Annotated in this window: 50 protein-coding genes and 6 pseudogenes; 30 read left to right on the top strand and 26 right to left on the bottom strand. The window is 69.9% G+C overall.

Translation table 11 applies throughout. The annotated features are described in order from the left end of the window. On the bottom strand, positions 1-677 hold a 677-nt coding region (locus G6048_RS17415), incomplete at its 3' end, for an RNA polymerase sigma factor (protein ID WP_165340452.1). Between the two features lie 272 nt (positions 678-949). Here G6048_RS17415 and G6048_RS17410 point away from each other — a divergent pair. Genes G6048_RS17410 through G6048_RS17400 form a run of 3 tightly spaced genes read left to right on the top strand, consistent with a single transcriptional unit; the run spans position 950 to position 5627 of the window. Further along, complete coding sequence (locus tag G6048_RS17410) at positions 950-1708, top strand: hypothetical protein (protein ID WP_165340451.1); 759 nt, start codon at positions 950-952, stop codon at positions 1706-1708. Further along, entirely contained in the window at positions 1705-3978 is a 2274-nt protein-coding gene (locus G6048_RS17405) for a hypothetical protein (protein WP_165340450.1), read from the top strand. The genes G6048_RS17410 and G6048_RS17405 overlap by 4 nt, the downstream gene beginning before the upstream one ends. After that, positions 3975-5627, top strand: a complete 1653-nt coding sequence (locus G6048_RS17400; protein ID WP_165340449.1) for an ABC transporter substrate-binding protein — start codon at positions 3975-3977, stop codon at positions 5625-5627. Before G6048_RS17405 ends, G6048_RS17400 begins: the two co-directional genes overlap by 4 nt. A gap of 89 nt (positions 5628-5716) precedes the next feature. Here the strand turns inward: G6048_RS17400 and G6048_RS17395 are convergent, their stop codons facing one another. From G6048_RS17395 to G6048_RS17380, 4 genes and pseudogenes are all read right to left on the bottom strand, one after another. Beyond that, on the bottom strand, positions 5717-6181 hold the full coding sequence (locus G6048_RS17395) for an NAD(P)/FAD-dependent oxidoreductase (RefSeq protein ID WP_165340448.1): 465 nt from the start codon (positions 6179-6181) through the stop codon (positions 5717-5719). Positions 6182-6308: 127 nt separating this feature from the next. Continuing rightward, positions 6309-6491 (bottom strand): annotated as a pseudogene (locus tag G6048_RS51860) (transposase); the annotation flags it as partial. Between the two features lie 324 nt (positions 6492-6815). Then, a complete protein-coding gene (locus tag G6048_RS17385) occupies positions 6816-7352 on the bottom strand; it encodes a DUF4396 domain-containing protein (protein ID WP_165340459.1) in 537 nt (178 codons plus the stop codon). A gap of 679 nt (positions 7353-8031) precedes the next feature. After that, positions 8032-8706, bottom strand: coding sequence for a TetR/AcrR family transcriptional regulator (locus G6048_RS17380; RefSeq protein ID WP_165340447.1), 675 nt, complete (start codon positions 8704-8706; stop codon positions 8032-8034). 290 nt (positions 8707-8996) lie between these two features. Between G6048_RS17380 and G6048_RS17375 the strand changes: the two genes are divergently transcribed. Further along, positions 8997-10478, top strand: a complete 1482-nt coding sequence (locus tag G6048_RS17375; protein ID WP_165340446.1) for an MFS transporter — start codon at positions 8997-8999, stop codon at positions 10476-10478. A gap of 240 nt (positions 10479-10718) precedes the next feature. Here the strand turns inward: G6048_RS17375 and G6048_RS17370 are convergent, their stop codons facing one another. Continuing rightward, positions 10719-11363 (bottom strand): TetR/AcrR family transcriptional regulator, encoded by a 645-nt coding sequence (locus G6048_RS17370; protein ID WP_165340445.1) that lies wholly within the window; start codon positions 11361-11363, stop codon positions 10719-10721. 99 nt (positions 11364-11462) lie between these two features. Between G6048_RS17370 and G6048_RS17365 the strand changes: the two genes are divergently transcribed. Continuing rightward, positions 11463-12989 carry an MFS transporter gene (locus G6048_RS17365; RefSeq protein WP_165340444.1) on the top strand — a complete coding sequence of 509 codons (1527 nt, stop codon included), beginning with the start codon at positions 11463-11465 and terminating at the stop codon, positions 12987-12989. A 62-nt stretch (positions 12990-13051) separates the two neighbouring features. On the opposite strand, the gene G6048_RS17360 is transcribed toward G6048_RS17365, so the two are convergent. From G6048_RS17360 to G6048_RS51405, 7 genes are all read right to left on the bottom strand, one after another. Beyond that, positions 13052-14470 (bottom strand): NADH-quinone oxidoreductase subunit N, encoded by a 1419-nt coding sequence (locus G6048_RS17360; RefSeq protein WP_165340443.1) that lies wholly within the window; start codon positions 14468-14470, stop codon positions 13052-13054. Then, positions 14467-15972: a complex I subunit 4 family protein gene (locus tag G6048_RS17355; protein WP_206341695.1), complete on the bottom strand. Its 1506-nt coding sequence runs from the start codon at positions 15970-15972 to the stop codon at positions 14467-14469. The genes G6048_RS17360 and G6048_RS17355 overlap by 4 nt, the downstream gene beginning before the upstream one ends. A gap of 5 nt (positions 15973-15977) precedes the next feature. Further along, the gene (locus G6048_RS17350) at positions 15978-17831 is read right to left on the bottom strand and encodes an NADH-quinone oxidoreductase subunit 5 family protein (protein ID WP_165340441.1); all 1854 of its coding nucleotides are present in this window, start codon (positions 17829-17831) and stop codon (positions 15978-15980) included. Further along, positions 17828-18133, bottom strand: coding sequence for an NADH-quinone oxidoreductase subunit NuoK (locus G6048_RS17345; protein WP_033327509.1), 306 nt, complete (start codon positions 18131-18133; stop codon positions 17828-17830). The genes G6048_RS17350 and G6048_RS17345 overlap by 4 nt, the downstream gene beginning before the upstream one ends. Further along, a complete protein-coding gene (locus G6048_RS17340; protein ID WP_165340440.1) occupies positions 18130-18690 on the bottom strand; it encodes an NADH-quinone oxidoreductase subunit J in 561 nt (186 codons plus the stop codon). Before G6048_RS17340 ends, G6048_RS17345 begins: the two co-directional genes overlap by 4 nt. A gap of 82 nt (positions 18691-18772) precedes the next feature. Further along, positions 18773-19717, bottom strand: a complete 945-nt coding sequence (locus G6048_RS17335; protein WP_165340439.1) for an NADH-quinone oxidoreductase subunit H — start codon at positions 19715-19717, stop codon at positions 18773-18775. Continuing rightward, entirely contained in the window at positions 19710-20627 is a 918-nt protein-coding gene (locus tag G6048_RS51405) for a hypothetical protein (RefSeq protein ID WP_328826199.1), read from the bottom strand. The genes G6048_RS17335 and G6048_RS51405 overlap by 8 nt, the downstream gene beginning before the upstream one ends. Between G6048_RS51405 and G6048_RS51400 the strand changes: the two genes are divergently transcribed. After that, positions 20577-21119, top strand: a complete 543-nt coding sequence (locus tag G6048_RS51400; protein WP_328826197.1) for a hypothetical protein — start codon at positions 20577-20579, stop codon at positions 21117-21119. The genes G6048_RS51405 and G6048_RS51400 overlap by 51 nt on opposite strands. Positions 21120-21130: 11 nt before the next feature. On the opposite strand, the gene G6048_RS17325 is transcribed toward G6048_RS51400, so the two are convergent. The 5 genes and pseudogenes from G6048_RS17325 to G6048_RS17305 form a co-directional block, all read right to left on the bottom strand. Further along, positions 21131-21487 (bottom strand): NADH-quinone oxidoreductase subunit A, encoded by a 357-nt coding sequence (locus tag G6048_RS17325; RefSeq protein ID WP_165340437.1) that lies wholly within the window; start codon positions 21485-21487, stop codon positions 21131-21133. 277 nt (positions 21488-21764) lie between these two features. Next, on the bottom strand, positions 21765-21908 hold the full coding sequence (locus G6048_RS17320; protein WP_328826212.1) for a hypothetical protein: 144 nt from the start codon (positions 21906-21908) through the stop codon (positions 21765-21767). A gap of 244 nt (positions 21909-22152) precedes the next feature. Next, positions 22153-22430: pseudogene (locus G6048_RS17315) on the bottom strand (cation transporter); the annotation flags it as partial. 112 nt (positions 22431-22542) lie between these two features. After that, on the bottom strand, positions 22543-22842 hold the full coding sequence (locus tag G6048_RS17310; protein ID WP_165340436.1) for a heavy-metal-associated domain-containing protein: 300 nt from the start codon (positions 22840-22842) through the stop codon (positions 22543-22545). 308 nt (positions 22843-23150) lie between these two features. Beyond that, positions 23151-24041 (bottom strand): DUF5134 domain-containing protein, encoded by an 891-nt coding sequence (locus tag G6048_RS17305; protein ID WP_235989988.1) that lies wholly within the window; start codon positions 24039-24041, stop codon positions 23151-23153. A 208-nt stretch (positions 24042-24249) separates the two neighbouring features. Here G6048_RS17305 and G6048_RS17300 point away from each other — a divergent pair, with 208 nt between their 5' ends. From G6048_RS17300 to G6048_RS17280, 5 genes are all read left to right on the top strand, one after another. Beyond that, entirely contained in the window at positions 24250-24693 is a 444-nt protein-coding gene (locus tag G6048_RS17300) for a MarR family winged helix-turn-helix transcriptional regulator (RefSeq protein WP_165340435.1), read from the top strand. Further along, positions 24686-25213 (top strand): aspartate carbamoyltransferase, encoded by a 528-nt coding sequence (locus G6048_RS17295; protein WP_206341694.1) that lies wholly within the window; start codon positions 24686-24688, stop codon positions 25211-25213. The genes G6048_RS17300 and G6048_RS17295 overlap by 8 nt, the downstream gene beginning before the upstream one ends. A gap of 15 nt (positions 25214-25228) precedes the next feature. After that, complete coding sequence (locus G6048_RS17290; RefSeq protein WP_268978826.1) at positions 25229-25492, top strand: MFS transporter; 264 nt, start codon at positions 25229-25231, stop codon at positions 25490-25492. 525 nt (positions 25493-26017) lie between these two features. Further along, a complete protein-coding gene (locus G6048_RS17285; protein ID WP_165340434.1) occupies positions 26018-26473 on the top strand; it encodes a DUF6153 family protein in 456 nt (151 codons plus the stop codon). Between the two features lie 75 nt (positions 26474-26548). Beyond that, a complete protein-coding gene (locus tag G6048_RS17280) occupies positions 26549-28165 on the top strand; it encodes a multicopper oxidase family protein (RefSeq protein WP_165340433.1) in 1617 nt (538 codons plus the stop codon). A 341-nt stretch (positions 28166-28506) separates the two neighbouring features. Here G6048_RS17280 and G6048_RS17275 read toward each other — a convergent pair whose 3' ends face one another. Then, positions 28507-29157: a TetR/AcrR family transcriptional regulator gene (locus G6048_RS17275; protein ID WP_165340432.1), complete on the bottom strand. Its 651-nt coding sequence runs from the start codon at positions 29155-29157 to the stop codon at positions 28507-28509. Positions 29158-29275: 118 nt separating this feature from the next. Between G6048_RS17275 and G6048_RS17270 the strand changes: the two genes are divergently transcribed. Then, on the top strand, positions 29276-29443 hold the full coding sequence (locus tag G6048_RS17270) for a hypothetical protein (RefSeq protein ID WP_165340431.1): 168 nt from the start codon (positions 29276-29278) through the stop codon (positions 29441-29443). An 11-nt stretch (positions 29444-29454) separates the two neighbouring features. Further along, complete coding sequence (locus tag G6048_RS17265; protein ID WP_235989978.1) at positions 29455-30027, top strand: hypothetical protein; 573 nt, start codon at positions 29455-29457, stop codon at positions 30025-30027. A gap of 323 nt (positions 30028-30350) precedes the next feature. Here the strand turns inward: G6048_RS17265 and G6048_RS17260 are convergent, their stop codons facing one another. The 3 genes from G6048_RS17260 to G6048_RS17250 all read right to left on the bottom strand — a co-directional run bounded on the left by G6048_RS17260 (position 30351) and on the right by G6048_RS17250 (position 32893). Next, positions 30351-31376 (bottom strand): C40 family peptidase, encoded by a 1026-nt coding sequence (locus G6048_RS17260; RefSeq protein ID WP_165340429.1) that lies wholly within the window; start codon positions 31374-31376, stop codon positions 30351-30353. A 234-nt stretch (positions 31377-31610) separates the two neighbouring features. Further along, positions 31611-32522 carry a M56 family metallopeptidase gene (locus tag G6048_RS17255; RefSeq protein WP_165340428.1) on the bottom strand — a complete coding sequence of 304 codons (912 nt, stop codon included), beginning with the start codon at positions 32520-32522 and terminating at the stop codon, positions 31611-31613. Further along, entirely contained in the window at positions 32519-32893 is a 375-nt protein-coding gene (locus tag G6048_RS17250; protein WP_165340427.1) for a BlaI/MecI/CopY family transcriptional regulator, read from the bottom strand. The genes G6048_RS17255 and G6048_RS17250 overlap by 4 nt, the downstream gene beginning before the upstream one ends. A gap of 216 nt (positions 32894-33109) precedes the next feature. Between G6048_RS17250 and G6048_RS49610 the strand changes: the two genes are divergently transcribed. The 7 genes and pseudogenes from G6048_RS49610 (at position 33110) to G6048_RS17225 (ending at position 41695) form a co-directional block, all read left to right on the top strand. After that, on the top strand, positions 33110-33574 hold the full coding sequence (locus tag G6048_RS49610; protein WP_328826193.1) for a DUF6153 family protein: 465 nt from the start codon (positions 33110-33112) through the stop codon (positions 33572-33574). Positions 33575-33661: 87 nt separating this feature from the next. Further along, positions 33662-34297 carry a DUF305 domain-containing protein gene (locus G6048_RS17245; RefSeq protein ID WP_165340426.1) on the top strand — a complete coding sequence of 212 codons (636 nt, stop codon included), beginning with the start codon at positions 33662-33664 and terminating at the stop codon, positions 34295-34297. 264 nt (positions 34298-34561) lie between these two features. Beyond that, positions 34562-35002, top strand: a complete 441-nt coding sequence (locus tag G6048_RS51855; RefSeq protein ID WP_408056143.1) for a DUF6153 family protein — start codon at positions 34562-34564, stop codon at positions 35000-35002. Between the two features lie 738 nt (positions 35003-35740). After that, on the top strand, positions 35741-36949 hold the full coding sequence (locus tag G6048_RS17240) for a PLP-dependent cysteine synthase family protein (RefSeq protein WP_165340425.1): 1209 nt from the start codon (positions 35741-35743) through the stop codon (positions 36947-36949). Further along, complete coding sequence (locus G6048_RS17235) at positions 36946-38244, top strand: MDR family MFS transporter (protein ID WP_165340424.1); 1299 nt, start codon at positions 36946-36948, stop codon at positions 38242-38244. The genes G6048_RS17240 and G6048_RS17235 overlap by 4 nt, the downstream gene beginning before the upstream one ends. A gap of 101 nt (positions 38245-38345) precedes the next feature. Continuing rightward, positions 38346-39047: pseudogene (locus tag G6048_RS17230) on the top strand (response regulator); the annotation flags it as partial. Positions 39048-39955: 908 nt separating this feature from the next. Further along, positions 39956-41695 (top strand): VanW family protein, encoded by a 1740-nt coding sequence (locus tag G6048_RS17225; RefSeq protein WP_456243419.1) that lies wholly within the window; start codon positions 39956-39958, stop codon positions 41693-41695. A 386-nt stretch (positions 41696-42081) separates the two neighbouring features. On the opposite strand, the gene G6048_RS17220 is transcribed toward G6048_RS17225, so the two are convergent. After that, on the bottom strand, positions 42082-43098 hold the full coding sequence (locus tag G6048_RS17220; protein ID WP_165340423.1) for a DNA-directed RNA polymerase subunit alpha: 1017 nt from the start codon (positions 43096-43098) through the stop codon (positions 42082-42084). 343 nt (positions 43099-43441) lie between these two features. Next, positions 43442-43807: pseudogene (locus tag G6048_RS17215) on the bottom strand (arsenate reductase/protein-tyrosine-phosphatase family protein). Positions 43808-44429: 622 nt separating this feature from the next. On the opposite strand from G6048_RS17215, the gene G6048_RS17210 reads away from it, so the two are divergent. From G6048_RS17210 to G6048_RS17165, 10 genes and pseudogenes are all read left to right on the top strand, one after another. Further along, on the top strand, positions 44430-44843 hold the full coding sequence (locus G6048_RS17210) for a cytochrome c biogenesis CcdA family protein (protein WP_165340422.1): 414 nt from the start codon (positions 44430-44432) through the stop codon (positions 44841-44843). Between the two features lie 227 nt (positions 44844-45070). Beyond that, positions 45071-45628, top strand: a complete 558-nt coding sequence (locus tag G6048_RS17205; RefSeq protein WP_165340421.1) for a hypothetical protein — start codon at positions 45071-45073, stop codon at positions 45626-45628. Positions 45629-45738: 110 nt separating this feature from the next. Continuing rightward, positions 45739-46020: a hypothetical protein gene (locus G6048_RS17200; RefSeq protein WP_165340420.1), complete on the top strand. Its 282-nt coding sequence runs from the start codon at positions 45739-45741 to the stop codon at positions 46018-46020. Between the two features lie 375 nt (positions 46021-46395). Further along, positions 46396-46779, top strand: coding sequence for a hypothetical protein (locus G6048_RS17195; protein ID WP_165340419.1), 384 nt, complete (start codon positions 46396-46398; stop codon positions 46777-46779). Between the two features lie 175 nt (positions 46780-46954). Continuing rightward, positions 46955-47281, top strand: a pseudogene (locus G6048_RS49605) (carbonic anhydrase); the annotation flags it as partial. Beyond that, positions 47282-48102, top strand: a pseudogene (locus G6048_RS48705) (SulP family inorganic anion transporter); the annotation flags it as partial. A 144-nt stretch (positions 48103-48246) separates the two neighbouring features. Further along, entirely contained in the window at positions 48247-48771 is a 525-nt protein-coding gene (locus tag G6048_RS17180) for a hypothetical protein (protein WP_408056142.1), read from the top strand. 84 nt (positions 48772-48855) lie between these two features. Beyond that, positions 48856-50922: a copper resistance CopC/CopD family protein gene (locus G6048_RS17175; RefSeq protein ID WP_165340418.1), complete on the top strand. Its 2067-nt coding sequence runs from the start codon at positions 48856-48858 to the stop codon at positions 50920-50922. A gap of 39 nt (positions 50923-50961) precedes the next feature. After that, entirely contained in the window at positions 50962-51372 is a 411-nt protein-coding gene (locus G6048_RS17170) for a hypothetical protein (protein ID WP_165340417.1), read from the top strand. A gap of 34 nt (positions 51373-51406) precedes the next feature. Next, on the top strand, positions 51407-51829 hold the full coding sequence (locus G6048_RS17165; protein WP_206341691.1) for a DUF6281 family protein: 423 nt from the start codon (positions 51407-51409) through the stop codon (positions 51827-51829). Here G6048_RS17165 and G6048_RS17160 read toward each other — a convergent pair. Next, entirely contained in the window at positions 51775-52398 is a 624-nt protein-coding gene (locus G6048_RS17160; protein WP_328826187.1) for a DUF6174 domain-containing protein, read from the bottom strand. The genes G6048_RS17165 and G6048_RS17160 overlap by 55 nt on opposite strands. Positions 52399-52516: 118 nt before the next feature. Next, positions 52517-52813, bottom strand: coding sequence for a hypothetical protein (locus G6048_RS17155; RefSeq protein WP_235989976.1), 297 nt, complete (start codon positions 52811-52813; stop codon positions 52517-52519). Positions 52814-52840: the final 27 nt, after the last annotated feature.

Genomic DNA, 52840 nt, shown 5'->3' with positions numbered 1-52840 from the left:
GCGTACGGCAGCACAAACCCCGCCACCGCCAGCGTCGCCGCCGTCGAGGCGGCCGCCACGGCCTGCGTCCTGCCACCCCCACGCGGTTGCCCCCGCCCGACCAGGAACAGTACGAACCCAAGCGTCGCGGCCAGCGAGTTGCGCAGCGTCCGCCGCGCCCGGGCCAGCAGCGACTCGACGGTCCGGTAGCTGAGCCCCATGCGTACGGCGACCTGAGAGACATCCAGGTCCTCGGACTTCAGCCGCAGCGCCTCCGCCTGGCGCGCGGGCAGCTCGCCGCTGCGTACGGCCAGCCACACGGCCTCGGCCCGGTCGCACACCGCCTCCTCGACGGGCACAGGGCCGGGTGCGATCAGCGTCGGGCTCGTACGGACCTCGGCCTCGCGGTTCACCTGCCGGTAGCGGTCCACACACAGCCGCATCGTCACCGTCGTCAACCAGGCCGCGAGCCGCTCGTCGTCCAGGTCGGGGCGCTCCGCCGCCCGCAGCATCGCCTCGTGTACGGCGTCCTCGGCGTCCTCCAGGCTCATCGACCTGCGCCGGGCCACCTTGAGCAGATGCTCGCGGTGACTCCACATGCGCTGCCACCGCTCGTCGGCCGCCGTCGCCTGTGCGGGCATCGCTTCTGCAGGCATGGCTTCCGCAGCCATCGTCTCTGCGGGCATGTCCGTCGCCATGAGGGGCCCCTTCGCGCTCACCTGCCGGTCTCGTGCTCGTGCCGTCCGGCGGATGGCGACATTACCGCCCGGTAGTCGGGGTTGTGGAGGGGGGAGACGTGGCGCCTGAGGTGACCGGATGGTCGGGTTCGTGGGTGGATCTGAAGGAACCCCAAGTGCCACGTGTGTGACTGAGCACTTCGGGGAAGACGAACGCCCATGGCTGGTCACGGGAGTTGGGGGGCGGACGATTGATCGGGTCCCGGGCGGTGCCTACGGATGGTCTGTCCCCCGTGTACGACGAGACGGGGGCGGCGTCCGCGCGATTTCTCCGCTGGCTGGCCGAAAAGAGCGGCGGCGTCGCCGGCACGCGCGTGGCCAGCGACACCTACGCACACCATGAGCGGTGCAGCCTGGAACTCGTCGAGGGCATCGTGGAACGCCTTGCCGCCCTCGGCTGGATCGCCGTGCACAACGACTCCGGCGCCGTGCCGCCGCTGGTCAGCCCGACCGGCGCCGGGCTCGCGGAGACGCAGGCCTGGGACGAGGCGTACGCCGACCGGGACACCCGGCACCGGTACGCCAAGGCGGCCCTGCTCGCCTGGTGGGACCGGGTCGGGCAGCACCAGAGCGGCGAGTCGAACGCCGAGGCCTTCCTCTGGACGAGGGAGGCCTTCTACTGCGGCCGGCAGCTCGACTTCGAGGACTTGGAGTACGCCACGAACCACCTGAGCCTGCCCACCCCGGTACGCGTCGGCGTCACCGAACAGGGCGCCGCCGGAGTGTTCCTGTCCTTCGAGCAGCTGGCCCAGCTGGTGCAAGCCTCCCGCCCCGACCTCTCGGAGAGCGACAGCGAGCTGCAACAGGTGCGCGAGCTTGCCGCGGCCCTGACCGACGCATCGCGGCGCGGTGCCGAGCCCGACCCGGGCACGCTGCAACGCTTCCTGCAGCGCAGTGGTGACCTGGCACAGGCCGGGTCCGGGTCGGTGGCCAGGGACATGGCCTCCGGCATGGTTTCGGAGATCATCCAGTCGATGCTGAGGCTGGGATGAGCGATCCCGCAGGCCCCGCCCTCGTGCCGCAGGGCCAGATTCCGGAGGCGTACGCACGTCAGCCCCTGCTGCGGCAGCTGGTGCCGCGCCTGGTCGGCCTCGAACGCGACCGGCACCGCAGACGGCCACGCCACGAGTTCGCCGACGATCTGCCGGTGGTGCTGCTCAGCGGGCGGCACGGCACCGGCAAGAGCGCCCTGCTCGACGACCTCAAGCAGGCGTACGCCCCCGATGCGGGCCCGTGGCCGGGCCCGCGCGTGCCGTTCGCGCGGATCAACTGCGCGGCACTGGAGGAGCGGGTCAGGGTCGGCCCGGAGATCTCCAACAACTCCCACGCGGTGGAGGTCCTGGTCGAGCTCGTCACCCAACTGTCCCGTCCTGTCGCCGGGTTCGGACGGCTCCGCTTTCCCCGGACCACCGCCGGACTGCTCGCCGTGGTGTCCGCCCGGCGCCCCGGCAACGACGACGAACTGCGGGTGGCCAACCGGCACGCGGCCGCCCTGATGGGACCCCCGCCGGGCGACGGCCCGCCCCCGACCTGGGACTCGCTCTTCCGCCCCGCGCTGCCCGTTCCCCCGGACGGTGTCACCCCCGACCCCGCGGCGTTTCCCGAGGCGGCGGTGCGTACGTATCTGGGCAGGCAGTACCGATGGCGCTCGCGTCGACTCGCCTCCCGCCACCTCGTCGGCTGGTACGAGAGCTACCGCAACGAGGCCGACAACCGTCTGCGCGGACTGCCGCCGGGCGCGGACGCGCGGCCCCGGCCGGTGCCGGCCGGGGAGCGCGCGGGGGCCGTGGCGCGGCTCTGCCGGGAGTTCCACCAGGGCCGCGGGTTTCGGCGTGGCGTCGAGCGCATGCTGATGGCCGCGTTCCTCGCGGATGTGCGCTACGGGTCCTTCCGGCGGGCGAACCGTGCCCCGCGCCCGCTGCTCCTCCTCGACAACGTGCACACCGACATCGGCCGCGACTTCCTCGAACTGCTCCTGGAGCAACGGGCGCGGCTCGGCCGTGACGCCCGCGACCAGCTGGTCGTGATCGCCACCGAACTGCGCGGCAACGACAACCCGGCCACCCGGGACGACGCCCCCGACGAGGAGAACGACCCCTACCCGGAGGCCACGTACCGCTCCCTGCACGAAGTCGGCACCAACTCCCGCTGGACGCGCAGCGGTTCCGCCCCCTCGGCGGGCGTACTGGTCCTGCCGCTGCCACCGCTCGACACGGAGCACGTGGAGCGGATGCTCAGGCGCGACGAGGAGGCCTCCTTCGACCCGTACATCGCCACCGCCGTACACGATCTGACCCGGGGCCACCCCATGGGAGCCCGCCGGCTGTGCGACGCCGTCGTGCGCAAGGCGCGCACCGAGGGGTGGGTGACGGCCGAGGAACTCCTCGATCTGACCCACCCCGACGGCGTCGGCGAATCCGTCATCTGGCGGCTGCTCAACACCCTGGTCGGCAGCGAGAACCACGACGAGCTGTGCCTGTTCTCCCTGGCCTGGGACCGGGAGGCGGCCGAGCAACTGGCCGAGCGGTGGGTACCGCGCCGGATCGACGGGCTGCCCGCGGCCGACGGCGCCGCCGCCCAGCTGGAGCGGGAGCGCTGGTCCCGCGGGCCCGGCAGCCGGCCGTTCATCACGGACCGGTTCCTGCGCGCCCTGCTCGTCCACCAGATGCGCAGCGGGCGCGGCGGCAGCGGAGTGGACTGGTTCAGCGCGCACGCCCTGCTCGCCGAGCACCACCGGCAGCGGGCCGAAGGCCGCTCCGGGCAGGCGGAACGGGCCGAGCGGTCCCGCTCTCTGTGGCACCGGCTCGCCGGGGGAGAGGCGCAGGAAGTCGTCGACTGGCTGCACGCGGAGTTCATGCGGGACGACGGCGACGCGGTCGACTGGCTGCACATCCTGCGCACCGTGGCCCATGCGCCCCGCCCGCCCGGAGACGTCTGGTTCGAGCAGTGCCAGGAGGTCGGAAAGGGGCGCCGGGACCGGCTGCAACTCCAGGCGGACCCGGAGGTGGGCCTGGAGAAGCAGGCCGTCAACCGGCTCCTGCACGCGCTGTGGTACGCGGCCGACGAACTGGCCGAGGCGGACCGGACGTTGGTCGACCGGATCGGCCAGGACCTGTCCTTCCTCTCCGCCCAGCATCTGACCGGCCGCGCGGTGCTGGCCCAGGCCGCCATCCGCTGGCCGCGCGCCGTGAAGGACGGCGAGGACTGGCCCCTCGAACGCCACTGGCAGGGCGACCAGCCGCGAACGGGAGGGGCACGATGAGCCGTACGGACCGGTCGGACCGCCGTAACTGGGTCTGGCTGCCGAGCCGGCTGCGCTTCCGGGTGCTCGGCCTGATCGATGTGGTGGCCCTGTGGGTGGTGGTCTCCGCGCTGGTGGGAGCGGGCGCCTGGTGGGGTCTGGACGCCTACCGCGACAGCCGCGACTACTGCACCGAGAACCAGGAGCTGCGGCGTATGGGCGACGAGTGCATCGGCGTCACGGCCGAGGCCTACGCCTTCGACCCGGACCTCGCCGACGTCATGGGCCGGATCGAGGACGAGAACAAGGCGGCACGGAAATCGGCCAAGCCCGTGGTGAGCGTCGCCGTCATGATGCCGTACACCTCCACGACTCCCGGCGCGGCCATGTCGAAGGAGCTCATCCGGCACTCCCTCCAGGGTGCCTACGTCGCCCAGTACCGCCACAACCACGGGGCCGCCACCGACGGCACCGCCGTCCAGCTCCTGTTCGCCAACGTCGGCGAGGACCTGACCCAGTGGAAGACCGTGACCGATGAACTGGCCGCCCGCCGCAAGGGCGAGGCCCCCCTCGTCGCCGCCATCGGCTTTCCCAACAGCGACACGGCCACACTCGAATCCGTGCAGAAGGGACTCGGGCGCGAACGGGTACGGATCCCGGCCGTCAGTGCGGTGCTCAGCTCCCGCGAGATGGAGCACGCCTACCTCTTCAAGGTCTCGCCCTCCACCGATGATCTCGTCGACGCCCTCAAGCGCTATGTGACCGAGGAGGAGGTGAACCGCAAGGACACCTTCATGATCGCCGACGAGCAGAAGGACAACTACGTCGAAAACCTCCGCAGGGTGTTTCTCGAAGAGTTCGGCGAGGAGTACGGCATCAGAGCGGACAACGCGGTGGCGGGGCGGATCGCGCTGTACCGGGGCAGCAAGGGGTCGGACCAGGGAGATCCGCAGGACTTCCGGCATGCGGTGGACGCGATGTGCGCACTCAGGGTCAAGACGGTGTTCCTGGCCGGCCGCGACGCGGACCTGCTGCCCTTCCTGGAGACCCTCGACTACCGGAGTCCCTGCGAATGGGGTACGGACGAAGAGCCGTTGCGCATCCTGCGCGTCAGCACAGGCCGTGACCCGGTCACCGAGAAGACCCGAATGCGCCGGATCGCCGAGCGGAACCACATCGAGATCGTGACCGCGGCCGCTGTGGACGCCCCCCGCTGGAGTGCGGGCAGCGGCGGTGACGAACAGGTTCCCAGGTTCTTCGACGACTTCGCCGCCTCCTACGGCCGGAATTTCGCCAAGGAGGACACCGACGCCCTCAACGACGGCTACGCCGTGATGTACCACGACGCCCTCACCGCCGTGGGCACCGCTGTGGCCGCGGTCAGGACCGACAAGAACAACCCCGTGGACCACGACGACGTCTACGACGCGCTGCGCCGGGGCAGCCCCTCCGCACGCTGCGTCGGCTGCGTGCCCGGCGCGAGCGGCGTCTTCACCTTCGTGGACGAGAACATCGGGCTGGACAAGGCTGCCGGGAACGAGGAGGCGATGGTCGGGCGCTGGCCGGTGTGCAAACCGGTACCCGTGGTGACCTTCCCGAAGGAGCGGCAGGACACGTCGCCGCTCTACCGGACCTATCAGGGCCGGGGGGAGATCTGCCCAAGCCCGTGATCCGGCGGCGGGCGCAGCCTGATCAGGGCGCAGCCCCGATCAGGGCGCGGCCGCACTCGCTCGCCGCGCGGGTTGGGCCGGGGCTGGCGTCAACCGTCCGCCCTGGTTCGGCCACGCCGCGAGCCGAAGCGCTGCGGAGAGAAGGGGCGAGCCGTGTGGGCCGTTTCGGCTCGCTGTCGGCCTCCGGAGATTTCCGCGGCGATGATGTCCGCGGTCACGGGCGCGAGGGTGACCCCGAGCATGCTGTGTCCGCTGGCGACGAGCACGTTGTCCTTGCCCGGCAGCGGCCCGATGACCGGCAGTCCGTCGGGCGTCATCGGACGCAGCCCCGTCCAGCCCTGTGACTGTGACTGTGACTGTGACTGTGGCTGTGGCTCCGGGGCGAAGTCCGGCAGATAGGCGTGGGCGGACTGGGCGATGCCTCGCAGCCGGTGCGCGTCGATGGTCGCGTCGGAGCCGCCGAACTCCATCGTCCCGGCGAACCGGAGCCGATTCGACAGCGGTGTGACGGCCACCTTGGCCTCGCCGAGGTACACCGAGTGCCGCAGGGGCACCGAGCCGCTGGTGTCGTCGAAGCCGTAGCCCTTGCCGGGCCCGGCGTAGGCAGGGCTGCGCTTCGCTGCGCGCCTCGCACATGACCCAACGCAGCCAGAGGTCGCCCTGCTTGGAGATGTGCCCGTAGCGCACCGTGCGGTCCGAGCCGCGCACCGTCGGGGTGAGCCCGGCCCACGAGGCCGGCTTCCGGGCCGAGGAGAACCGCGAGATGTCGCCCACCTCCGCCAGGATGATCAGCGCGGTGAGCACGCCCACCCCGAGCAGCGCGGTCAGCACCTTGACGCGTGGATCCGTCTTCGCCGTCTCCATCAGCGTGGCCTCCGCCCGGTCGATGACCTGCTGGAGTGCGTCGATGGTCTCCAGCAGATCGCCCACCACCTGCCGGGAGGCGGCCGGCAGCGGCAGCCGGTCCAGCCAGGCCCGGCCCATGGCGCTCCAGGCGTTGCGGGCGACCACCACCCCGGTCGCAGCCGTGATGGGCCAGTACCGCGTGGATCCGGTGGCGCAGCACGGTGCGCACCCGACGCCAGCGGTCCTCGGGCAGGTCGCCGGGGAGGCGGTGTGGTGGCGTAAGCGCGCCCGGGGCGCCCCTGTGTCTCAGGGGCGCCCCGGGCGCGCGGGCCGGGCCGGTGGTCAGTGGTAGGCGTGGACGACCGCGTGCCCCTTGCCGCGGCCGATCATCCACTTGTTCACGGGTGTGGTGATCAGGAAGGCGACCGCAAACCCGCCGAGGAGGGCCGCCCAGAACAGCCCGTCGGAGAGGTGGGCGTCCATCGCGCCCGGGGTGAGGGCGATGATGCTGTTGTCGACGATCTCCATCACGGCGATGGAGACGGTGTCGGCGGCGAGTGCCACCTTGATCGCGGTCTTGAAGTCCAGGCCGGCCCGGCGTACGGCGAACAGCGTGAACGAGTAGCCGAACAGGAACGCGAGTGAGATCGCGAGGACCATGGTGGGCACGTTGCCCCACATCAGGGCGGTGCCGATGACCATGCCGAGGATCTCGCCGATGGCGCACCCGGTCAGGCAGTGCAGCGTCGCCTTCGCCGCCATGGCCCAGGACACTCTCCCGTGCGCGCCGTTGGGCATCGTGTGGTCGGCATGACCGTGCCGGCCCTCGTGGGCTGCCTGGTCGTGCGCGGTGCCGGTGTGGTGAGCGCTGTGGTCCATGTCCTTCATCCCCATTCCCCTCGCTAGCGGCCCGTCCTCGGGCTCACAGTCGAGAACTGTATACCCCTGGGGGGTATATGCGCCACTAGGTTTTCAAGCTTTGCTGACGGTCGGTGGGTCACGGCCCAGGTGTGCGACGTCTGAGGGTTCGCAGAGGGGGATTGGGGGCAGTGAGCGCGGCTTGCGTCGCGGTGCCCAACGACGGCGTGAGGTGGAGTGGGTCAGTGCTTCTCCATGGCATCGCACAGGATCCGGTCCTCCGGCGCGCTCCGGCGCGCGCTTCATTCCCAGGGGTCGGGGAGGGAGGCCCGGGCCAACCCTGCTGCGGAGGTGGCCTGTGAAGGGAGTGCGCGAGCCGTGCGGTTGCCGTCATTGGGCTCCTCGGCGGGGCTCTGGGAGGCAATGGGAGGAGCCGGCGGGTGAGGAGGAAGAGGGGCACCGCGATATTGGTGGCGTCCAGGGTGGTGAGCTGGGCGTCCCTCCCCGGTCGGCTACGGCGCTCAGTGCCTATGGCTCGCTGAAGGAGACGGCCGTGGGCGGGGTGCGGACTGGACTCAGGGGGCGGACCATCAGGCTCGCGGCGGGTGGCGGCCGCCGTCGGTCGCGGCCTCGGCGGTCTTGTCTCGCGCCCTGGAGGGGGCGGTGCTGACGCCAGGCTGGATGCCGACTGGTAGGGCCGCTATTTCCTCACGGGCGCCACTTCGGTGTCGGCCGGAGCATAGTGATCCAGGAACATCTCCACCCCATGTGTGATCAGCCGGTCGGTCAGGCCGGCGTCGAGTTCAGTGCCGTACGTGCTGAAGACCAGGTGCGGATAGAGCAGTAGTGAGTAGAGCTGGATGATCGCCACCTCCAAGTCCGGGATGGCGAGTCGCCCCTTGGCCACGAGCTGTTCCAGTGCGCCTGCCACAGCCGGGTGGTGGTGTCCGGGGGGCTGGTGCTGCCAAGCCTTGCCGAGGTCGGGGAAGCGGTGCAGCTCACGTGCGACGAGGTTCCGCATGGCCAGGACGTCGGGGTTGTCGCGGACGCTCGCGACCCAGGCCTGGGTCGCCTCGATGAGGGCCTTGCGCAGGTCGTCGGCCCCCGCGAGCTGATCGATCGCGGCGACCAGGGTTCCGCCGAGAGGGGCGTCGAGCGCATCCGCGATGACGGCGGTGAATAGCGCTTCCTTGCTGCCGAAATGGTTGTAGATGGTCACCTTGGAGACGCCTGCCCTGGCGGCGATGAGGTCCATGCCGGCCGAGAAGCCTTCCTTGAGAAAGGTCTCGCGCGCGGCCGCGATGATCGCCGCGCGCTTCTGCTCGGCTCGCGCTCCGGAAGGCGGACGCTTGGCGGTGGCTGCCTCGTGATCCATGGCCGTATCTTACTTGGCAACTGAACTGAACTGTTGAGTTCAGTTGAAGTGAACTGTACCGTGCAGTTCATGAATGCTGTCTCTGTCGTTCGGTCGCCGGGCCTGCCGTTCTGCCGCCGCGTAGGCGCCGGCCGGGTGCAGGAGCCGCCGCCCTTGTCGTCCGCGAGGTGCTCACCGTGGGCCCGGCCGGCGATGTTCACCACTACCTCGATCGCCCCGCTCGGCAGGTGCCTCGGCCTTGTCCTTGCGGCATGTCGTAACGCTTCCGCCAGCCTTCCTGAGGAGCAGTCATGAGCCACGTACCGGAATCGGCCCACTCGGATCCATACCCGCACGGGTCCTACTCCTCAGCAGAACACCCGCATCGGTGGCGGCTGTTGGCCCTGCTCTGCCTCGCCCAGTTCATGCTGATCGCCGATGTGACCGTGATCAACGTCGCCCTGCCGACCATCGGTGACGACCTTGATCTCGGTGGCTCGGGGCTCACCTGGGTCGTCACGGCGTACACGCTCTTCTTCGGCAGTCTGCTGCTGCTCGGCGGACGGCTTGCGGACGCGATCGGAAAACTACGCTCCTTCGTGGCCGGGTTGACAGTGTTCACCGCTGCGTCCATCGCCTCCGGACTCGCGGTGAGCGGGGAGATGCTCATCGCCGCCCGATCTGCTCAGGGCATCGGTGCGGCACTGATGTCGCCGGCCGCGATGGCGCTCGTCACAGCTCTCTTCCACGGACCCGACCGCAACAAGGCCCTCGGCGTGTGGGCCGCGATCGGCGGTGCCGGATCTGCGGTGGGTGTCCTGCTCGGCGGCGTCTTCGTCTCCGGACCGGGCTGGGAGTGGGTGTTCTTCATCAACGTCCCGGTGGGGCTGGTCGCGCTCTTCGGTGTGCCGGCCTTGTTGGTCAACTCCCGTTCGCTTGTGGCACCTTCGGGTGTCGGCAGCTCGCTCGATCTGGTGGGTGCGTTTACCCTCACCGCCGCTCCTGGGCTGCTCATCTACGGACTGGTCCGGGCCCGCGACCACGGATTCGACGCACCGGGCGCCTGGCTGCCGCTGATCGGCGCTGTGCTGGCGGCGGCTGCCTTCGTCGTGGTCGAACGGAGGGTGCGTGAACCGCTCGTGCGACTCGTGCTGTTCGCACGTCGCTCGCTCGTCGGTGGCAGCGTGGTGATGCTGGCCGCGTCGGGCCTGCTGATCGCGACCTTCTTCCTCAGCTCCTTCTACGTCCAACATGTCCTGGGCTTCAGCGCGTTGAAGACCGGACTCGTCTTCTTGCCAGTGGCCGTGGCCATCACCCTCGGAGCGCACGCCGCCTCCCATCTCGTCGCCCGGCTGGGCTGGCGGCCGGTCGGCGTCATCGCCTTTGCGCTGACCGCCGTCGGTGCGGCAGTGCTGACCCGTCTGGACGCGGGCAGCGGGGTCTGGACGGACCTCGTGCCTGGATTCGCCCTGTTGTCGCTCGCTCTTGGTACCGCTTTCGTCTGCGCCACCACGGCCGCGATGAACGGTATGCCGAACGAAGACATGGGGCTGGCCTCCGGCCTGGTAAGTACGTCCCACGAGCTCGGCGCGGCGCTCGGCGTCGCCGTCATCTCGACCATCGCCGGGGCGAGCCTGGAAGGCGGTAGGGCAGGCGCGGCGGCCGGGACAGGCGGCTTCGACAACGCTTTCACGGCCTGCGCGATCATTGCCGCCGCGGTTGCCGCCGTTGGCGCGCTGCTGCTGCCGGCGGGACGCCCGGATCCGACGCAGGGCCCGGCCATGGCCCACTGAAGGGTTGTCGGCACGGCTTCGGCCGTGCCGACACCATGTAAGGGCAGCCCGGTGTCGAGGGCATCGGGAGGGGCGGATCCCCTGTTCGACTGCCAGCGGGTCTTTCCGGGAGTCAGCCCGAAGCGCCGCGTGATACGTAGTCAGTTCATTGTTGTAGCGGCGCTCGCGGGACATGACCGCTTCGGCCCCGCTTTCAAGGATGTCTTGGATGTCGCATCGCACGCAGGTCCACGATGCATATCACGTTGCGGCGGCAGGAGCGCGGAAGGCTGCTGTCAGCATCGTGACCAGCCTCTCGGTCTCCTGGGTCGTTGCAATGTCGCCCTCGGTGCGGTGTCCCGGGTGGAGGTCGCCGAGGGTGTCCGACTGGTACAGGGCCAGCAGGCCGACCATGGCGCGGTAGCGGAACGCGACCTCGTTCGGCGGGAGTTGGGGGAGTGCGGTCTGCAGGGCCTGGAGGTACTGGCCTTCCACGGGGGCGACCTCCGCGCCGAACAGACGGCGGATGGCGGGGTCGGGTTCGACCATGACGCGCCCGAGGAGGCGGGCCACATCCCTGCCGTGGGTTCCGCTGCGCTCCACGATGCTGGCGCCGGTCACGACAAAGGCCCGGACCAGTTGCTCGACGGTGGGTTTGCGGTCCGAGGCGCGCAGTTCCTCCAAGAGGCGCAGGCGCTCGCCGTTGACCGAGGTCATCGCTCGGTCGACGACTGCGCGGAGCAGTCCTTCCTTGGAGCCGAAGTGGTAGTTCACTGCGGCCACGTTGGCCCCGGCCGTCACGGTCACTGTGCGCAAGGAGGTGGCGGCGAAGCCGTGCTCGGCGAAGAGGCGCTCGGCGGCGTCGAGGAGACGTTCCCGGGTCGAGCGGGGATGAGGGTCATTCATCGCTGCCCAAGTTAAAGCGAACGCTTGATTCAGGCAAGGTGGGCGTGCTCCACTTGAAACGTACGATTGAAACGATCGTTTGAATGGGGGTGGACTTTCATGCAGCCGTCGCACGCCTCGCCGAGCCCACCGACTGCGGTGAACCCGGCCAAGAGGACCGCTGTGCTGGCGGTGATGTGCCTCGCGTTGGCGGTCGTGGTGGGCATGCTCGCCTCGCTCCTGGTGGCCGTGCCGGATATCGCGCGTGATCTGCGGGCCACCGAGTCCGAGCTGCAATGGATCATGAATGCGTACGGCGTCACCTTCGCTGGTCTGCTGCTTCTCGGAGGTGCGCTGGGCGACCGCTACGGACGCAAGGGCGTCCTTCTGGCCGGGCTGGCCGTCTTCGCGCTCGCTTCCGGAGCCGTCATTTGGATCGACGACGTGAACCTGGTGATAGGGCTGCGCGGACTGGCCGGCGTGGGCGCGGCTCTGGTCATGCCGATGACCTTGTCGATCATCACCAACATCTTCCCGCCCGAGGAACGAGGCCGGGCCGTCGGGATCTGGTCCGGGGTCAGCTTCGGCTCCGCACTCCTGGCGGTTCTGCTGGCCGGCGGGCTGCTGGAGGCGTTCTCGTGGCGCTCGGTGTTCGTCGCGAACGCGGTGCTCGCCGGCCTCGCGCTCCTGGCCGCGGCCGTCCTCGCGCCGACATCAAGGAGCGCGGGAGCCACCCCGCTCGACACGGGCGGTGCGCTGTTGTCGGTGCTCGGCATCGGCGCCCTGGTCTTTGGGATCGTGGAGGGCCCCGAACTCGGCTGGAGCGACCCTGCGGTGGTCGCCGGGTTCGTGCTGGGCGCCGCGGGCCTCGCCGCCTTCGTACTGTGGGAGATGCGTACTGAGCACCCACTGCTCGACGTACGCGTGTTCCGGCTGCGTGGTGTCTCCGCGGGATCGCTCGTCATCACTGCCGAGTCGATCGCCATGTTCGGCTTTTTCTTCCTCGGGCTTCAGTACCTGCAGCAGATCCTCGGCTACTCGCCCATCCGGGCCGGTTTGGCCCTGGTTGCCATGGCCGCCGGCGCCATGGTGTTCTCGCCCGCCGCCCCGGGATTCGCCAAGCGCTTTGGGATCAGGGCCGTCATGGCACTGGGCATGGCACTGATCGCTGCCGGGCTCGGCGTGCTGGCCGTCACCATCGACGGGGGCGGTATCTGGCCGTTCCTCCTGAGCACCACGCTGCTCGGCGCCGGCATCGCGTTCGCCGCGACCCCGGCGACCGAGACCATCGTCGCCGCCCTTCCACCCGGCAAACAAGGCGTCGCCTCCGCGCTGAACGACCTCACCCGCGAAATCGGGGGAGTTCTCGGCATCGCTGTCCTCGGCAGTGTCTTCAATGCCCGTTATCGCTCGGATACCGGCGACGCGGTCTCCGCCCTGCCCGCCGCGGCGGCGGACGTGGCCCGCGATTCGCTGACGGGTGCGCTGCGCGTCGCCACGGAGATCGGCGGTCGCCGAGGCGCCGAGGTGGCCGATGCGGCTCGCGAGGCATTCAACTCGGGTATGGCCAACGCGTTGCTCGGTGGCATCGCCGTCGTCGTCCTCGGCGGTGCGGCGGCGATGATCGTGCTTCCCCGTCGCCGCTGAGCGCGTCGGCAACGCCCTCCGACAGTGATGCCCCCAAAGTCAGGGTGGGACGGCATGTGCTGTCAGCGGGTGATCGGTGCGGTGAGCACGTCCAGCACAGGTCCGCCGGCGATCCCAAGCCCGAGGGAGACGACTGCGGCGGCGTACGCGACGACGCGCGCCGCACGGTTGCCTTCGGCCGGCTGCGAGGAACCGCCTCGGGATACCGCGGGCACGATCCAGCGCAGGTAGTAGAAGAGGGACGCCACGGTGTTGACGGCGGCCAGGACGACGAGCCAGGCGTAGCCGCCGTCGAAGGCGGCGCTGAAGGCTTCGAGTTTGCCGAGGAAGACAGAGGTCGGCGGTGTGCCGACGAGTCCCAGCAGGCAGATGACGAGGCTCGCGGCCAGCAGCGGGCGCTCCTTGGCGAGGCCCCGGTAGTCGTCCAGTGTGTGGGCGCGGGGGAGGGCGCAGACCACGGAGAAGGCGCCGAGGTTGGTGACGGTGTAGGCCGCGAGGTAGTACAGCAGCGCCTGTTGGGCGAGGTCCGAGCGGCCGGCCACGGACACCGGCATGAGCAGGTAGCCGACCTGACTGATCGTCGAGTACGCGAGCAGCCGCTTGACGTCCTGCTGGAAGAACGCACCGAGGTTGCCCAGCGTCATGGACGCGGCGGCGAGTACGGCGATCAGCGCCGGCCAGGGCAGCGGACTGCCCGCGAAGACCGCGTCACCGAGCCGGAAGAGCGCGGCAAGTGCCCCTATCTTCGGCAGCGTGGTGAGCAGGGCGGCGACCGGCGGGCTGCTGCCCTGCACGGCGTCGGGGACCCAGAAGTGCGCCGGCACACCCCCGGCCTTGAACAGTACGCCCGCCAGCAGCCCGATCGCTCCGGTGGCGATCAGCACCTCGGGTGCGTCGCGCAGCGCCTCCCCGAGCATCGGATACGCGGTCCCGCGCCCGGCCGCGTACAGGACGGTGATGCCGGTCAGCATGAGTACGCCGAGCAGGGCGCCGACCACGTAGAACTTCAGGGCGGCTTCGGTGCCCGGCCCGTCCTTGCGGAACCCGGCGAGGGTATAGGCGGGGATGCTCGCCAGCAGGTACGCGGCGGCGATCAGCAGCAGGTCCTGGGCCCCGGCCATCATCAGCGCGCCGAGGGCGGCCAGTTGCACCAGAACGTAGAACTCGCTCTCCCTCGGGTCTCCTCGCAGGGGACCGAAGGACACGCCGAGTACGAGCAGCGTGCCGCCGAGCACGACGATCCGGGACGTGCTGGTCACCGGATCGATGGTGAAGGCGTCACCGAAGGCGGTCCTGGCGGGCTCGGCGGCGGCCACCGCCGCGGCGACGATCCCCGCCACGCACGCGACGGCGGCCAGGAGCCCCACGGCCCACTGCCGGGCGCGCGGCAGCCAGGACCCGAGCAGCAGCCCGAGGACGGCCGAGGCGGCCAGCAGCACCTCGGGGAGGAGGTAGAGGGGGTTCTCGTTCATCTCGGTCATCGGGCGAGCAACTCCAGGACGGACCGCGAGGCCGGCTCGATGACGTCGAGCATGAAGCGGGGCGCCACGCCGAGGACCACGGCCAGGACGAGCAGCGGCACGACGGCGGCGCTCTCGTGCGCGCGGATCTCGGGGAACACCCGCGGTGTACCCGGCGCGTCGGGCAGCCGCAGTGGCCCGGTGAACACCTGCCGCAGCGCGCGCAGGAACAACCCGGCGGTGAGCAGGATGCCGAGCACCGAGAGGGACGTGGCCAGTGGCCGTGGCCCGAGGCTGCCCGTGAAGATCTGGAACTCGGCGATGAAGCCGGAGAAGCCCGGCAGCCCGAGCGAGGCGAAGGCGGCGATGCCCGTCATGGCGGCGAACGCCGGTGCCACGGTGGCGAGTCCGGAGTACGCGCCCATGTCATAGGTACGTCCGCGTTCGTACAGCACACCCGCGAGCAGGAACAGTGCCCCGGTGAGCAGGCCGTGGCTGACCATCTGTGTCACCGCGCCGGTGACGGCGAGGGACCGGGCCTGCTCGGAACCGTCCGCCGTGGCGGCGGCCGCGCCGACCGCCAGCACGATGTATCCCATGTGGTTCACGGAGGTGTACGCGACCATCCGCTTGAAGTCGGTCTGCGCGAGAGCGACCAGGGCACCGTGGAGGACGGATACGACGCCGATGACGACCAGGACGAGGGCGTAGCGGCGCCAGACCTCGGGGAGCATGGGCATGGCGATGCGTACGAAACCGTACGTGCCCATCTTCAGCAGCACCCCGGCGAGGATCGCCGAACCGGCGGCGGGTGCCTCGACGTGGGCCGGTGGCAGCCAGGTGTGGAAGGGCACCGTCGGCGTCTTCACCGCCAGCCCGACGACGACGGCCAACAGCACCAGGGCTCCATAGACGGAACGCCCGGCGAGCGGGTTCTGCTCCGTCAGCTCCACCATGTCGAAGGTGTGCGGTTCCGCCGCGAGGTAGAGGCCGATGAAGCCGAGCAGCAGAGCGAGCGAGCCGATGAAGGTGTAGAGGAAGAACTTCAACGCCGCGCGGGCCGCCTGCCGGTGACCCCATCCGGCGATGACGAAGTACATCGCCACGATGGAAAGGTCGAAGAAGACGAAGAAGAGGATCAGGTCGAGGGCCGCGAACAGGCCCAGGCAGGTGGTCTCCAGGAAGAGGAACAGGGCGGCGAACTCGCGGATACGGCGGTTCTCGCGCAGGGAGTACACCGCGCAGGCGAGGAACAGCAGGCCGGTCAGGGCGAGCAGCGGAAGCGACAGCCCGTCGACGCCGACGTGGTAGCCGACGCCGGCGCTGGGAATCCAGCGGGCGCGCTCTTCGTACTGCATCCCTCCGGCGGAGTCGTATCCGGCCCACAGGCCGATGACCAGGGCGAGTTCGACGGCCGACATCACCACCCAGACGACGCGGAACACCGTCGGTGAGGTGCGGCGCGGCAGGGCGAACAGGAGCACTGCCACGGCCGTGGGCGCGAAGACGAGGGCGGTCAGCAAGGGGGTCACCTCAGGAGGACGAGCACGACGGCGAGGACGGTGAAGGCGGCGACGGCCTGGGCGAGGTACTGGTGCAGTTGACCGGTCTGCGGGCGGCGGGACCAGCGTCCGAGGGCCCGGGTCCCGGCGGCGACCGCGCCCACGGTGCCGTCGAAGGCCCGCTCCACGACACCGTCCGTCCAGCGTGCGAGTCGTACGGCGGCCGAGGCGGAACCGTCCACGGCGCGGTCGAGGACCCGGTCGTCGAAGGCCGTCGCCGCGCGTGCGAGCCGCATCGTCGGCCCGACGAGGAGGACATGCGCGACACGTTCGAGGCCCAGCCAGTCACGGAACCCCGTCTTCGCCCGCTGGGGCAGGGGCAGTTGGCGTGAGCCCCAGGCCCAGGCGACGGCCGCCGCGAGGAGGGCCAGTGCGCCCGAGAGGGCGAACTCCCAGGGATGCGGGGAGGGTTCGATTCCAGCGGGGAGACCGAGTACGCGCTCCACGCTGTCGCGCAGGGGAGCGAAGGCCAGTGGCGTCAGCGCGACACACGCCTGGGCCAGCAGGACCAGGGGCGCCACCGCCCCGCCGGGGATGGGCCGGGCATCGGGGCGGGGCACAGCGGGGCGCCACAGGTACCACAGGACCTTGGCGCTGTAGACCGCGGACAGTACGGCGCCGGCGAGCCCGGTGGCGTACAGCCAGGGGCTGCTCTCCAGGGCTCCGGCGAGCAGGACGTCCTTGGCGGCCCAGAGCGAGAGCGGCGGTAGCCCGGCCAGGGAGAGCGCGGCCACGGTGAAGGCCACACCGGCTGCCGGGTGCCGGCGCGCGGCGCCGAGGAGCGCGGGAAGCCGCTGCGTGCCCAGTGCGGTCAACCACGCGCCCGCACCGAGGAAGAGCAGACTCTTCGCCGCCGCGTGGGCGATGAGCTGGAGTGTGCCGCCCGAAGCGGCATGAGCCCCCGCCGCGAGCACCATGAAGCCGATCTGCGCGCACGTCGACGCGGCGAGCAGCTGCTTGAGATCGGTCTGCGCCACCGCGACCAGCCCGAGGAAGAGGGCGGTGGCCGCGCCGGTCCACGCGACCACGTCGTCACCCCAGCCGGAGGCGTCCAGTAGCGGCCCGGTCCGCAGCAGCAAGTACGCCCCGGCGACGACCATGGTCGCCGAGTGCAGCAGCGCGGACACCGGGCTCGGACCCTGCATGGCCTTCGACAGCCAGAAGCTGAAAGGCAGTTGGGCGGACTTGCCGAAGGCGGCGACGACCAGACCCGCGGCGACGAAGGACAGCCACGGCTCCTCGGCGCGCGCCAGCCCGTCGAGTGACAGCGCCGAGTCATGACCGCTCGCGAGCGCCGCGCCCGCCGCCAGATAGAGGCCGAGGTCAGCGGTGCGGGTGGTGAGGAAGGCGGTGTCGGCCGCGCTCGTACGCTCCGGATCCCGCCACCAGTAGCCGATCAGCGCCCATGAGGTGGCGCCCATGACCTCCCAGCCCATCAGCAGGACGGGCAGGGTCGTGGCGGTCACCGTGACGAGCATGCTCCCCGCGAACAGCAGCATCAGCCCGAAGAAGCGCGCCCGCGCCTCGCCCGCCCCGAACTCCGCCGCGCTGAAGAGGAGTACGGCGAGCGTGACCGCGGTGATCGTGACGGCCAGCAGCCCGGACAGCCCGTCCACCGCGAACCGCACCGGCAGTCCGTCGAGGAACGGCGCCCGCGCGGACGGATGCCGGAACGCCGCGGCGACGGCCAGCCCCAGGGCGGCGACCGCGACAGCGAGCGCCACACCCGGCGCGGCACGATCGGCCCGCCGCCCGGCCATCAGGAGCAGCGCACCGGCACCGAGCGGCAGGGCGACCAGCGCCCACATCAGGGCGCTCACTCCTTCAACTCCGCCGCCATGTCGGTCATGTCGACCTCCCGCGACCGGAACAGCGCGGTGACCACGGCGAACCCGACCGCCATCTCCAACGCCATCGCCGTGACCGCCAGGACGATCAGCACCTGACCGTCGGCCGCCGCAGGCGCGATGTAGTGCCAGGCGGCCGCGGCGGCCAGGATGACCCCGCCCAGCATCAGCTCGAGACCCATCATCAGCATCACGATCGACTGCTGGGTGAGAGCCCCGAACAGGCCGACGCAGAACAGCGCCGCGGCCACCAGTAGAAGCAGTTCCAGAGTCACTGGCCGACACCGCCCCGTACGGGATCGTCCGCGCGCCGCGCCCGCAGATCGTCGCCCAGCCGGTCGTACCGTCCCCGCCTGGTGGCCAGCACCACCGTGGCGACGATCGTCGCGAACAGCGCCAGGCCCAGCGTCATCATGGTGAGCATCTGCGGGCCCATCAGGGACATGCCGAGTTCCATGGTCGGATCGGCAGGGGCCTTGCCCCGGCGTGCGGGCCAGGGAGCCAGCAGGATTCCGGCGGCCAGAAGCGCGAAGACCAGACCGCAGACGACGGCCGCGCCCTTCTTGTTGTGCATCATCGTCATCGGCATGAGCCCGGCCGGGTTCATCATGTACATCACCATGAAGACCGCCATGATGGCCATCTCGATGGTCATCATCAGCACGATGACGATGCCCAGATAGTCGAGCCCCAGCAGGATGACCAGGCCGCCCACACACAGCAGCGAGGTCAGCAGGGAGAACGTCGCTCTGGCCATGGAGTCGAAGCGGAACACCCACACGCCGCTGACGACCGCAAGGACGGCCAGGATCCAGAAGACCGCGGCATCCATGTACGTACGTCACCTCGCTCTCGTCATGGAATCGGAATTCGCGGATTTCACGGAACCCATCGATTCACGGAGTTGACGGATTTCACCGGTTCAGCACCACCACGGCCACCACCAGCGCCTGAGCGATGGCGAGCGGGGTCAGCACGACCCAGGCCAGCTCCAGATAGCGCTCCATGCGCAGGGTGGGAATCCTGCGCCGGGCCCAGACCAGGAAGGCCAGCACGGCGGCCGTCTTGAGTACGGTCCATGCCCAGCCGGGCAGCAGCGGCCCGTGCCCGCCGCCGAGGAAGAGCGGCACGCTGAACGCCGCCGCCACGACCAGCAGCAGCCATCGGCCGCCGAGGAAGAGCACGCGGTCCGCGCCCGACAGTTCGGCGGCCGCACCGCCCGCCACGTCCTGTCCGGCGGGCTGGTCGAACGGACCCCAGAAGGCCATCGCCATGGCGCTGAGCAGATAGATCCCGAAGGCCGCCGGCATCCACACCGCGAACCACAACCCCGCCTGGGCGTCGACGACTTCGCCGACCCGCAGCGACTCCGCCCCCAGCGCGGCCGTGGTGATGGCCAGCATGTGCGGGAGCTCGTACGCCAGCCCCTGCGCGAGGAAACGGTAGCCGCCGATGAGCGAGAGGGTCGAGTTCGGCCCCCAGCCCGCCAGCCACACCGCTGCCCAGGCCAGCGCCTCCATCGCGTTGAACCAGACGATCCCGTCCGGCAGATCGCTCACCGACCGGAAGCCGAGCGGCAGGACGACGGCGGCCAGGACCGCGGCGACGGGAAGCAGGGCCGCACCGATGCGGGCGAGTGGCACATCGGACGCGCGCGTCCGCCGCGGCTGTTGCACCAGCTGCCGCAGTACCTCACGGCCGGGGCCGGCCGCCCGTACGGCCACCTCACGCAGTGACGCGGGCCGCCCGGTCCGAGCACCGGCCGCGAGTACGGCATCCACGCCGGCCGTCACCAGGGCCACCGCGACCAGGAGGGCAGGCAGGACGAAGACCGCCCACAGCGGCGTGCGTTCAGCCATGGAGCATCCCCGCAGCCGGTACGTGCGCGAGCTCGTCGGGGTCCGGGTCCAGGCTCGCGACGATGATCCGCGCGCACGCGAACTCGGTGCCTTCGAGCAGGCCGGGCAGGACGTCCAGCAGCGCCTGCGACGGGGGCACGGGCCCGTCGACGCGCCCGCGGGGCCCGATGGCCTCGGCCCCGTCCAGGTCCAGCGTCTCGGTCTCGTCGCAGGCCGCCGCGCTCCGCCCGACCGCGTCGAGCCACATGAGCATGCGGCTGTGCGCATCGCCGTCGGCGACCAGGGCCGGTCCGGTCACCCCCGCGTGACGCGCCTGCCCCGTACGCAGTACCCCGAGCCCCGTCGTGAGTCGGCGCAGGGTCCACGAGCGCCCGGCCCGACGGATCAAGGGACGTACGAGGGGGGTGAGTTCGGCGGCGTCGGCCCCGGCCAGGGCTCGATCGCGTACGTACCGGGTACGGGCGGCCATGTCGGCCCACCCGGCCACGGCGAAGAACCTGCCCAGGCTGTCCAGATGCGCCGCACACAGCCGTCGTGCCGCGTCGCCCTTCGAGACACGTTCACCGGCGGCGGTCCGCAGCCAGGGTTCGTCCCAGAAGGCCCGGAAGCCCCAGGAGGGGGGACGCGGAGACGGCGGAACGGCCACCGTCTCGACGGTCACCTCCTGAACGACGTCGCCCTGCAGAGCCATACGCAGAATCAGCCCCGCGGGCCAGTCGGCGAGCGCGGGCCCGAGCGGCACGTGCAGCCGGTCGAGCCTCAACCCGTCCCGGTCATCGGCCCGGTCGGCCATGGGCAGGCCATCCACGAGACCGCCCATGTCGTGACCGGCGTGCCCGTGATGTCCACCGTGCGGGTCGTGACCGCCGTGCATGTCGTGGTCGCCGTGCGCCTCGTCTCCGCCGTGCATGTCGTGACCGTCGTGTGCGCGGTGCATGTCATGACCGTCGTGCTCATCGTGCGTCTCGTGTCCGGTGTGCATGTCGTGACCGCCATGGTCACCGTCTGCCTCGTGCCCGCCGTGCTCTGCGTGCTCGTCCGCCTCTGGCTGCTCGCCATGCCCGGCGGCCGCACCATGATCATGGTCCGAGGTTTCGGCCGGGCCTCTGAGTTGGCCGTGCGCAAGCTCGGTCAGTCCGCGATCGAGGGCGTCGGCGGTGCGGTCGGGATCCGTGACCTCCACTCGGGCTTTGGGTGCCGGAATGGCGTGCCACAGGTTCTCGACCCAGTCACTCTCCTCGGCCTCGCGATCACCCAGGACCACCAGCAGATCCGCCGCCGCTGGGGCGCTCACACTCGGCCATCCACGACGCGCCAACTCCGCCTCGACGGCGAGCCGCTCCCGCGTGGCCCCGGGACATACCGCGAGCAGAACCCCCGGCCGGGAAACGGCAGTTCGTAGCAGCCTGCGCCTCAACTCCACCGGAACGCCCCTTCCCGCCAGGCGTATCCGACACCCGCGAGCAGCACGCCGAGGAAGAGGAACATCTCGACGACCGCGGTCGTGCCGACGGCCGAGACGACCTTTGTCCACGGGTACATGAAGAGCATCTCCATGTCGAACGCGAGGAAGACCATCGTGACGGGGTACCAGCGCACATGGAACCGGGAAAGGGGATGCTCCCGCGGTTCGAGGCCTCCGCTGAACGGGCCGGTGTGCAGCGGCTCGCGGACGGCCCGCACTGTGATGGAGAGGGCGTGCAGCAGAACGACGCCCGCGACGACGAGCACGAGCAGGACCAGTACCGGTTGCCAGTCGGATGTCTGCATACGGCCCCCTTGCCGACGATTACTCCCGACGGTTACCCCTTCGGCAACATGGCAGCCAACCGTGAGGGGCGGAACGTACGACACCAGGGCTGACGAGGTGCTTCGCTCCGGCGTCAACTGCCTCCAGCGGTGGTGTCCGTCAACGGCATACACCGTGCCGGCCCTCCAGAGCCGGTGCCCACGGGCCAGGATCGCCAGGTGAGTGATGGTGATACGACGGGAAGTTAGCATACCCCCTCGGGGTACACCAGGGTGGCTGTGCCCGGTGGAGCGACCATCACGAAGGCACGGCGGGGACGTTCGCGGTGCGGCGCAACCGCCGGACCAGCGCGTGGACGAGCAGAGCCATCGACGCCACGGCGAGCGCCGGCTGCACCGGCGCAAAGTACGCCAGGGCGCCGCTGACGCCGATAGCCGGCACCACGAGTTTGTTGCAGATCAGGCAGCCGACCGCGAAGGCGGACAGCGGTCCCGCGCCGAGGGCGCGAGCGGTGCGGGACCGCTCGGGCGGCGCGGCCTCGGAGGTTTCGGCCGGGCCGGTGCGGACGTTCGACCACGCGTCGGCCGTGGGTGAGGCCGCTCATTCGTCGCTGATATGAGCGGGTGTCGATCCGTCCGTGCAGTAGCAGGCTGGCGCACCCGTTCCTCGCCCTCAAGCGCCGCGCGCCTGCCTCTGGCACGGGCGAGGGCGGCTCCTCGGCGGTGTAGCCGGTCTTCTCGACGGTGGCGATGAGGTCGGTGACCTCGACGCCTTCCGGGCACGAGACCTTCGCCTTCTCGGTGGCGTAGTTGACGGTCGCCGTGACGCCGTCCATGCGGTTGAGCTTCTTCTCGATGCGGGCCGCGCACGAGGCGCAGGTCATGCCGCCGATGGAGAGCTCGACCTCGGAGGTGGGGCGGGCGCTGTGTCGGGGACTGCCTTCCCGGGAGCCGTGCTGGTCATGGACGTATCTCCAGGGGCGAGGCCGGGACGTACGGCGTCCTTATCAGCGGAGCGGTACGTCCCGGCGGGGGAGGAATCGCGTGTCCGGGGCCGGGGCCCCGGAGGGGGGTAGTCAGACGCGGCCGACGAGTTCGTAGCCGGCCTCGTCGACGGCGGCGCGGACGGCCGCCTCGTCGAGCGGCGCGGCGGAGGTGACGGTGACCTCGCCGGTCCTGGCGACGGCCTTGACCGCGGTGACGCCGTCCAGAGCGGATACCTCCTGGGAGACGGAGCTCTCGCAGTGGCCGCAGGTCATGCCGGACACCTTGTAGGTGGTGGTGACACCGACGCCCTCGATGTCGACCGTGGCGCCGGAACCGCAGGAGCCGCAGCAAGAGCCGGAGCTGGAGCTGGAGTTCGTCTGGGTGGTCATGGCTACTTCCTCGGAGTGTGGGTGTGTGGACTGCTTTCAGGGAGGGGCGTTGTCCCCGGCCCTGTCCGCGACATCGAACACTATACCCCCTAGGGGTATCTTCGTAACCTGTGGGGCTGCACACACGGTCGCCAACCGCCGAATGCGAAACGGCTTCGCGGATGCCGGCCCCTGTTGAGCGATACAGGTCCCTGTCGAGCCCTACGAGCCTGTGCTGAGGCCACTCCGTGGGGCGTGATGCCGATCATGGTGCCGCGCTCGCCCATGCGCGGCGTCGTCCTGCCGGTCGGCGACGACTCGACCGGCTTTCACACGGCCATCATCAGCAGCATCGCGGACATGGTCCCGCCCATGCCGATATGCGCTGCCAGCGCCGCGTCGTGCGCGGCTCCGAGTTTGCGGCGCCGCCCGTGGCCTGATCGCTGGCCCGGCCTGGTCCTGTCCCACACCGAGAGCGTCAGCGACGCCAGGTAGACGAGCACGGTGTCCGGCATGGCGAGTAGCCAGCGGCCCCAGCCTCCCCGAGAGCCGGCACCCCGACCACCTCGCCGCGTACCCCGGATCCTCGCCCACACGGACGCGCCGATCGACAGCAGGAAGTAGACGGCGAGAGCCGCGACCACGAAGCGCCATACAGAACTGGATCCGGCGGAGGAACCGGCGTCGGCCGCGGCGCTCGTCATGCCCGGCATGTCCATTCCGTGCATGGACCCCGTGTCGTGCGTGGACCCCATGCCGTTCGTGTGGTCCATGCCCGCCATCTCGTGCGTGCGCGTCGCGCTCGCTGTGTTCTCCATGCCCGGCATGTGGGCCATGGAGTGCCCGCCGCCCAGCGCGAGCACCGGACCGGACGACGTACTCGTCATGGCCAGCGTCATGATCACCATGCCGAAGCTACCGACGATCAGGTGCACCCAGTGACGGCCGTGCTTCCACCCCCCAGCGCGCGCGTGCTTGACCGCCATCGCCACACCCCCGAGCCCGAGGATGCCGAACGCCACCGCCCACCACATGCCGTAGCCCGCGTACCAGCCGACCGTCGCAGGCAGGGCCATGGTCGCCATGCACAGCCCCATCAGCAGGTCGCCGCCCGCCGCGAACCGGGTCTCACCGCTGGTGGTCACCATCCGGACCGCGCTGACGGCGGCCACCAGGGCGGAGACCAACGCGATGGCCCAACTGAGCGCGAGGATTCCCATCTTCACCTTCCCATTCGTTCGAGCCGGCGGGCCTGCGCTGCTGGCGCCGCCTCGTCGTACGAAGCACCGCGAGGCGCCACGTGGGGCGTTAACTGCTAGTGCCCTTAGTACGTTTCGGAGTCGGAGGGTGTTCAGGTAGCCGGTAGTGCTTCTGCCCGAACACGGAAACTGGTTGTACTGCCGAACCTTCTGGTTGTACTGTCGAACCATGTCCAAGGATCAAAGGGCTGATGACCCGGTTGTTCTCCAGGAGGCGCTGGGGAGCTTCGTGCGCGCCTTCGGGCTGCACCAGCCGGAAACAACCCCTTGCGGCCAGCCGATCTCGGTCTCCGAAGCACATGCCTTGAGCGAGCTGGCGCAGGAAGGCGAGCTGCGGCAGGTCGAACTCACCCGTCGGCTGCGGCTGCAAAAGAGCACCGTGAGCCGACTGGTGGGGCAGCTGTCAGGTCGTGGCTGGGTGGAGCGCGCCCCGGCTCCCGACGACGGACGCGGTGTTGTACTGCGGCTCACCCCTTCGGGGCGGCGAGCGGCGCAGAATCTCGCTGAAGCACGACGGGAGCGGTTCTCCCGGCTACTCAGTTCGATCCCGGCCCACGAAAGAGCGGGCGTACTCCACGCCCTCGATGTGATGGTGGAGGCACTGGATGAATAGCGGCAAGCGCCGGGCTCTGGTGGCGGCTGCGGGCGTGATGGTCGCTGGCGCGGTCACGGCTGTCGTCCTGGTGACCAGCGGCTCACAGCGGGACCCGGGCGAGGGCCGGACCGAGCGGCAGGAACTGGTGGCCGAGCGGGGTGAAACCGTCATGCCCTTCGACCTTGAGCGGACCACCCACCGCTTCACCCCCACGGCAACGGGAGGCACCCAGGATGTCGTGGCCGACCAGCGCGGCGATACCGAGCAGATCGACCTGATACGCGCTCACCTGCGCAAGGAGGCCGCGGCGTTCAGCCGAGGGGACTTCGCCGACCCCGCCCGGATCCACGGCGCCGACATGCCCGGCCTCGCTGAACTGCAGGACGGGTACGACCGTTTCGAGGTGCACTACGAGAACCGGGCCGACGGGGCCACCTTGACCTACACCACGGAGGATTCCGCATTGGCCGACGCCCTGCACGAGTGGTTCCAAGCTCAGCTCGGCGACCACGGCGCGCACGCCGAGTCCGGCCATTGAAGTGGAAGCAGCGACCTGCTTCCGCCGGGACGGCGCGTGATGTGGTTCTCCTGCCAGTGCATGACCACCAACATGGGCTACGCCGTCGGGCCGGTCGCCGGCGGTCTGCTGCTCGCTGCCTACGGCGGCACCGCCATGTTCCTCGGCGTCGGCTCGTTCGCCCTGGCCGGCATGGTCATCTACCTGCTTGTCGGCCGGCGGATCCCCGGCCTGGCCGGCCCCGTGCCGGAGCGCTCCGCGGAGCGGCCGAAGGGTGGGCATGCCGATGACGTGACGTGAGCGGGGCTATGACTGCTGGCGCTGCCCCAGCCTGCGCGCCCAGCGAAGCCGCGGCCGGCTCCGACTGCCCGGCCTGGTCGAGGGCGCCTTTCCCCGTCGCGGACGACCGGGATCGTTCTCAGGAAGTACTAAGGTGTTTCGTGCTTCCGCTGCCGCCTCGACGGCGCAGCGAACCCCGGTCGCGCTCGCGCGCGACCGGACGATGAGCGTGGCCGTGGATGGTGCGACAGGAAGCAGTACGCAAGTGCTGGCACCGCCCGCGGCCACGTCTCGGACGAACTCCGGACCTTGTTGGGTGACGGCCCCGGAGTTGCCGGTAGCGGTCTCAAGGTCGACCTGACCGGGCGGGATCGCCATCTCGCCGATGCCGGCGCTCCTGCTGGGGCTCAGTCCTTGCCCGCGGGCGGACTCGTCGTACGGAGGGCTCCGGGCCGAGGAAGATCTCATCGGGCCGTGAAGCCGCAAGTACCCCCGAGGGGTAAGATGAGACTCCGGTGACCAGTCGGCACGGCACAGGTGGAACTCATGGCGATACGGGCGGCTCACAGCGACGGCGGCATGGCCGTCCGCTGGGCGTACGGGGTGTTCCTCACCCTGTGCGTCGCGCTGGCCGTGCTCGTCCACCACGAGACGTCCATGACGTCCATGGCGTCCGCCTCGCCCATGTCCGGCTCTGCTCGCATGCCGGCTCCCGCCCACGCGGCTCAGGCGATGGCGCACACGGGTCATGGGATGGCGGGCGAGGCAACACCCTCCGCCTCGGAAACGTCCAGGCACGGCGTGGATTCCGGCGCCTGCGCCATGCCCGGTATGCAGCACTGCGCCACGGCGAGCGTCGGTTCCGTTCAGCTGGCCGCGCCAGGCCAGAGCGCGTTCGACCCGCCCGCTGACCTGGAGCGTGCCGTGGCAGGGCGTGCCCCCGCCGGTACGGTCGGCCGTGCCCCGCCCGATCTGTCCGTCCTCTCGCAACTGCGCATATAGGCCGCGCCGGACGGCGCGCGATGTGCCGTCCCTCCGCGACCACATCGGCAGTTTCGAAGCAGAGGACACAACACCATGAACAGCATCGACCGCCGCTCCGTCCTGCTCGCCGGGCTGGGAGTCGCAGGCGCCGGAGCACTCACCGCCTGCACCAATGCGAGTGGCTCCGATAGCAGCAACGCCCTGGTCACCCCTTCCGGCTCGGCGGTCGCCGCCGCGGAGGAGAAGCGCAAGAGCACCGGACGCCAGCAGAAGGTCACCCTGACCGCGGCGCCCGCCACGATCGACCTGGGCGGCGGCGTCATGGCCAAGACCTGGGCCTTCGACGGCCGCGCCCCGGGCAAGGAGATCCGGCTCTCCGTCGGCGACACTCTCGTCGCCGAGCTGTCGAACCAGCTCCCGAACAAGACGACCACGTCCATCCACTGGCACGGCGTTGCCATGCGCAACGACATGGACGGCGTGCCGCCCACCACCCAGAGCGCTGTCCGGGCCGGCTCCACCTTCACGTACAGGTTCATCACCGACGCGCCCGGCACGTACTTCTTCCACCCGCACGTCGGTGTCCAGCTCGACCGCGGCCTGTACGCCCCGCTGATCGTCGAGGACCCCAGGGAGCCGCTGTCGTACGACGACGAGTGGGTCGTCCTCCTCGACGACTGGGTCGACGGGGTCACCGGCACCCCCGACGAGGTCTTCGCCGAGGTCGGGCAGGGCATGGGCGGCATGGACACGGGGGAGAGCAGCAGTTCCGGCTCCAGCGGCATGGAGGGCCACGACATGAGCGGGATGGAGATGGGGGACTCGGCGTCACCCTCAGCCTCCGCGTCCTCGGACTCGGACGGCATGTCGATGAAGTTCATGCTCATGGGCGCCGAGAGCGACCTGCTCAGCGGCGATGCCGGCGACGTGAAGTACCCGCACCACCTGATCAACGGCAGGGTGGCGGCCGACCCCGACGTCTACACCGGCAAGCCCGGCAAGAAGGTACGGCTGAGGATCATCAACGCGGGCGGGGACACCGCCTACCGGGTCGCCCTCGGCGGCCACAAGCTGACCATCACCCACACCGACGGCTTCCCGGTCCAGCACCAGGAGGTGGATGCCCTGCTGGTCGGCATGGGTGAGCGCTACGACGTCCTCGTCACCCTCGGCGACGGAGTCTTCCCGCTCGTCGCCGAGGCCGAGGGCAAGGACGCGAACGGCTTCGCCCTGGTGCGCACGGGCTCGGGGAGCGCCCCGAAGGCGACTGTCCGCCCGAAGGAACTCGACGGCATGATCATGACGGCGTCCCAGCTGCGCGCCGCCGACGACGTGCGGCTCAACTCCGCCAAGACCGATGTCACGCACCAGGTCAAGCTGACCGGCGGCATGGACAAGTACGACTGGGCCATCAACGGCAAGCCCTTCGACATGGACAACCCCGAGGCGAACCCGATCATGATCGAGGAGGGCCGGCGCGTACGGCTCGACTTCGTCAACGACACCGACATGTGGCACCCGATGCACCTGCACGGCCACACGTACCAGATCGGCACCTCCGGTCCCCGCAAGGACACCGCGATCGTGCTGCCCAAGAAGAAGCTGTCGGTCTTCTTCGACGCCGACAACCCGGGCCAGTGGATGCTGCACTGCCATAACGCGTACCACGGTGAGGCCGGGATGATGGCGAACGTGGCCTACTCGGCCTGACGTTCACCTCACGCAGTCCGGGCGGGCCCATCGGCTGGCGGTGGGTGCGTCCGGACATGGCGTGAGGGGTGGCCTCGCAGCTCTCTGGCTTGCGCGCGATGCCGAAGACGCAGGGGAGCGGGGCGTCTTCCGCTCGGTCGGCCAGTGACCGTGGGGGCCTGACTTCACCTGGTGGAAGGCGGAGTTGGGACGGTGCTGACGTAGAGACAGTCGCGGTGGCCGCTGCCTTGGCGGTAGGGCCCGGCACAGGTGACCAGGAGGAGCTGGGGCGGTCCGGAGGTGGTGATCAACTCGCAGGGCAGGGCGCGCCGCAGCGCATGGTCGCGGGAAGGGCGGACGAGTCAGTGCTCTGGGTGCCCAGCGCGGTGGCCGTGGTGCTCGTGTCGGCTTGTCGGCCGCCGGTCGTCCTGCGTGGAGTGACCGTCGCGCAGCCCGGACAGGGTCACCGTGACGAGCCGGTCGGCCGCCGCTTCGGAGGGCAGGGCGGCAGCGGCCGTCAGGGCGTGGAGGCAGTACGTCGCCAGCTCATCGGGTGCGATGTCGGCACGGAAGGCGCCGGTCTGCGCGCCCTCGGACAGCAGGTCCCGGATCATCCCGTGGAGCTGCTGCTGCGCTCGGACGACGCGCTCGTCCCGATGAAGGATCGCCCCGAGTTCGGTGCCGTGGTGCCCGCGGGACTGGCGCGAGATGTGAGCGAACGCCCTCAGGACCGCCTCGAGTTGGTCGCCGGGCCCGTCGGTCCGGTCCCGGACCTCCACCAGCTGTCCCAGGTGTTCGGTGATCTGGCGGTCGTGCCAGGCGAGGAGGATCGCCTCGATGTCCGGGAAGTACTTGTACAGCGTGGCCCGACCGATGCCGACCTGTTCGGCGATCTGCGACATCGTCACCGATCGCACTCCGTGCTCGGCGGCCAGCTCCGCCGTGGTGTTCAGAATCGCGTCGCGCACCGCGCGGCGGTGCGCCTCGATCGTCTCGTTCCACAGCTTCGGCACTGGATCAGTGTACGCGGTGGCGGTGTTGATACACCTGGTTGACTCCATAGACAGTGTGTCTCGTAAAGTATGGGTGTCGCGAACTGCAAGACATCCACGCACCGTGAGGGACACCCACATGGCTGACTCACCTTCTCGCCCCGACGCCGCCGGTCATGGACCCGGCCCCGCGGCACCTCCCGGCATGCCGCGCTGGGCGAAGACGCTCGCCATCGCCGCCGGTGCCGCCCTGCTCGTGGCGTTCGTCCTCATGCACGCGCTCGGCGGCGGCATGGGCAACCACTGATCGCGATGACCATGAACCCTCGCCTCCGCAAGTTCGCGCTCACCGCGCACGTGACGTCATCGGTCGGCTGGCTCGGCGCCGTCGCCGTCTTCCTCGCCCTCGCCGTCGCCGGTCTGACCAGTCAGGACGCCCAGACGGTGCGCGGCGCCTATCTCGCGATGGAGGTGACCGGCTGGCTCGTCCTGGTCCCGTTGAGCCTCGCCTCGCTGCTCACCGGGCTCATCCAGGCCCTGGGTACCGCGTGGGGTCTGTTCCGCCACTACTGGGTCCTGTTCAAGCTGCTGATCACCGTTGCCGCGACCGTTCTTCTGCTGGTGCACATGCAGGTGGCCGGTCACGTCGCCGATGCCGCAGCCGAGGCGAACCTGTCCAGCGGCGATCTCGTCGGGATGAGGATCCAGTTGCTGGCCGACGCCGCCGCTGCCCTGCTGGTACTGCTCGTGGCGGTCACGCTGTCGGTGTACAAGCCGAAGGGCCTGACCCGTTACGGATGGCGCAAGCAGCAAGAGACGCGGGTCCGGGAGCGGCCCGCAACACAAGGAGACCAAGCAACAGGTCTGAAGGAGACCAAGCAGCAGGTCTGACGGTCCGCTGATACCGGGGCAAGCGAAGCGCGCCTGGCCTGCAACCGCCGTGAGTTTGTGGTGAGTTGGATCCCGCAGCACTCGCCCGACCTCTCGCACGGCGACACCGAGCCCACGGTGGCGTAGCCAGTGGCCCGCAGGTGCGCGCTTCCGCAAGCCGGTGCCTGTCGGCCTTCGAAGCCGGGGTCAGGAAGTCAGAAAGCAAGCGGCGTGAGTTCGGTGAAGCTCTTGCCGCCGTCGCGTGACTCGTACACGCCCGCCATCGTCGCCACGAGGATGTGGTCGGCGTTCAGTTCCTCGGGCGGTGGTACGGCGATTGGCCCTCAGGGCCTGCTGGCGGCGAAGAACGGCATGGAGTCCAGCGGAACGATCTCGATGTTCTTGCCGGTGCGCGGCGCGTGGATGGCCTTGCCGTTGCCGACGTACATGCCGTTGTGCTGGGTGCTGTTGTACCAGTAGATGATGTCGCCGGGCTGCAGGTCCGACCTGGCCACCTTGCGGCCCGCGTCGTACTGCTGCTGGACGGTGCGCGGCAGTGAGACGCCCGCCGCGCGCCAGGCGGCGCCGGTCAGTCCCGAGCAGTCGTAGGAGTTGGGGCCGGTCGCGCCCCACTCGTAGGGCTTGCCGAGCTGTGCGTACGCGAAGTCGAGTGCGGCCTTGCCGCGGCCGCTCGCCGGGCCGTTGTACGTAGCCGGGGAGTCGCTGACGCCCGCGGCGGCGTCCTCGCGCTCCTGGTCGGCTTCCATCTTGGCGCGCTGGGCGGCGGTCAGGCTGTTCAGGAACTTGCGGGCCTTCGCGAGCTTGTCCTGGACCTCCTCCTTCGTCTTGGCGGCCTTGGTGCGCGTCTCTTCCAGGGCCTTCAGGCGCTTCTGGGCGGCCTCGCGTTCCTGGGCGATTTCGCGCTGCTTGCTCTGCATCGCTCTCAGGGCCTCGGCCTGCCGGCTGCTCGTACGGTCGAGCATCTGGGCCTTGTCGAGATAGTCGTCCGGGTCACCGGACAGGAAGAGCTGCACGCTCGGATCGATGCCGCCGCTGCGGTACTGCGCGGCCGCCAACGGGCCTATCTCCTCGCGCAGTTCGTTGATCTCCTGCTGCTTGCGGGCCAGGCGGTCCTGCGCACGGTCGGCCTCACGCTGCAGCTTCTTCTGCTGCTCGCGGATGGCGTTGTACTCCTCGGTGGGGCCCTCAGCCTCCTCGTAGAGCTTCTCCACCTGCTTGCGTACCTCGTCCACCGTGGGCTCGGGGGCCGCCTGGCTCTGCGTCGGCAGGAGGCTGACGGCGCCGGCGGCCATGCCGAGCGTGGCGATCCTGGCGCGGCTGGGCGGCTTCGGCCGACGGTGCGTTCCCATCGTGGGATGAACTCCTCTGTGCGTCTGTGGATCGAGCGACGGGCTCTGGTCGTCGGGTACGACACGAGCCGGCCTCGGCACCGCCCCCATGGACCAGTGCTGGGGCGCGGCTCCAGGCCCACGCCCCAGCATCCCCGGCATCATCAAGCGGGTTAGAACTTAGTAGCTTAGTATCTCGCATCGCAAGTGAGTCAGTGTCACAGCGGCCTCAGGAGGACGCCGTCAGCTCCGGCCTCAGCCGAGACCGGGCGGGCAGGCGACCAGCAAAGGCAGCAGCGGCATCGCCACGACCACGGCGGCCACAGAACCCCACAGGGCGGGGTGCGCAGCCTCGCGCGGGCCGAGGATCCGCTGCAGACGGATCAGGACGGTCTGGCCGGCCGCCGCCAATGCGCCCTTCGGCGTGCGGGCCGAGGCCATCTCGTACATCGCCGTGGCCAGCACCTCGTGGGAGTGGCTGCGCAGAGCGCGGTCGTCCGCGACCATCTCCAGCAGGAGCGCCGTCTGCTCCCGGGCGTGCCGGGCCAGCGGCAGCCACCGGAACACCGAGTGGAACGCTTCCATGGCGGCCAGGAACAGGTGGTGGCGGCCCGCGATGTGGGCCTGCTCGTGCTCCAGCACGGCGGCGAGTTGCTCGGGGGACAGCTCGCGCACGGCCGCGTCGCTGAGCACGATCCGGGGATTGCGGCCGGGCAGGCAGTAGGCGGCCGGAGTGTCGTACGGCAGGACGGTGGCGCTGAGCCGGGCCGAGTGGCGGCCCACCAAATCCAGCGCTTTCCGGTGCCGTGTCCGCACCCGACGGGCTCGTACGGCATGGAAGGCGAAGCTTGCGCCCAGGGCCATCCCGATCGCGGCGGGGACGCCGACGGCAAGCCGCTCCGCCATGCCCGGGTCGGGCTCGGCCGTTCCCACGTCCACGCCGCAGGCGTGGAGCAGGCCCACCAGGTCGGCGTGCAGGTGCTCGGCCGGCATGGTCAGGTTGTACGCGGTGAGTGTGGCCCCGATCGAGAACGAGATGGCCAGGGTGTGCCACACCGCGGCCGCCAACGCGGGGGCCCGGTGCTGCCAACTCCCGCGCAACATCAGGTGCGGAGCGACGAACCCCACCGCTGCCGTGTAGCCGACCAGAGCCGGGGCGGCGTTCACGACTCGGCCTTGGCCTGTCGTCCCACGGATCGCAGAGCCTTGCGCAGGGCGGCCTGTTCTTCCTCGGACATGTTCTCGACGAAGTGGACCAGCGCGGCCGGGCGGTCCTTGCTCTCGCCCAAACCGTCCTCCATCAGTGCGGCGGCATAGGCCTCGCGGCTGCGAACGGGTGTGTACAGCCAGGCGCGACCCTGCTTGCCCCGCAGCAGCCAGCCCTTGTTGTACAGGATGTTGGTGACGGTCATCACCGTGGTGTACGCGACGGGGCGGGTCTTGTTGATGTCGTCGACGACCTCCCGCACCGTCGCCGGACGGTTCCACGTCCAGAGACGATCCATGATCTCTGCCTCGAGATCCCCCAGCCGCCGCATCGCCCTGACTTCCCTTCGCCACCGAATACGCAGATCCATAGTAGACGGCCGTCGGTCAGGCTTTCGGCGCGAGGGTGAATCGTCGCACCCGCTCTGTGAGTTCGCACCCCGCCTCGTCGACGGCCTCACGCACCCGAGTGTCGTCGAGTGGGGTGGTGGACGTCACGGTGACGTGGCCTGCGGGAACGTGGACCTGTACGTCGACGACGGTGTCGAGTGCGGCCTCGGGGATGCGAGAGGCCGTTGATCCATGCCTACGATGAGGCCGTGACCCGCTTCGGACAGCTCGCTCGACCGCACTCGACGGTGCGGTCCGGTGGGCTGCTCGTATGTGCTCTGCTGCTGGGCCTGCTCGGCATGCACGGACTCGGGCCGGTTCCAGACGTCACCGCTGCCTCGGGGCACGACCGGATGGTGTCGGTCGCGCGCGCGGACGTCATGGCGTCGATGCCGGGCGGGTGTGATCACGGCGAGGGCGGTTGTTCGGGTCACACGGACCATGCCGATCCAACCTGTGCTTCAGCCTCCGTCGCCGGAGGTCCCCTGATGGCACCGGTGCTCCTGCCCGATGTGGCGGCCTGCGCCGATGGGGTGGACGTGCCTGCCTCTTCAGTCGGCAGTGATCCTGACGGCGGTCGCGCTCCGCCCTCACTCTCCGAACTCCAACTCCTGCGGATATAGAGCGACCCGCGCGACGCCGTACGCCCACAAGGGACGGCGCCGCGTCTCGGCATGCCCTTCACAGATCCGAACGCAGGAGTTCAGTTCATGACCGCACACCGCAAGCTCATCCGCCGTACCGCTCTCGCCGCCACCGCGGGAGTGGCAGCCCTCGTCCTCGCCGCCTGTGGCGGCGGAGGGCACGACATGGGGTCCATGGACTCCGACTCCAGCCCGTCCGCGTCCGCCTCGGCCAAAGCCGGCAACAACAACGACGCGGACGTCTCCTTCGCGACGGACATGATCCAGCACCACCGGCAGGCCGTCGAAATGGCCGACCTGGCTGCCGACCGCGCCTCTTCGCAGGAGGTCAAGGACCTCGCCACGAAGATCGAGGGCGCGCAGGACCCGGAGATCAAGACCATGTCCGGCTGGCTCACCTCGTGGGGCGAGGGGGTCCCCGCGGACATGTCCGGCATGGAGGGCCACAACATGGGTGACATGTCGTCCATGCCCGGCATGATGAGCAGCGAGGACATGGACAAGCTGGAGAAGGCCTCCGGCGCCGAGTTCGACAAGATGTTCCTCGAGATGATGATCAAGCATCACGAGGGTGCCGTCGAGATGGCCGAGACCCAGAAGGCCGACGGCAAGTACGGTCCCGCCGTGAAGCTCGCGGACGACGTGATCACGGCCCAGACCGCCGAGATCGAGCAGATGAACAAGATGCTCGGCAAGAGCTGACGCGGCGGCAGAAACGGTGCGACCTGGCGGTGCACATCGCCCGTCCGGCCGCACCGTTGTCCGTTCTCCATGGCCGTCACGCAGGGCCGAACAAGGCGTTTGCGAACAATGAAGTCGCCTGTCGTTGGGCGCGATTGGTCCCCAACGGGGCCCTGGCGTGACGTCATGTGGCTGGGTTCACGCGATGTTCTCCTGAGACGGCGTGCCGGGGCCTGGCGATCAGGTTAGGATCACAGCGTGATTACGGCCTGGTCTCCTTCTCGTATGCCGAGGAGCCGCTCATCAGCGGCTCTGTGGCGTGTGCTGGGGCTGGGGCTGCTCCTCTTCGGTCTGTTGTATACGCATGCCGTCAGCCCTGACACGACGGTGAGTCACCTCGCCTCCGACAAGGGTGTTTCGGCGTCGAGCGTTCATTTCGAGCACGCTGCCGAACGTGAAAGCGTTGCGAGTGCCACGTCGGCGCAATCGGTGGGCGAGCAGCCAGAGGGCCATCACGACGGCCACGGACAGCAGCACGCCGATGCGGACTGCGCGATGGGCCAGCCTTCGCAGGGTCCCGCTGTGGCGGTGCCCTGCCTGTCTCCGCTGAGCTCGGAGAGCGGCGACGAGGCGCCCGGCTCCGCTCCCGCCCGTCAGGCCGCCGGGGCACGGGACTTCGTGGCCCCGAGAACGCAAGCGGCGGACTCCGCGGTTCTTCGTATCTAGGTCAGCGCTTTCCTCGAACCGGTCGACCCTTTCCGGGATTTCTGGACGGCGACCGGTCCATGGCGTCTGACCTCCTGCGCACAGCGCCCCACAGCGTGGCGCGGTGACGGTCGACGGCTCTCTTCCCTCACCCCCCACCGATCCCTGCCCCGACTGGGAGAGTTCCCGTACGGGCAGTGACCGCCGCGCGGAGGACCTGTGCCGCCCACCCCTGCCCTTTCTCGTGCCCATGCGTCATGGGTACGTCCGCTCCGGAGGACCCGACTCCTCCGGACCACGCTGTACGTCCTGCTGTTCACGCTCCTTGCGTGCCTCGGCGATCAACGCCATGCGCCGGAGTCGCCCGCTCGATTGGCCACAGCGTCGAGTGAAGCCCCTGGGCCCGCGGAGGGTTCCGACGGCGAGAATCTCGACCCGTCCGAGCCTCCCGACCGTTGCCACGGGCCGCGCCTCGCGCAGGCCGTCTCCCCACAGTCGTCCGCTCGGGTCCCGCCGCCCGCCGTCACCGCGCTGTCGCTGACGGAAACCACAGCAACTCCCGTGCGCCGGCCACCTGAGGCCGTCCGAAGACTGCAGCCCAGCGGCGGCCGGTCCGCTCTCACCGTCATCTGCCGGTGGCGCATATAGGAGCCACCCCGCGGGCCGGCCGGCCTGGTCGCCCCGCCGCGCGACGTGCCTCGTCCGTCGCGCGAGATGAGCATCCGCACGCGTCCATATCGATCCGAAAGAGCGAAATAAATGCACTCCTTGACCAAGAGTGACCTCACTCCTGCCGGCTCTGGCTCCGCCCTCCGGGGACTCGTCGGCAACACCCCGCTCCTGCACATCTCCCAGCCCTTCACCGAGCCGGACCGCGGCTTCTGGGCGAAACTGGAGGGCTTCAACCCCGGCGGCATCAAGGACCGTCCGGGCCTGCACATGGTCGAGCGCGCCCGCGCCCGCGGCGAACTCCAGCCGGGCGCCCGGATCATCGAGTCGACCAGCGGCACCCTCGGGCTGGGCCTCGCCCTGGCCGGCATGGTCTACGGGCACCCCGTCACCCTGGTCACCGACCCGGGGCTGGAGATGTCCATGACCCGACTGCTGACCGCATACGGGGCGCAGGTCAACCTCGTCTCCGAACCGCACCCCACCGGGGGCTGGCAGCAGGCCCGCCGCGACCGGGTCGCCAAGCTGATGGAGCACCACCCCGGCTCGTGGTGCCCGGACCAGTACAACAACCCCGACAACACCACCGCGTACACCCCGCTAGCTCTCGAACTGGCCACGGAACTCGGCCATATCGACGTGCTCGTGTGCAGCGTGGGTACCGGCGGACACTCCGCCGGAGTCTCCCGCGTACTCCAGCAGCTCTACCCGGACCTCAAGTTGGTCGGGGTCGACACCATCGGGTCGACGATCTTCGGCCAGCCAGCCCGCCCCCGGCTGATGCGGGGCCTGGGCTCCAGCATCTACCCGCGCAATGTCGCCTACGACAACTTCAGCGAGGTGCACTGGGTCGCCCCGGCGGAGGCGGTGTGGAACTGCCGCCAGCTGGCCGCCTCGCACTACGCCACCGGCGGCTGGAGCGTCGGCGCGGTGGCGATGGTCGCCGGATGGCTGGCCCGCACCCTGCCCGCGGACGCCCGGATCGCCGCGATTTTCCCCGACGGCCCGCAGCGCTACCTCGGCACGGTCTACGACGACGACTACTGCGCCGCCCACGGCTTGCTCGACACCCCGCCCGCGCCCGAACCGGAGGTGATCGGCCGCTTGGACGAGAAGGAGGTCACTCACTGGACGCGGTGTGAAAACGTCATGGACCCGCTCACGCTGGCCGATTCGGAGCCGCGGTCCGAGATGGCCGGTCCGCTCGACGCATCCGACGCGGAAGCCGGGGCGTCCGTGGACAGCGACGCCGCCGAGCAGCTTGACGGCGTCGACGTGCTTGCGGAGGGGAACCGGTGAGGACGACCATCGCGCAGGTTCGTTCCTACGAACGCAGTGTCCAGTTGTTGATGGTGAATCAGTTCACCATCAACCTCGGCTTCTACATGCTGATGCCGTACTTGGCCGCGTATCTGGCAGGTCCTGTGGGCCTGGCGGGCTGGCTGGTCGGGCTGATCCTCGGCGTACGCAACTTCAGCCAGCAGGGCATGTTCCTTCTCGGCGGAACGCTGGCCGACCGGCTCGGCTACAAGCCCATGATCATCGCCGGGCTGGTGCTGCGCATCGTCGGCTTCGCGACCCTCGGACTCGTGGAGTCCGTACCCGCCCTGCTGGCAGCCTCGGCGGCGACGGGCCTGGCGGGGGCGCTGTTCAACCCGGCCGTACGGGCCTATCTGGCGGCGGACGCGGGTGAGCGGCGAGTCGAGGCGTTCGCCCTGTTCAACATCTTCTACCAGGCCGGGATCCTGCTCGGCCCGCTGGTGGGCATGCTGCTGACCGGCGTGAGCTTCCGCGTCACATGCCTTGTCGCGGCCGGGATCTTCGCTCTGCTGAGCATCGTTCAGATCCGGGCCCTGCCCGCCCGCCGGGGCGACGACGCCAAGCGCGGACAAGACCAGGAGAGCGTGCTGTCCCAATGGCGGGGCATCGCGGCCAACCGGCCGTTCCTGCTGTTCTCGGTTGCCATGATCGGCTTCTACGTCATGCAGTTCCAGGTCTATCTCGCCCTGCCGCTGGAGGTACGCCGCCTGGGTGGCGACGGGACTTTCGGCACGGCGGCGGTGGCGGTGCTGTTCGCCGTCTCGGGCCTGAGCACCATTCTCTTCCAGACCAAGGTGACCGCCTGGTGCAAGGCCCGCATGGAGCCGGGCCGCGCACTGACCTGGGGGCTGCTGACCATGGGGCTGGGTTTCGTTCCGCTGCTGGTGGCCACCGCGGTCCCGGTGCCGGACGGCGGGGTGGGGCTGTGGCTGCTCGCGGCCGTGCCGCCGGCACTCTCCGCGCTGCTCCTCGCGGTCGGCACGATGATCGCGTACCCCTTCGAGATGGACACCATCGTCCGCCTCTCCGGCAACCGGCTCGTCGCCACCCACTACGGCCTGTACAACACCATCTGCGGCATCGGCATCACCCTCGGAAATCTGCTGACGGGCGCCGCGCTCGACGCCGCCCGGGACGCCGGGATGTCCGCGCTGCCGTGGGTGGCCCTGTTCGCACTCGGCCTCGCCTGCGCGGCCGCCCTCTACGGGCTGCACCGCACGGGCCGCCTGGCACCACCGGTGCGCGAGGCGCGGCCAGAGCCCGCGAACACATAACACGACGTCACCTGGTGGAGGGGGCGGGCGAGTTCGCTTCCGTCCCCTCCGGCCGACCACGCCCACGTCGATGGCTGAATGCGCGCGTCGGCGGTTGCCCCATGGGCACAAGCTCCCCCAGGCGCTCGCCCGCCGCGCCACGGCCACCTGGCCCGGCACCGCTGCAACGGTTCGGCTTCTGGATGCTGCTGGAGAGCACGCCGGGCACCGAGCTCGTCGGTGAGGCCGCCCACGGCGCCGAGGCCGTCCGCCAGGCAGGCCGCCGAACTGCGGCCCGACGTGGTCCTCATGGGCGTACGAATGCCCGGCATGGACGGCATCGAGCACCCCGGCGTATCGTCGCCGGCGGAGGTCGCTCCCGCGTTCTGGTGCTGACCACCTTCGACCTGGACGAGTACGCCCACGCCGCACTGCGCGCCGGAGCCAGCGGCTTCCTCCTCAAGGAGGCCCTCCCGGACGAGTTGGTCGCCGGGGTCCGCGCGGTCGCCTGTGGCGACGCGGTCATCGCCCCCCCCGTCTCCCCCGTCGCCTCCTGGACGCTTACGCTCATCAGCTGCGCGGGCCTGCCCACGGCCGGACAGCCGACGACGATCCCAGGGCGCGCTTACTTACTCAACGAACGGGAGCGCGAGATCCTGGTCGCCGTCGGCCGAGGCTGGACCAACGGCGAGATCGCCGAACGGCCGGTACTGTCGGAGTCCACGGTGAAGACACATGTCGGACGGGTACTGGCGAAGATCGGCGCCAGGGACCGGATCCAGGCCGTGATCCTTGCCTACGACCTGGGACTGACCCGGCCCAACAACCCCGGCTGGCCCCCGGCCCGGCCGACCCAGGAAGCCGCGCGGCAACGCGGAAGGCCCCCACGCGCCACAGCTGCTTGATTCAGGTGGCGAGGTCGGCGTCGCCGCCGTCAGCCGTCCGCGGAAATGGAAGCCGCCGACGGGGTGGGCGGGCGGCGGCAGCGAGACGCCCGAACCGCGCCGCATCCATCTGCACCCGCTTTCGCGATCACCGGCGATCGTGACCGAGGTTACCGCCATCCAACTAACTTGCTTAGTTGTCCGGGGGATAAGGTGTGTCGACCAGCCGAGGAAAATCGGCCCGGCGGCGAGACGGAACGGCACCGCCGCTCTCGGGTACTCCGGAGAACAGGAGTTGTCGTGTCCATCGCGCCGTGCTCGGTCCACCCCGCGCTGACTCGCCGCCCGCTCCGGTCGCCCGGGGAGTGCCTGCCTCACTCGGCCACCGGAGGCGGGTAGTGGCGGACCGGCGGGATGGCCGACCAGGAGCCCGGGCCGGGCCGGCGTGCACGGGCGGCCCGTCGCGGCCGATCCCTCACAGCCCGGTGCCGGCTGTTCGTCGGCACTCGGGATCCCCGGCGAGATTCTCCGCAGGTGCAGGAGGAGTCGTTGGCGCCGGCGCGGGACCTGATCGGAAGTGCTGTCGTCGGCGCTCCGCCGCCCTCGGCCCGGCTCCGGCGGCTCGGGTCTCCGCTCGGCGGAACCGGCGGCCGGGCCTGTCCTCCAGTGCACCAATGCTCGGCCCGCAGGGAACCACCATTCCGACGGGGCGGTAGGCGGCGGCTCCGGAGTGGGACCGGTGACGCAGCCTACGGAATCGCCACAAGCCTCTTCTTGTCCTCACCCGGCAAGCGGCCCCTGTGGGGGCCCTGCCCGCGGCACGCGGCAGTCACAGACCAGGAGAACCAGTGAGTCGCCCATCCCTTCTCGACCCACCCGCCGACACCACGTCGGCCAGTCGTCGCCGAATAGGCCGCCGTGTCGCGCTCGTTGCGGGAGCGGCAAGTGTCGGTTTCGGCGGGCTGTATCTGGTGGGCCTGCTGAGCTCCGGTGACGACATCCCCGAGGGCACCCGGGTGAGCGGTGTGGACATCGGAGGGCTGAGCAGCTCGCAGGCGCGGGAGAAGCTGGACAGCAGCCTGGGTGGGGCCTGGTCGGAGCCGGTGAAGGTGCGCCTCGGCGACAGTGACGGCACCGTCCGCGTGGCAGGCATCTCATTGGACAGTGAGGAGACCGGTGCTCGTGCCGCGCAAGCGGGGTCCGACCCGTTCACCGTGATCGGCCGCCTGTTCACGAGCGGTGACCGCGAGGTCGAACCGGTGATCCGCGTGGACGAGGCGAAAGCCCGCGCATCACTGGCCGAGGAGGCCAAGACGTACGACCGGAAGGCACGGGAGGGTGACGTCACCTTCCACGCGGGCGAGCCGGTGCCGGTGCGGCCGGTCGCCGGGCGGTCCCTGGACGTGGACGGCGCGGTCGAGGCTCTGGCTGCGGCGGTCCCGGGCCAGGGGAAGGGGCCGGTGCGGCTGCCGGTCCGTACGGCCGAATCCCAGGTCGGTACGGCGGAAGTGAACCGCGCGATGAAGGAGTTCGCCACCCCCGCGATGTCGGCGCCGGTCACGCTCACCGCAGGCGGCCGGGAGATCGAGATCAGCGCGGCGACGCTCGGCAAGCACCTCACCATGAAGCCGGACGGGGACAAGCGGCTGACACCCGTACTGGACGGCAAGGGGCTCCTGGCTGATCCGGCGCTGGCGACTCCGCTCGCGCTGGCCGGCGACGAGGCGGTCAACGCGAAGCTGCGCCTGGATGGCGGGCGAGTGGTGGTGGCTTCGGAGGGTAAGACCGGACAGGAGGTCACGGCCCAGGCAGTCCAGAAGGCTGTACTGCCGCTGCTGACCGAGACCGGGGCGGCCCGCACAGGGGTGGTGGCCACCGAGGAGGTGGAGCCCAAGCTGACCCGCGACAACGTCGGCCGCCTGGGCATCAAGGAGCAGATGTCGAGCTTCACGGTGGACTTCGAGCCTGAGGCCTACCGCGTCACCAATGTCGGCCGTGCCGCAGAACTGATCAACGGCTCGGTCGTACTTCCCGACGAGACCTGGAGCTTCAACCGCACCGTGGGCGAGCGGACCGAGGCCAACGGGTTCGTGGAAGGCATCATCATCAACAACGACCAGTTCGAGAAGGCGGCCGGAGGCGGCGTCTCCGCGGTGGCCACCACGGTCTTCAACGCCATCTTCTTCGCCGGCGTGAAGCCGGTGGAGTACGGGGCCCACTCGTTCTACATCGAGCGCTACCCGGAGGGCCGGGAGGCGACGGTCGCCTGGGGCAGCCTCGACCTGAAGTTCAGGAACGACTCGGGCAACGCCCTCTACATCGACGCGCGCGCCACGGACACCTCCGTCACGATCACCTTCCTCGGCACCAAGAAGTACGACTCCGTCGAAGCGGTCAAGGGCCCCCGCACCAACGTGAAGCAGCCGGGAACCCGCGAGGGAGCAGCCGGAGAGAAGTGCGTGCCGCAGACCCCGCTCGAAGGCTTCAACGTCGCGGTCGACCGGGTCTTCAAGAACGACGGTAAGGAAGTCGGGCGGGAGACCTTCAAGACCAGGTACGTGCCTCGCGACGAAGTCACCTGTGACTGAGCGACCGCCGGGTGACGAGCGCCGGACCTGGAGGCGCACTCTCGGGCCGGAGCCGGCCGACAGTGCCTCGCGCACCGTGGTCGGCCGCGTGAGCGGCCCATGAGTGGCACGCGAGGACTTTCGGCCGAAAGTACGGGGATCGCGCTGCTTCAGGCGGGGGCAGGGTTGTCCATACGTTCGAGCCGCCCAGGACTCTTCGCGGGACGCTCTGCTGAAGGAAGTTCTCGCTCTCACCAAGCTCAACTGGAACTCGGCCGCACTGGGCGGACTCCCACCTGGCTGTGCGCGGGCGCGAACCCGGCCGAGGTCACCCGGCGCGGGGAACAGCGTCGAGGTCCTCCTGTCCCTGTACGCGAAGTGTCTCTATGACCGGCGCAGCGCAGTGTTCAGTATTGCTCGGTCTCCACGAAACCCGCGTCCGCGTCGTCGTCCGCACCGAGTGCGGCGGCGGTCGGGTCGAATCCGGGCGGGCTGTCCTTGAGGCCCAGGCCCATGCCGGCCAGCTTCGCCTTGACCTCGTCGATCGACTTCGCACCGAAGTTACGGATGTCGAGCAGGTCGGCCTCGGAGCGGGCGACGAGCTCACCCACGGAGTGGACGCCCTCGCGCTTGAGGCAGTTGTACGACCGGACGGTGAGGTCGAGGTCCTCGATCGGCAGTACCAGGTCGGCGGCGATGGCGGCGTCCGTGGGGGACGGACCCATGTCGATGCCCTCGGCATCGATGTTGAGCTCACGGGCAAGCCCGAACAGCTCGACCAGGGTCTTACCGGCGGAAGCCATCGCGTCACGCGGACGCATCGCCTGCTTGGTCTCGACGTCGACGATCAGCTTGTCGAAGTCGGTGCGCTGCTCGACACGGGTCGCCTCGACCTTGTACGTGACCTTCAGCACGGGGCTGTAGATGGAGTCGACCGGGATACGGCCGATCTCCTGACCGATCTGCTTGTTCTGCACGGCGGAGACGTAACCACGGCCACGCTCGACCGTGAGCTCCATCTCCAGCTTGCCCTTGCCGTTGAGCGTGGCGAGGACGAGGTCGGGATTGTGCACCTCGACACCGGCCGGGGGCGCGATGTCGGTGGCGGTGACCAGACCCGGCCCCTGCTTGCGCAGGTACATCACCACAGGCTCGTCGTGCTCGCTGCTCACGACCAGCTGCTTGATGTTGAGGATCAGGTCGGTGACGTCCTCCTTGACGCCCGGCACGGTGGTGAACTCATGCAGGACACCGTCGACGCGGATGGATGTGACCGCCGCACCCGGGATCGAGGAGAGGAGAGTGCGACGCAGGGAGTTGCCGAGGGTGTAACCGAAGCCCGGCTCCAGCGGCTCGATCACGAACCGGGAGCGGAACTCGTCGACGACCTCTTCGGTCAGGGACGGACGCTGAGCAATCAGCACGAGGTGTTGCCTCCAGTGGTTTGGCGCCGGCTAGATGCCGCCGTAGACACCACGAAGGGTACGGGCGAGACGGGCGATACGGTCTCCGCACAGGCCGAACCGCCCGTCTCCCCAACCCAGCGAGGAGACTTCGGCCTTCCTTTCGCCCGCCGTTTCCACGCGTTTCTGCTTTGCCGCATGTCGTGATCATGGCTTGGCCGGGACAGTTGGCAGGGGGGTGATGTGCACCGCTCACGGCGCTGTGCTTAGCCGATACGTCCCGGCACGGAACCCCCGTCGCCTCGGTCGCTGTGCACGTTGGCGAAGACGAGGCGTGGGTCGGCCGCCGTACCCATGTCCGCAGTCAGTGCTGTGCCGGGACGCCGAGTTCGTCGAGGAGTCCGCGGACGCGGCGCTCGATGTCGTCGCGGATGGGCCGCACGTCGTCGACGGCCTTGCCCGCGAGGTCGTCCAGGGTTCAGCCGAGGTAGCGCTTGCCGGGGAAGACCGGGCAGGCGTCGCCGCAGCCCATGCTGACGACGACGTCGGCGGCGCGGACGATCTCGTCGGTCCAGGGCTTGGCGAACTCCCGGGTGATGTCGATGCCGCGCTCGCTCATCGCGGCGACGGCGGCCGGGTTGACCTCGTATCCGGGTTCGGAGCCGCCCGACCAGGCGACGGCCCCCGTTCGAGGCGGAGGTACTTCGGCCGTGAGCGTCAGCCACCGCAGCGGAGGGCCCGGTCAGCCGTCGCGGAGCCCGCTGTGATCCGCGCGGCGGTCGTCCGCTGGAACGTACGCCTCGGCACCGTACCCGTCTCCTCCGGTGTGTCGGCGCCGGATCAGGCTGCCCCTGACCATCGGTGAGAACTGACGGCGCGTGGCGAGGGGAGGGCGGCCGGGCGATGACCGGAGACGACTCCACCCGGCCGACCCGCGACCGAGCGGTGTTGTGGGTGCCCGAAGCGGGTGCGCTGCGGGCCTGGCGGGCCGCCGCCCTGGCTGCGGCCCGCCAGGGCCGCGATGTGCGTGCTGCTCCCGCTGATCGGCGCTGCGCTGGCAGGCGGGCACGCGCCGCGCCTGGCGGTCGTGGCGCTGCCCGCCCCCACTGGCGCGTCTTCCCCGGCTCACCTACCTCGGGCCGACGCCGACCGGCGGTCTCTGCCTGCCCTGACTGGCTGCAGCGCCTCCTCCGTGGGTACGACGACGCGGAAGCCCTGGCGTCGGTGAGGCGCAGAGCCGGCTCGCCGTCGTAGGGGCATTGCACGACGCCGGTTGGCGGTAGCACAACTTTGGATCGGTGTTGCGTTTCCGCAGTTCAGGAGCCTCTTAACGGATATGGCAACGGTCACCGATGCAGCCTTTGCCCCCGTTCGCCGGACGCACCTTCCGCGTCACCTACCACCCGCAGGCGGGCCTGGCCGGAGCCCCGCTGCTCGGCGTGATGTTCGGCCTGGGCTGGACCCCCTGCATCGGCCCCACGCTTGCCGTCGTCCTGAGCCTGTCCGCCACCACCGGCAGCGCCGGACGCGGCGCACTGCTCGCCTTCGTCTACAGCGTCGGCCTGGGCCTGCCGTTCCTCGTCGCCGCGATCGGCTTCCGGCGCGCGCTGAAGGCGTTCGGGTTCGCGCGCCGTAACGCGCGGGGCGTGATGCGGTTCGGCGGGGCGATGCTCGTCCTCGTCGGTGTCCTCCAAGTCAGCGGTATCTGGACGTACTTCACGGGGCAGCTGCGCTACTGGGTGGCGGGCTTCGAGCCGTGGCTGTAGCGCCTCGTCCGCGAGAAGCAACGGCAGCTCGGGCGGGAAGCAGCGGACGGCTCTCGACCTGCCGCTCCACCGGGCCGCTGTCGGCCGGGAAGCCTGCCCAACAGCACCCAACAGGGAGTGGTCCGCGGCCTGGTCGGACAGGGACCGGACACACCGCTCTCGAAGAGGACACCCAGGGCAGGGATAATTGCCTCGACATGTTCTTCCCCTCTGTTGGTGACCGCACCGTGAAGGGCAGCGCCGTCCGCGCAGCCGCCGTCGCGGTGCTCGGCAGTGCCCTGGCGGCCGGACTTCACCACGCCACGGGCGACTCGCCGGTTTCGGTGCCGGCGGTTGCGCTCGCGGCGTCCGTACTGTTCTTGGGCGCGTTCGCCGCGTTCGCGGTCTGCTCGCCTCGCACGACGGCGGTGTTCCTCGCGGCCGCGCAGGCGGCCTTGCCGGTCTGGCTCAACACCACGGAATCGCATACGGTTTGGGACGGCCATTACCGGTTGCCGCCCGCGTGGCATCACAGTGGTCCGGCCATGGCCGCGCTGAATCTCGCGGTCGCCCTGGCTCTGGTCTGGCTGTTGCGCAGTGCGTGCGAGTTGCCTGCCCGGCTGGTGAACGCCTGCCTGGAGCCTGCCCAGCAGTGGCTGCTCCGACTGGCCGGCGTCCTTGGACTGCTTCTCCCTCTTCCCTACGAGGCGGTGAGGTCCCGGCCGCGGGCGCGAGCCTCGGACACTCCACCGCTTGCTGTCGCCTGCCTCGCTCTTCGGTATCAGCGTGTGCCGTGCGGGCCGTGAGTTCGGCGTATCGCCGAATCCGTCCGCACGACTCGTGCGACCGGCCCTGACCGTGATCGTGACCGGCCCGGGGACCGTTCGCGACCACTGATGTCCTGGAGCGTTTCGCCATGCCCATCCCATTGGCCGGGTGCTGCCCGGGCGGTTTCGTCCGTGCAGTCCTGGCATCCGACAGCCCTGCGCCCGATGACGGGTACACCCCCGAGCACGACGATTCCGGCGGAGGTCTGTTCGACCTCCTCGCTTCCACCCAGATGATCCTGCTCGTGGTCTTGGGGGTGGTGGCCGTTGTCCTGCTGGTATGGGTGCACTTCATGCACCGCCGGGAGGACAGGAACCTCGAAAGGGAAGCTCCTCGCGGTCCGGCGCCGCAAGACCGTGAAGGCGAGTGACACCTGGGGAATGACACCGGGGGAGGCCCTGCGCTGCTGAGCGGAACCGGCCGCCGCGCCCTGTCACAGCACCGAAGCCCGCGTCCGCAGCGGCCTCGCCCATGTCCGCCCGGCGGCGCCTGCGGGCCCGAGGCGCGGCGGTCCTGCCCCACTCTCCACCGTCTGCGGACAGCACCGCACCGCCGCTCGATCCTCACCGGTTCCCTACATCCGGCATGCTCCACCGAACCGGGTGATTGCTCCTGCAACGAGAGTGCCGGTGTTGCTCATGTCACCTTTTCTACCCGGGAGTTCAGCATGTACGAGGGATGCGGGCAGGTAACGTTTCGGCGTCAGCACGAGCAAGACATCGGGGGCCCAGTGGTGATGCGGCGCATGGCGGCAGCAGTCGTGCTGCTGGCTGCTGTCGTCCTGCTGCACTTCGGACTGCCCCACCACTCATCGGCCCCTCCGGGCGCGGTGTCCGCCATGGCATCCGCAATCGAATCGGAGTCCAGGACGGCGCAGGGTTCCGTGTCCGCCGCGGCTCACGCCGGTACCGGGTCGCAGCACCACGAGGCCGCCGACGATGCTCTCGCCATGCCACCCCGGGCAGATCACCTCGTCGAGCCGCCGTCGCTCGCCGAGGACGCGAGCGCGACGATTACGTCCCTCGTCGTCATCTCCGGCATGCCGCATCCTGGTGCGGCGAGAAACGTCTGGAACCCCGGCTCCGGACTCGCCCCGACACCCAGCACCCTGCAGACCTTCCGCTGCTGATCGGCAGCGTGCTCCGCGCACCGTTCCCACTCCCAGTACGCACCACCGCCGCGGGCCGAGCGTTCAATCGACGGCTCGGCACGGCTCGTTGACGCGTACCCGGACGTGCGCAGCACGCACTCTTCGCGCCCTTCCCTCTCTCAGAGCCCCACGAAGAGTCACGAGGCCAACCTTCATGCAGACGCTCATCGAGCACGCCCGTACGTTCCCCGAGAAGATCTCCGGTCAGCAGGAGGAGTTCGCTCAGCTGGCTCAGGGGCAGCAGCCCCAGGCCCTGTTCATCTCCTGCTCCGACTCCCGTGTCATCCCCGCCCTGTTGACCGGTGCCCGCCCCGGCGATCTCTTTGAACTGCGCACCGCGGGCAACATCGTGCCCTCGTACCGGTCGCAGGTCGCGTGCGGTGTCGCCGGATCCCTCGAATTCGCCGTCCAGGCCCTGCAGGTGCCGAGCATCGTCGTGTGCGGCCACTCGCACTGCGGCGCCGTCCAGGGGCTGATACGCGAGCTCAGCGGCCTGGCGGAGGCGATCCAGCCGCCCGCCCTCGGTGACTTCGGCAAGCTGGCCGAGGTCGGACTGCTGACCACCATCGTCGCGTTCACCCTGATCGCCTCGGCCGAGTCGCTGTTCAGTGCGGCAGCGGTCGACCGGCTGCACGACGGCCCGAAGACCGACTACGACAAAGAGCTGATGGCCCAGGGCACGGGCAACACGGTGTGCGGGCTGCCGCGGCGCGCTGCCGATGACCGCGGTGATCGTGCGCAGCGCCGCCAACGTCCAGGCGGGCGCGCGCACGAAGGTCTCCCGCGTCCTGCATGGCGTGTGGCTGCTGCTGTTCGCCGCGCTGCTGCCCGGCGCGCTCGGCATGATCCCGACCGCCGCGCTCGCCGGGGTGCTCATCCACGCGGGCTTCAAGCTGCTGCCGGTCAAGGAGCTGGGGCCGCTGTGGCGCGAACACCGGGGCGAGGCCGTGGTGTTGGTGATCACGGCGGGGGCGATCCTGGTCACCAACATGTTCGAGGGCGTGTTGATCGGGCTGCTGCTCGCGGTGGTGAAGACGGCCTGGGAGACCTCACACGGTCCACATCGACGTCGACGACTCCGGTACGGACGCGGTGCGGGTGCGGATTCGCGGCCATGCCACCTTCCTGCGTCTGCCGCGCATCCTCGACACCCTGGAGCAACTGCCCGCGCACCGGCCCATCGAGCTCAACCTCTCCGGGCTGCGGCACCTCGACCACGCCTGCATGAGCGCCCTGCAGAACTGGGCGGATCAGCACAACGCCCACACCGTCCAGCCCGAGCGCACCCGCGTCTCGGCGTAGAGACCGGTCCGTGGGGCGGCTCCCCTACCGCCCCACGGACCTTTCATGACATACGGGGTGAACGGTAGTCAGCGTTCACCCGTACCCCTTGTCGTACACCTGGCCGCTGACGCGGACGGGAACAGCCTGGAGACGGAGAGGCACGTGCCACAGCACCCCGAGCAGTCAGAGCAGCCACAGCGAGGACGCACCGGCCGCACCCTGCCCACCGCCCGTCTGATACGCGGCGCCGCGCTGGCCGTGAGCCTGGCCCTCCTTCCTCTGGCCACGGCCTGCAGCAGTGGTGGTGAGGACGGCGCTTCGGCGAGCAGCAAGCCGTCGAAGATCTCCGACGCGCCCGCGGCGGCGGTGGTGGCCCCGGCGAAGGTCGAGGTGATCGCCAACCTGACCGGCTGCAAGCCCAAGATCCGCATCGAGGCGGACCAACTGCGCCAGGGCCTCTGCCACACGAAGAAGGTCGACTACCTCATCACCACCTTCCCCGAGGAGAAGTACAAGCAGACCTGGCTGGACTCCGCCGCCATCTACGGGGGCAAGTACCTGGTCGGCACGCGCTGGATCCTCAGCGCGAAAGAGCCGGAGATGCTGGAGCAGTTCCGCACCAAGCTCGGCGGGACCATTCAGCAACTGCGGGGCATCGGCCCGACACCGGCGCCGAGCACGTCGTAGCGGCAGCTCCGCCCCCGACCACCGCAGCCCGCACGGGCCGGGCCACGACCGCACCGTACAACCCACCCACCCGGAGGCTCCTCCATGCCCACGGCACCGCGCCGGACCAGGACACCGCTGACCGCCCTCCTCCTGGTCGGCGCCGTGCTCGCCCTCCTTTTCGGCGGCGCCGGACCGGCCTCCGCCCACGCCATCCTGACCCGGTCCGCACCGGCCGACACCTCCGTCCTCAAGACGGCCCCGCAGCACATCACGCTCGCCTTCACCGAGAACGTCAGCCTTTCCGACGGCTCCCTGCGCGTGCTGTCGCCGAAGAACGAGCGGGTCGACCGCGGCGCGATCACGCACGCGGGCGGGAAGGGGAGCACCGCCCGGGTGCTGCTGCGCGGGAAGCTGGCCGAGGGTACGTACATTGTGTCCTGGCGCGTGGTCTCCGCTGACAGCCATCCGGTCTCGGGCGCGTTCACCTTCTCCATTGGCACTCCATCCGCCGCCACTGCCGCAGTGCCGGACGAGTCCCCGGACGACACCGCCGCCTCCCGCCTCTACGGCTTCTTCCGCTACGTCGCATACGGCGGCCTCGCCCTGCTCATCGGTGTCGCCGTCTTCGCCCTCGCCTGCTGGCCCGCCGCAGCGGGGCTGCGCCCGCTGCGCAAGCTGCTGATCGGCGGCTGGACGACGCTGGCCGCCTCCACTGCCGTCCTGCTGCTGCTCCGCGGCCCGTACGAGACCGGACAAGGTCTCGGCGCGGTGGCCGACCCCTCGCTCCTGGGCCGGACCATCACCGGCAGGACCGGGGCGGCCCTGGGCGCACGGTTGTTGTTGCTGGCCGGCGCAGGCGCCCTCGCGGCGCTGTTCACCGCCCGGCACCGCCGCACGGCCGAGCAGACACGGCAGGAGTCCGCCGCCGACGCGGCCGATCGTACGGACACGTCGTCCACGAGCCTCATGGGCGCGACCACTCCGCCCGTCGGCGACCCGCAGTTCGGTACCGGGGCACGTGCGGCGGGCGTGCTGTTCGCCCTGGGCCTGGCCCTCACCTGGGCCGCGGCCGAGCACGCCTCCACCGGTATCCAAGTGCCGCTGGCGATCCCGGTCTCCATGCTGCACTTACTCGCCATGGCGGTGTGGCTGGGCGGTCTGGTCGCGCTGACCCTCGCCTTGTTCCGGGCACCCGCCGGCATGGTGATCCCGGCAGCGGCGGTCGCGCGCTTCTCCCGGCTGGCGTTCACCGCGGTCGCCGTCCTGGTTGTCACCGGGGTCTACCAGTCCTGGCGGCAGCTCGGCTCCTTGGACGCGCTCACCACCACCGAGTACGGCAATCTCCTCAGGCTCAAGGTCGCCGCCGTGTTCCTGGTGCTGACCGTGGCGGCGTTCTCCCGCCGGTGGACCGCGCAACTCAGCCACGAACCGCAGACGACGGAAACCCACTCGGAGGCAGAGCCGCAACGCGTACGGGTTTCGGAGCGCGTGGGTGTCGGCGCCTCCTCGGGCAGCGGCACAACCGGGGGCGGGGACAAGGCCGGGCTACCCGGCCCGGGCGATCCCACCGACAGCCCCGACCCGTCCGACTGCAACCTGTCCGACCCCGACCCGTCCGGCTCATCCCCGTCTGCGTCCGACTCGTCCGGCCCTCCGTCCCCCTCCGACCGGTACCGGCGCGGGCTGCGCCGGTCGGTCGCCGCCGAAGCCGTACTCGGTGTCGTCGTCCTGGCGATCACCACCGTGCTCACCGGAACCCAGCCCAGCCGCGCCGCCGAGGCGAGCGCCGCAGCTGCCACCGCGTCCCGGCGGCCCCCGGCGGCGGTGGCGACGGTCCCGTTCGACGTCGGTACGCCGAACGGGCAAGGCAAGGTGCAGATCACCTTCGACCCGGGGCAGGTCGGCGACAACACGGTGCAGGCCCTGGTGTTCGGACCCGACACCGGTGTCTCCACCGTTCCCGAACTCCGTCTCACCCTCACCCATCGCGCTCAGCGGATCGGCCCGCTGGACGCGAGGCTCGTGGACAGGAAGGGCTATTGGTGGACGGAGAGCCTGCGGCTTCCGCTGCCCGGCACCTGGACCATGCGCCTCACCGTGCGCACCACCGACATCGACCAGGTCACCGTCTCGAAGGACATCACCATCAGGCCACTACCGGACTACTGACCGGCCACTCAAGCCTGCGCACGGGCCGCGATCCCGTCGATGCAGACGTTCAGGCAGAACTCGAAGAGCGTGTCGGGCGAGTCGGGGTCCAATTCGCTGACCCGCTTCAGGTTCGGCAGTTCTGCGTCCGTCTCGGAACGCAGCCACGGCGGCGGCAGTTGTTGCAGATCCGCGAGTTGCAGATGGGCGGGCGCGGCCACCAGCGGCTGGACCGGCCGCGCCGGCGGTCACGCCCTGATCGGCGCGGTCCTGGTGTGGGGACTGTCCCTGACAGGCTTCGGCGCCACCTCGTACCTCCCACTCGCCCTCACCCTGCTGGCCCTCGCCGGGCTCGGCGATCTCATCTCCGACGCCGCGGCCTTCCCGGCCCTGCGCCGCGCCGCCCGCCGGAGTTCCGCGCAACCCGTGCTTGCCAGGGGTGATGTCCTCGGCCTGCGCGGTAGCTACTGAGCCGGAGCTGATGCTCCGCGAGGAGGCACATTCGATGAAAGCCGTACTCCCGGTCGGCCGGAGCGGATCCGTTGGCATACTGCTGGCGGCAGTCACCTTTGCGGTGTCCGTCGCCTGTACGTCGTCGAGCGACGGCGATGGCGATGGCGGCGAGTCCGCGTCGTCCTGTGCGTTCCTGGTCGACTACGAGAACCGCACGTACTCGGATGTGGCGAACGTCGATTTCACGGTTGAGGACAAGCTCGGTCCCGCCACCCTCCCGCCATGCGACGACACACCGAACGACGATGACGACGGCCGGGCAACGCCGACCTCGACGACCGCCTATGCGGTCGAGGGGCTGAATCCCAGCATCGCCATCGCAGTGGGAGAAGAACCCGGTGACGCTCGCTTCGTCGCCGTCTACTCCGGCAACGAGATTCCCCCCGAGGTCAGAAAACTGGTCCACGGCTCTTGATGTCGAGTGCGGGGCCCAGCCGCATAGATGGCGCCCGGCACTGATCCCCGTCCACGTCGGCTGCTCAGTGCGTTTTTGGCTGGTTCGTAGGCGCTGATGACATACAGCGCTTCGTCGTCGATCGCGTCCTTCTCCCAGTCCAGGGAGATCCGTACGGGGTGCCCGTCGGCTGCGTACTCCGCCTCCGCCACATCCGCTCTGTCACGGCGGGCCTGCTCCATCTCCTCCAAGAGCTTGCCGATGGTGGGTACTTCACCTGGCAGTTCCTTCACCAGCCGCCGGCCACTGCCGTCGAGGCCGACCGCCGCCGCCACCTTGCCGTTCCTGACCGTCACCCGGAAGGTCCCGAGCAGTGTCCGTTCCCCTTCACTCGACTTGAGGGTGTAGGTGTACGAGGAAGGCTCCTCCCAGGTGGTATCGCTCCCGGTTGTAGCGCTCCTCGGCTCAGTTCCCTCGGCAGATCCTGAGGACGCAGGACTCTCGGTGCCACAGGCGGCAGTCGCACACAGCAGCCCTCCGATCAGCGCGGCAGCGGACACGAAACGAGCACTGGAGCGTACGGCAGTCATGGTGGCTCCCTCGCGGAAACGGCTACCGCTATGACGTCGGTGGGCCCAGGAACGTTCGGGGCAGAGGCGTCTGTGGGGCGGATGTGGTTCCGCCCCCCGGCAAGATCCGCCCTACGGCCTAGGCGCAGCCCGGTGGTTCGTCCTTGGTCGGTACGAATTGCATGGTGGGCAGCCCGGCGGCGTCGAAGTTGGCAGTGTCCGGGCCGATCAGGGTCATGTAGCCGGGAAGTCTCTGGCTGTCCTGCGCGGGCGGCTCCCCCTTGACCTGCTCGGCCCCGGGGAACACGGAGTCGAGGACCCACCAACGGCCGCCGAACTTCACCCACTTGATCCCGCAGTGCGTATAGATGTCGTACGGATACGGCTTGTGCTGCTTGGGCGTGGCCGGCCCTTCCTGCCACTTGTCCTTATACACATCTTACGCTTACTACTACCTTGTTTT

The organism is Streptomyces ureilyticus (assembly GCF_011045025.1).
Lineage (GTDB): Bacteria > Actinomycetota > Actinomycetes > Streptomycetales > Streptomycetaceae > Streptomyces > Streptomyces ureilyticus.
This window is presented reverse-complemented; position numbering and strand designations above follow the sequence as displayed.

Coding starts and splice junctions, on each gene's coding strand:
- G6048_RS17175 (WP_165340418.1), top strand. CDS start 48,856: ATGCCCACGGCACCGCGCCGGACCAGGACACCGCTGACCGCCCTCCTC.
- G6048_RS17380 (WP_165340447.1), bottom strand. CDS start 8,706: ATGGATCACGAGGCAGCCACCGCCAAGCGTCCGCCTTCCGGAGCGCGA.
- G6048_RS17195 (WP_165340419.1), top strand. CDS start 46,396: ATGGCGGCAGCAGTCGTGCTGCTGGCTGCTGTCGTCCTGCTGCACTTC.
- G6048_RS17245 (WP_165340426.1), top strand. CDS start 33,662: ATGACCGCACACCGCAAGCTCATCCGCCGTACCGCTCTCGCCGCCACC.
- G6048_RS17210 (WP_165340422.1), top strand. CDS start 44,430: ATGCAGCCTTTGCCCCCGTTCGCCGGACGCACCTTCCGCGTCACCTAC.
- G6048_RS17375 (WP_165340446.1), top strand. CDS start 8,997: ATGAGCCACGTACCGGAATCGGCCCACTCGGATCCATACCCGCACGGG.
- G6048_RS51405 (WP_328826199.1), bottom strand. CDS start 20,627: ATGCACGGCGGAGACGAGGCGCACGGCGACCACGACATGCACGGCGGT.
- G6048_RS17310 (WP_165340436.1), bottom strand. CDS start 22,842: ATGACCACCCAGACGAACTCCAGCTCCAGCTCCGGCTCTTGCTGCGGC.
- G6048_RS17360 (WP_165340443.1), bottom strand. CDS start 14,470: ATGACCGAGATGAACGAGAACCCCCTCTACCTCCTCCCCGAGGTGCTG.
- G6048_RS51855 (WP_408056143.1), top strand. CDS start 34,562: ATGCCGAGGAGCCGCTCATCAGCGGCTCTGTGGCGTGTGCTGGGGCTG.
- G6048_RS17170 (WP_165340417.1), top strand. CDS start 50,962: ATGCAGACGTTCAGGCAGAACTCGAAGAGCGTGTCGGGCGAGTCGGGG.
- G6048_RS17405 (WP_165340450.1), top strand. CDS start 1,705: ATGAGCGATCCCGCAGGCCCCGCCCTCGTGCCGCAGGGCCAGATTCCG.
- G6048_RS17160 (WP_328826187.1), bottom strand. CDS start 52,398: ATGACTGCCGTACGCTCCAGTGCTCGTTTCGTGTCCGCTGCCGCGCTG.
- G6048_RS17260 (WP_165340429.1), bottom strand. CDS start 31,376: ATGGGAACGCACCGTCGGCCGAAGCCGCCCAGCCGCGCCAGGATCGCC.
- G6048_RS17335 (WP_165340439.1), bottom strand. CDS start 19,717: ATGGCTGAACGCACGCCGCTGTGGGCGGTCTTCGTCCTGCCTGCCCTC.
- G6048_RS17305 (WP_235989988.1), bottom strand. CDS start 24,041: ATGGGAATCCTCGCGCTCAGTTGGGCCATCGCGTTGGTCTCCGCCCTG.
- G6048_RS17300 (WP_165340435.1), top strand. CDS start 24,250: ATGTCCAAGGATCAAAGGGCTGATGACCCGGTTGTTCTCCAGGAGGCG.
- G6048_RS17280 (WP_165340433.1), top strand. CDS start 26,549: ATGAACAGCATCGACCGCCGCTCCGTCCTGCTCGCCGGGCTGGGAGTC.
- G6048_RS17250 (WP_165340427.1), bottom strand. CDS start 32,893: ATGCGGCGGCTGGGGGATCTCGAGGCAGAGATCATGGATCGTCTCTGG.
- G6048_RS17385 (WP_165340459.1), bottom strand. CDS start 7,352: ATGGACCACAGCGCTCACCACACCGGCACCGCGCACGACCAGGCAGCC.
- G6048_RS17325 (WP_165340437.1), bottom strand. CDS start 21,487: ATGCAGACATCCGACTGGCAACCGGTACTGGTCCTGCTCGTGCTCGTC.
- G6048_RS17400 (WP_165340449.1), top strand. CDS start 3,975: ATGAGCCGTACGGACCGGTCGGACCGCCGTAACTGGGTCTGGCTGCCG.
- G6048_RS17365 (WP_165340444.1), top strand. CDS start 11,463: ATGCAGCCGTCGCACGCCTCGCCGAGCCCACCGACTGCGGTGAACCCG.
- G6048_RS17370 (WP_165340445.1), bottom strand. CDS start 11,363: ATGAATGACCCTCATCCCCGCTCGACCCGGGAACGTCTCCTCGACGCC.
- G6048_RS17285 (WP_165340434.1), top strand. CDS start 26,018: ATGGCGATACGGGCGGCTCACAGCGACGGCGGCATGGCCGTCCGCTGG.
- G6048_RS17270 (WP_165340431.1), top strand. CDS start 29,276: ATGGCTGACTCACCTTCTCGCCCCGACGCCGCCGGTCATGGACCCGGC.
- G6048_RS17240 (WP_165340425.1), top strand. CDS start 35,741: ATGCACTCCTTGACCAAGAGTGACCTCACTCCTGCCGGCTCTGGCTCC.
- G6048_RS17265 (WP_235989978.1), top strand. CDS start 29,455: ATGAACCCTCGCCTCCGCAAGTTCGCGCTCACCGCGCACGTGACGTCA.
- G6048_RS17165 (WP_206341691.1), top strand. CDS start 51,407: ATGAAAGCCGTACTCCCGGTCGGCCGGAGCGGATCCGTTGGCATACTG.
- G6048_RS17295 (WP_206341694.1), top strand. CDS start 24,686: ATGAATAGCGGCAAGCGCCGGGCTCTGGTGGCGGCTGCGGGCGTGATG.
- G6048_RS17200 (WP_165340420.1), top strand. CDS start 45,739: ATGCCCATCCCATTGGCCGGGTGCTGCCCGGGCGGTTTCGTCCGTGCA.
- G6048_RS17340 (WP_165340440.1), bottom strand. CDS start 18,690: ATGGATGCCGCGGTCTTCTGGATCCTGGCCGTCCTTGCGGTCGTCAGC.